Source organism: Cytobacillus gottheilii (assembly GCF_001636345.1).
Lineage (GTDB): Bacteria > Bacillota > Bacilli > Bacillales > Cytobacillaceae > Cytobacillus > Cytobacillus gottheilii.
This window is the reverse complement of sequence record NZ_KV440945.1, coordinates 3871196-3928866: the sequence shown is the minus strand read 5'-3', so window position 1 is coordinate 3928866 and position 57671 is coordinate 3871196. Positions and strand designations below refer to the sequence as shown.

General features: G+C 39.8%; 57 protein-coding genes, 1 pseudogene and 2 riboswitches (2 of these 60 running past the window's edge). Of the genes and pseudogenes, 39 read left to right on the top strand and 19 right to left on the bottom strand.

Annotation, left to right across the window (positions count from 1 at the left end):
- Positions 1-73, top strand: the 3' end of a protein-coding gene (locus tag A6754_RS19150; RefSeq protein WP_066449658.1) for a hypothetical protein. Its footprint begins 215 nt before the window's first position; only the last 73 of its 288 coding nucleotides appear in the window; its start codon lies off the left edge, out of view; its stop codon occupies positions 71-73.
- Between the two features lie 309 nt (positions 74-382).
- Here the strand turns inward: A6754_RS19150 and A6754_RS19145 are convergent.
- A pseudogene (locus A6754_RS19145) lies at positions 383-817 on the bottom strand (peroxiredoxin-like family protein); the annotation flags it as partial.
- A 244-nt stretch (positions 818-1061) separates the two neighbouring features.
- Positions 1062-1108: riboswitch (PreQ1 riboswitch) on the top strand.
- A 95-nt stretch (positions 1109-1203) separates the two neighbouring features.
- Here A6754_RS19145 and queF point away from each other — a divergent pair.
- From queF to A6754_RS22530, 3 genes are all read left to right on the top strand, one after another.
- Positions 1204-1701 (top strand): preQ(1) synthase, encoded by a 498-nt coding sequence (queF, locus tag A6754_RS19140; protein WP_066449650.1) that lies wholly within the window; start codon positions 1204-1206, stop codon positions 1699-1701.
- Between the two features lie 339 nt (positions 1702-2040).
- Positions 2041-3174 carry a hypothetical protein gene (locus tag A6754_RS19135; RefSeq protein ID WP_066449645.1) on the top strand — a complete coding sequence of 378 codons (1134 nt, stop codon included), beginning with the start codon at positions 2041-2043 and terminating at the stop codon, positions 3172-3174.
- 470 nt (positions 3175-3644) lie between these two features.
- The gene (locus A6754_RS22530) at positions 3645-3851 is read left to right on the top strand and encodes a hypothetical protein (RefSeq protein WP_156495825.1); all 207 of its coding nucleotides are present in this window, start codon (positions 3645-3647) and stop codon (positions 3849-3851) included.
- 47 nt (positions 3852-3898) lie between these two features.
- On the opposite strand, the gene A6754_RS19125 is transcribed toward A6754_RS22530, so the two are convergent.
- The 4 genes from A6754_RS19125 to A6754_RS19110 all read right to left on the bottom strand — a co-directional run bounded on the left by A6754_RS19125 (position 3899) and on the right by A6754_RS19110 (position 8144).
- Positions 3899-5131, bottom strand: coding sequence for an aminopeptidase (locus A6754_RS19125; RefSeq protein ID WP_066449642.1), 1233 nt, complete (start codon positions 5129-5131; stop codon positions 3899-3901).
- A 156-nt stretch (positions 5132-5287) separates the two neighbouring features.
- The gene (locus A6754_RS19120; RefSeq protein ID WP_066449640.1) at positions 5288-6583 is read right to left on the bottom strand and encodes a TRAP transporter large permease; all 1296 of its coding nucleotides are present in this window, start codon (positions 6581-6583) and stop codon (positions 5288-5290) included.
- Complete coding sequence (locus A6754_RS19115) at positions 6580-7122, bottom strand: TRAP transporter small permease (protein WP_066449635.1); 543 nt, start codon at positions 7120-7122, stop codon at positions 6580-6582. The genes A6754_RS19120 and A6754_RS19115 overlap by 4 nt, the downstream gene beginning before the upstream one ends.
- Positions 7123-7139: 17 nt before the next feature.
- The gene (locus A6754_RS19110) at positions 7140-8144 is read right to left on the bottom strand and encodes a TRAP transporter substrate-binding protein (protein WP_066449632.1); all 1005 of its coding nucleotides are present in this window, start codon (positions 8142-8144) and stop codon (positions 7140-7142) included.
- A 490-nt stretch (positions 8145-8634) separates the two neighbouring features.
- On the opposite strand from A6754_RS19110, the gene A6754_RS19105 reads away from it, so the two are divergent.
- A complete protein-coding gene (locus A6754_RS19105) occupies positions 8635-9252 on the top strand; it encodes an HAD family hydrolase (RefSeq protein WP_082851752.1) in 618 nt (205 codons plus the stop codon).
- A gap of 376 nt (positions 9253-9628) precedes the next feature.
- Positions 9629-10090, top strand: coding sequence for a hypothetical protein (locus tag A6754_RS19095; protein ID WP_066449612.1), 462 nt, complete (start codon positions 9629-9631; stop codon positions 10088-10090).
- Between the two features lie 89 nt (positions 10091-10179).
- Here A6754_RS19095 and A6754_RS19090 read toward each other — a convergent pair whose 3' ends face one another.
- Positions 10180-10965, bottom strand: coding sequence for a MerR family transcriptional regulator (locus tag A6754_RS19090; RefSeq protein ID WP_066449610.1), 786 nt, complete (start codon positions 10963-10965; stop codon positions 10180-10182).
- A 28-nt stretch (positions 10966-10993) separates the two neighbouring features.
- Positions 10994-11575, bottom strand: coding sequence for a GNAT family N-acetyltransferase (locus tag A6754_RS19085; protein WP_066449608.1), 582 nt, complete (start codon positions 11573-11575; stop codon positions 10994-10996).
- 167 nt (positions 11576-11742) lie between these two features.
- Between A6754_RS19085 and A6754_RS19080 the strand changes: the two genes are divergently transcribed.
- Both A6754_RS19080 and hutH read left to right on the top strand, forming a co-directional pair.
- Complete coding sequence (locus A6754_RS19080; protein WP_066449599.1) at positions 11743-13935, top strand: DNA topoisomerase III; 2193 nt, start codon at positions 11743-11745, stop codon at positions 13933-13935.
- Positions 13936-14167: 232 nt separating this feature from the next.
- The gene (gene hutH, locus A6754_RS19075; RefSeq protein ID WP_066449597.1) at positions 14168-15664 is read left to right on the top strand and encodes a histidine ammonia-lyase; all 1497 of its coding nucleotides are present in this window, start codon (positions 14168-14170) and stop codon (positions 15662-15664) included.
- 52 nt (positions 15665-15716) lie between these two features.
- Here the strand turns inward: hutH and A6754_RS19070 are convergent, their stop codons facing one another.
- Entirely contained in the window at positions 15717-15908 is a 192-nt protein-coding gene (locus A6754_RS19070; protein ID WP_066449594.1) for a hypothetical protein, read from the bottom strand.
- 140 nt (positions 15909-16048) lie between these two features.
- Here A6754_RS19070 and A6754_RS19065 point away from each other — a divergent pair, with 140 nt between their 5' ends.
- From A6754_RS19065 to motB, 3 genes are all read left to right on the top strand, one after another.
- Positions 16049-16423 carry a DnaJ family domain-containing protein gene (locus A6754_RS19065; RefSeq protein WP_066451751.1) on the top strand — a complete coding sequence of 125 codons (375 nt, stop codon included), beginning with the start codon at positions 16049-16051 and terminating at the stop codon, positions 16421-16423.
- A gap of 287 nt (positions 16424-16710) precedes the next feature.
- Positions 16711-17505 (top strand): flagellar motor stator protein MotA, encoded by a 795-nt coding sequence (motA, locus tag A6754_RS19060; RefSeq protein WP_066449592.1) that lies wholly within the window; start codon positions 16711-16713, stop codon positions 17503-17505.
- Positions 17498-18322: a flagellar motor protein MotB gene (motB, locus tag A6754_RS19055; protein WP_066449589.1), complete on the top strand. Its 825-nt coding sequence runs from the start codon at positions 17498-17500 to the stop codon at positions 18320-18322. Before motA ends, motB begins: the two co-directional genes overlap by 8 nt.
- Before the next feature lie 247 nt (positions 18323-18569).
- On the opposite strand, the gene A6754_RS19050 is transcribed toward motB, so the two are convergent.
- Both A6754_RS19050 and A6754_RS19045 read right to left on the bottom strand, forming a co-directional pair.
- The gene (locus A6754_RS19050) at positions 18570-19760 is read right to left on the bottom strand and encodes an MFS transporter (protein WP_156495824.1); all 1191 of its coding nucleotides are present in this window, start codon (positions 19758-19760) and stop codon (positions 18570-18572) included.
- Between the two features lie 11 nt (positions 19761-19771).
- The gene (locus A6754_RS19045) at positions 19772-20188 is read right to left on the bottom strand and encodes a MarR family winged helix-turn-helix transcriptional regulator (RefSeq protein WP_066449584.1); all 417 of its coding nucleotides are present in this window, start codon (positions 20186-20188) and stop codon (positions 19772-19774) included.
- A gap of 141 nt (positions 20189-20329) precedes the next feature.
- Between A6754_RS19045 and A6754_RS19040 the strand changes: the two genes are divergently transcribed.
- On the top strand, positions 20330-21427 hold the full coding sequence (locus tag A6754_RS19040) for a carbohydrate kinase (protein WP_066449581.1): 1098 nt from the start codon (positions 20330-20332) through the stop codon (positions 21425-21427).
- A 15-nt stretch (positions 21428-21442) separates the two neighbouring features.
- A complete protein-coding gene (locus A6754_RS19035; RefSeq protein ID WP_066449579.1) occupies positions 21443-22354 on the top strand; it encodes a pseudouridine-5'-phosphate glycosidase in 912 nt (303 codons plus the stop codon).
- A 361-nt stretch (positions 22355-22715) separates the two neighbouring features.
- Here A6754_RS19035 and srtD read toward each other — a convergent pair whose 3' ends face one another.
- Together srtD and A6754_RS19025 are read right to left on the bottom strand one after the other, a co-directional pair.
- Entirely contained in the window at positions 22716-23336 is a 621-nt protein-coding gene (gene srtD / locus A6754_RS19030) for a class D sortase, LPxTATN-specific (RefSeq protein WP_066449576.1), read from the bottom strand.
- Complete coding sequence (locus A6754_RS19025; RefSeq protein WP_066449573.1) at positions 23333-23665, bottom strand: helix-turn-helix domain-containing protein; 333 nt, start codon at positions 23663-23665, stop codon at positions 23333-23335. The genes srtD and A6754_RS19025 overlap by 4 nt, the downstream gene beginning before the upstream one ends.
- Before the next feature lie 329 nt (positions 23666-23994).
- Here A6754_RS19025 and A6754_RS19020 point away from each other — a divergent pair, with 329 nt between their 5' ends.
- The 8 genes from A6754_RS19020 to sinI all read left to right on the top strand — a co-directional run bounded on the left by A6754_RS19020 (position 23995) and on the right by sinI (position 28708).
- On the top strand, positions 23995-24741 hold the full coding sequence (locus A6754_RS19020) for a hypothetical protein (protein WP_066449570.1): 747 nt from the start codon (positions 23995-23997) through the stop codon (positions 24739-24741).
- Positions 24742-25323, top strand: coding sequence for a signal peptidase I SipW (gene sipW, locus A6754_RS19015; RefSeq protein ID WP_066449567.1), 582 nt, complete (start codon positions 24742-24744; stop codon positions 25321-25323). It begins immediately after the preceding gene.
- An 85-nt stretch (positions 25324-25408) separates the two neighbouring features.
- Entirely contained in the window at positions 25409-26032 is a 624-nt protein-coding gene (locus A6754_RS19010) for a CalY family protein (protein WP_066449563.1), read from the top strand.
- 65 nt (positions 26033-26097) lie between these two features.
- Positions 26098-27072: a TasA family protein gene (locus A6754_RS19005; RefSeq protein ID WP_066449560.1), complete on the top strand. Its 975-nt coding sequence runs from the start codon at positions 26098-26100 to the stop codon at positions 27070-27072.
- Between the two features lie 27 nt (positions 27073-27099).
- Complete coding sequence (locus A6754_RS19000; RefSeq protein ID WP_066449557.1) at positions 27100-27663, top strand: TasA family protein; 564 nt, start codon at positions 27100-27102, stop codon at positions 27661-27663.
- A 24-nt stretch (positions 27664-27687) separates the two neighbouring features.
- Positions 27688-27987, top strand: a complete 300-nt coding sequence (locus A6754_RS18995; RefSeq protein ID WP_066449556.1) for a DUF5658 family protein — start codon at positions 27688-27690, stop codon at positions 27985-27987.
- A 60-nt stretch (positions 27988-28047) separates the two neighbouring features.
- On the top strand, positions 28048-28287 hold the full coding sequence (locus A6754_RS22850; RefSeq protein WP_156495823.1) for a hypothetical protein: 240 nt from the start codon (positions 28048-28050) through the stop codon (positions 28285-28287).
- 102 nt (positions 28288-28389) lie between these two features.
- Positions 28390-28531: riboswitch (cyclic di-GMP riboswitch) on the top strand.
- Positions 28532-28570: 39 nt separating this feature from the next.
- On the top strand, positions 28571-28708 hold the full coding sequence (gene sinI, locus A6754_RS22525) for a DNA-binding anti-repressor SinI (RefSeq protein WP_156495883.1): 138 nt from the start codon (positions 28571-28573) through the stop codon (positions 28706-28708).
- A 130-nt stretch (positions 28709-28838) separates the two neighbouring features.
- On the opposite strand, the gene A6754_RS18990 is transcribed toward sinI, so the two are convergent.
- On the bottom strand, positions 28839-29162 hold the full coding sequence (locus tag A6754_RS18990; RefSeq protein WP_066449553.1) for a helix-turn-helix domain-containing protein: 324 nt from the start codon (positions 29160-29162) through the stop codon (positions 28839-28841).
- Positions 29163-29333: 171 nt separating this feature from the next.
- Complete coding sequence (gene mnmH / locus A6754_RS18985; RefSeq protein WP_066449547.1) at positions 29334-30401, bottom strand: tRNA 2-selenouridine(34) synthase MnmH; 1068 nt, start codon at positions 30399-30401, stop codon at positions 29334-29336.
- Positions 30402-30603: 202 nt separating this feature from the next.
- On the opposite strand from mnmH, the gene treR reads away from it, so the two are divergent.
- Positions 30604-31323, top strand: a complete 720-nt coding sequence (gene treR / locus A6754_RS18980; protein WP_066449544.1) for a trehalose operon repressor — start codon at positions 30604-30606, stop codon at positions 31321-31323.
- A gap of 78 nt (positions 31324-31401) precedes the next feature.
- The gene (locus A6754_RS18975) at positions 31402-31914 is read left to right on the top strand and encodes a type 1 glutamine amidotransferase domain-containing protein (protein WP_066449542.1); all 513 of its coding nucleotides are present in this window, start codon (positions 31402-31404) and stop codon (positions 31912-31914) included.
- Positions 31915-31948: 34 nt separating this feature from the next.
- Here the strand turns inward: A6754_RS18975 and A6754_RS18970 are convergent, their stop codons facing one another.
- Positions 31949-32173 (bottom strand): DUF1128 domain-containing protein, encoded by a 225-nt coding sequence (locus A6754_RS18970; protein WP_066449539.1) that lies wholly within the window; start codon positions 32171-32173, stop codon positions 31949-31951.
- 189 nt (positions 32174-32362) lie between these two features.
- Here A6754_RS18970 and A6754_RS18965 point away from each other — a divergent pair, with 189 nt between their 5' ends.
- Together A6754_RS18965 and A6754_RS18960 are read left to right on the top strand one after the other, a co-directional pair.
- Positions 32363-32734 carry a hypothetical protein gene (locus A6754_RS18965; RefSeq protein WP_066449537.1) on the top strand — a complete coding sequence of 124 codons (372 nt, stop codon included), beginning with the start codon at positions 32363-32365 and terminating at the stop codon, positions 32732-32734.
- Complete coding sequence (locus A6754_RS18960; RefSeq protein ID WP_066449534.1) at positions 32710-33534, top strand: YihY/virulence factor BrkB family protein; 825 nt, start codon at positions 32710-32712, stop codon at positions 33532-33534. Before A6754_RS18965 ends, A6754_RS18960 begins: the two co-directional genes overlap by 25 nt.
- A gap of 358 nt (positions 33535-33892) precedes the next feature.
- Here A6754_RS18960 and A6754_RS18955 read toward each other — a convergent pair whose 3' ends face one another.
- Both A6754_RS18955 and A6754_RS18950 read right to left on the bottom strand, forming a co-directional pair.
- On the bottom strand, positions 33893-35824 hold the full coding sequence (locus A6754_RS18955; RefSeq protein WP_066449531.1) for a heavy metal translocating P-type ATPase: 1932 nt from the start codon (positions 35822-35824) through the stop codon (positions 33893-33895).
- A gap of 195 nt (positions 35825-36019) precedes the next feature.
- Entirely contained in the window at positions 36020-37243 is a 1224-nt protein-coding gene (locus A6754_RS18950; RefSeq protein ID WP_465251931.1) for an MFS transporter, read from the bottom strand.
- 359 nt (positions 37244-37602) lie between these two features.
- Here A6754_RS18950 and cax point away from each other — a divergent pair, with 359 nt between their 5' ends.
- Both cax and A6754_RS18935 read left to right on the top strand, forming a co-directional pair.
- Positions 37603-38658, top strand: a complete 1056-nt coding sequence (gene cax / locus A6754_RS18940) for a calcium/proton exchanger (RefSeq protein ID WP_066449528.1) — start codon at positions 37603-37605, stop codon at positions 38656-38658.
- 401 nt (positions 38659-39059) lie between these two features.
- Positions 39060-39923: a YfkD famly protein gene (locus A6754_RS18935; RefSeq protein WP_082851748.1), complete on the top strand. Its 864-nt coding sequence runs from the start codon at positions 39060-39062 to the stop codon at positions 39921-39923.
- 28 nt (positions 39924-39951) lie between these two features.
- On the opposite strand, the gene yfkAB is transcribed toward A6754_RS18935, so the two are convergent.
- The gene (gene yfkAB, locus A6754_RS18930) at positions 39952-41091 is read right to left on the bottom strand and encodes a radical SAM/CxCxxxxC motif protein YfkAB (protein WP_066449526.1); all 1140 of its coding nucleotides are present in this window, start codon (positions 41089-41091) and stop codon (positions 39952-39954) included.
- A gap of 153 nt (positions 41092-41244) precedes the next feature.
- Here yfkAB and A6754_RS18925 point away from each other — a divergent pair, with 153 nt between their 5' ends.
- The 3 genes from A6754_RS18925 (at position 41245) to A6754_RS18915 (ending at position 43830) form a co-directional block, all read left to right on the top strand.
- On the top strand, positions 41245-41787 hold the full coding sequence (locus A6754_RS18925) for a hypothetical protein (protein WP_066449523.1): 543 nt from the start codon (positions 41245-41247) through the stop codon (positions 41785-41787).
- Positions 41788-41874: 87 nt separating this feature from the next.
- Positions 41875-43560, top strand: a complete 1686-nt coding sequence (gene ggt / locus A6754_RS18920) for a gamma-glutamyltransferase (RefSeq protein WP_066449521.1) — start codon at positions 41875-41877, stop codon at positions 43558-43560.
- 84 nt (positions 43561-43644) lie between these two features.
- Positions 43645-43830 carry an SE1561 family protein gene (locus A6754_RS18915; RefSeq protein WP_066449516.1) on the top strand — a complete coding sequence of 62 codons (186 nt, stop codon included), beginning with the start codon at positions 43645-43647 and terminating at the stop codon, positions 43828-43830.
- A 264-nt stretch (positions 43831-44094) separates the two neighbouring features.
- Here A6754_RS18915 and A6754_RS18910 read toward each other — a convergent pair whose 3' ends face one another.
- Positions 44095-45315, bottom strand: coding sequence for a TolB family protein (locus tag A6754_RS18910; protein ID WP_066449514.1), 1221 nt, complete (start codon positions 45313-45315; stop codon positions 44095-44097).
- A gap of 179 nt (positions 45316-45494) precedes the next feature.
- Here A6754_RS18910 and A6754_RS18905 point away from each other — a divergent pair, with 179 nt between their 5' ends.
- The 9 genes from A6754_RS18905 to A6754_RS18865 form a co-directional block, all read left to right on the top strand.
- Complete coding sequence (locus A6754_RS18905) at positions 45495-47042, top strand: fumarate hydratase (protein ID WP_066449509.1); 1548 nt, start codon at positions 45495-45497, stop codon at positions 47040-47042.
- 1002 nt (positions 47043-48044) lie between these two features.
- The gene (gene pdaA / locus A6754_RS18900; RefSeq protein WP_082851747.1) at positions 48045-48836 is read left to right on the top strand and encodes a delta-lactam-biosynthetic de-N-acetylase; all 792 of its coding nucleotides are present in this window, start codon (positions 48045-48047) and stop codon (positions 48834-48836) included.
- Positions 48837-48918: 82 nt separating this feature from the next.
- A complete protein-coding gene (locus A6754_RS18895; RefSeq protein WP_066449506.1) occupies positions 48919-49779 on the top strand; it encodes a DNA-3-methyladenine glycosylase family protein in 861 nt (286 codons plus the stop codon).
- Between the two features lie 15 nt (positions 49780-49794).
- Positions 49795-51174 (top strand): 23S rRNA (uracil(1939)-C(5))-methyltransferase RlmD, encoded by a 1380-nt coding sequence (gene rlmD, locus A6754_RS18890; RefSeq protein WP_066449504.1) that lies wholly within the window; start codon positions 49795-49797, stop codon positions 51172-51174.
- A 535-nt stretch (positions 51175-51709) separates the two neighbouring features.
- Complete coding sequence (locus A6754_RS18885) at positions 51710-53239, top strand: Na+/H+ antiporter NhaC family protein (RefSeq protein WP_066449501.1); 1530 nt, start codon at positions 51710-51712, stop codon at positions 53237-53239.
- A gap of 252 nt (positions 53240-53491) precedes the next feature.
- Entirely contained in the window at positions 53492-54913 is a 1422-nt protein-coding gene (nhaC, locus tag A6754_RS18880; protein WP_066449498.1) for a Na+/H+ antiporter NhaC, read from the top strand.
- Complete coding sequence (locus tag A6754_RS18875) at positions 54913-55779, top strand: MBL fold metallo-hydrolase (protein WP_066449495.1); 867 nt, start codon at positions 54913-54915, stop codon at positions 55777-55779. Before nhaC ends, A6754_RS18875 begins: the two co-directional genes overlap by 1 nt.
- Positions 55780-56030: 251 nt before the next feature.
- Positions 56031-57011 (top strand): tRNA dihydrouridine synthase, encoded by a 981-nt coding sequence (locus A6754_RS18870; protein ID WP_066449493.1) that lies wholly within the window; start codon positions 56031-56033, stop codon positions 57009-57011.
- 157 nt (positions 57012-57168) lie between these two features.
- Positions 57169-57671, top strand: partial view of a catalase gene (locus A6754_RS18865; protein ID WP_066449490.1) — the beginning only. Its footprint extends 1555 nt past the window's final position; the window shows 503 of its 2058 coding nt (coding positions 1-503); it begins with the start codon at positions 57169-57171; its stop codon lies off the right edge, out of view.

The window sequence follows — 57671 nt, the reverse complement described above, 5'->3', positions numbered from 1 at the left end:
AAATGCTTTTTATGTGAAACAAAATCCTTCACAGTTTATTGACCACTTTATAAAAATAAAAGCAAGCTTGTAGAAATTTTTCAATAGCTAAAAAGTCCAAATAAAAAGGTGCATTCCGCGAATGGGAATGCACCTTTTTTGGTCCGTAAAACGGACATTCAAGGTACGTTTACTGAGGCCGTCCGATATTAAGTATATCGGTTAAAGACGAGAGTGCCTATCGAGCGCTCTGCAAACCCTCCTTGATCCAAAGCAATGCCAACACTAGAATCTGAAGTCGCTGTTATGTTCTTCAAGGTGAACCAGTCCCTTCTGCAAGTGGTAATGGCCTTGCATTATTTGTTTACCACCATGGGAAGAGTTAAAACATTTCTCGACAAAATTATTTATGTTTGTCCATAATTTCCATTATTTTTGCTAGGGGTGCATGATTTTCAGGTGATTCGTCAATGTGGTTCCAGAGGACTTTTCCTGTACTAGAATAAATCCAAGTTCCCCCTTGAATATAAACATCTTGTGTCTTCATTGACTCCATAACGAACTTTTTTTGCTTTTCGTCTTCTGGAACAAATCCTTTCACTTTTCCGGTAACAAAACCGAAGGCAGCTTTGGAGAGCAGCTTCCATTTTGGCATTGTCTTATGTCCCATTCCTTTGTAGGCTTCTCTTGCAGGATCGCCTAAAATCGGAAAGGGATAAGGACCAAACTCTTTTAAGAACATGTTGATAAAGCTGCCTTTAGAAGGTGCTATAACAATCAGCTGATAGCCGCGCTTTGAAAATTCATTATAATGCTCACGCAACTGCGTGAGATACTGCCTGCAGACAGGTCAGCCAAGATGGCGTACAAACACCACAACACTTGGTTTTCCTTGAATCAATGCTTTTAGAGAGAGTTTTTCTTCAGTATCTGTTCTTTCTAGCAGAAAATTCATGAAAATACCACCTTTCGAATAGATTAGTCTATCATAACGTTATTATTAGATATTTTGAAGTAATTGACACACTATCGAAAGTTTTTTATAGTTATATTGGTATTTAAAAATATGTGTTTCACGCAAAATGAGAGAGGTTCATAGCACTTACCCTCTATAAAAAACTATGGAACGGATGAATTGCATTCAGCCATGTCCATGGAGGGCATGGTTTTTTAATACTCAATTCCCTCATTCCAGCATGAAATGCAATCCAAGGAGGCACTAGCATGACAGGAAGAAAAGATGAAGAATTAGAAGGGGTAACCCTGCTGGGGAATCAAGGGACACAATATTTATTTGAATATTCCCCAGAAATCTTAGAAAGCTTCGATAATAAGCATCCAAACCGTGATTATTTTGTAAAATTTAATTGTCCAGAGTTTACGAGTTTATGCCCTAAAACAGGACAGCCAGACTTCGCGACAATTTATATCAGTTATATACCAGATCAGAAAATGGTGGAAAGCAAATCGCTTAAACTGTATTTGTTCAGCTTCCGCAATCACGGAGATTTCCATGAAGACTGTATGAATATCATTATGAATGACTTGATTGAGTTAATGGATCCGCGTTACATCGAGGTGTGGGGCAAGTTCACGCCTAGAGGCGGCATTTCCATTGATCCTTACACGAACTATGGAAAACCAGGCACAAAATATGAAAAAATGGCTGAGTTCAGATTGATGAACCATGATCTATATCCAGAGACCATTGATAATCGTTAATCTTAATAGAGGCTGAAGGTCCATATTTTAACCAATAATGAAACCAAACATTTTAGCAGATCATTTTTAACTGTTAAATTTGTTTGGTTTTTTAATTGCTTAAGTGCTTCATTTTTGTGTAAAGGTATGTCTTCTCTTTGAGACGGTTTTGTTATTTAGGATAAAGTACATTCAATTTACCTATAAATACTACAAATTTATAATTCTTTTGTAATCTTTGTAATAAATGGGTTTGTGAATTGATTGTCCATTTGTTACACTGATAATTGGTTAAATCTCTGTGAATGTTTAATTATGAGATTACTAAAATATGAATGGATGCTTTATTAGGAGATTATCATGAAAAAATTTTATATAACAGTTTGTTTATTATTGTTGACGGCTTGTTCGTATGACACGATCGCGTCAATTAAATCGGAGACACTTTCTGAAACGGAAGAGGCAAAAGATACAGCAAAAGAGGAAAAAACAGAACCAGCTGTAATTGCAGAAGGTAAAGAAAAGATGGATACGGTTACTCTTAAAGAGGAATCTCTTTTCAAATTTGAAGTTAAAGATGGCAGTTATGATTATAACGTGTTTGTATACGCTAAAAATGCAGAAAAAAAGGATGTTTTCTATTCTGGCCATTATGCATTTTACCTAGCTGAAAAAGATTCAACGGTAGCTTATAAACAAAATGTTTTAAACGATGAAGAAATACTCACTTTTAAAACAGGGAATGATGAGCAAATTTATCCTTTGAAAATTGGAAAGAAAACGATATTTGCTGTGGCTGAACAAATAGATCAGGTACATAGCCAATATCTGTTTGCGGGAATTGATAATGGAGAATTAAAGTTAATAAGCAATGGAGAAATCGCATCTTTAAATGATATTACAATCAGAAACATAAACCAAAAATATCTTCAGACAATAAAGCGAGACAGTTCTTCAGATACCATATACTTTACAACATGGGGATTAAATGAAGAGACCCTAAAGCTAGTTGAACAGGACCAAGAAACGATTACAGATAAAGAGAAAGTAGACTTCTGGCTAGATAGTTTAAATGAAAAAAATGCATTCTATTATCCATTTAAAGATTTGGAGCTAAATACAGATCTCTTGGCAAAAGCAAAGCAAGGCATTCCAGTTGGAAGCCCATACCCGCTAGGCACCAATATACAAGAAATAAAAAAGTCTGAACCATATTACATGCGGGAAGGCGTGAAAGAGGAAGGCCCGTATGTCATGTATCCTGAAATCACCTATTATTATAATGCTGAAGACAGTAAGGTGACAGCAGCTGAAATTCCTGGAGAACGTTTAAGAACAACCCTAACTGAGGCAGAAAAGATATTTAAGCAATTCGGAGAAACATTTAAAAACGACACAGGTACATCCATCTATTTAAATACGGAAAAGTATCAAATTGAAGCAGTGGCCGATCATGATGATAAGGTGAAGTTGCTGCGATTAAAAAGAAGATAGTGGATGGTAAAAAATGGCTCGGGTATTGAATTTGCCCGGGCTATTTGTCATACAAAATAATGAGCGGGATAGCAGTATGAGATTCTCAATGCTGTATCATCAGAATAGCAGTATACGGCTAGAATAGATTGAGGCTTATCTTGATTCAGTGGGGAGTGTAGAGAGTGAGATTTTCATGTGTTATGTTTGCTGTTTTAAGTTTTATTAGCTTGATCCTTTTTTTAGTGGGAAATTCAATGACTCCACCCCCTGGAACAATATCTGGGAACGGAAACCCCGCGCTAATTCTGTTTTTTATACTAATCCCAATTCTTATTTGTCTCGTCCTTTTTTCAGTCATTCTTATTCGCTCATACTCTATAAAGAATAAATATTTGTATTTCACCATGATTATTTTAATCCTTCATTTTATTTTAGGGTTTTTATATCAGAGGAAGGAGTTAAATGAATATCGGGAGGTTATTAAGGGTGTGCTGCTTGAGAGGGATGGAATAGCAGATCTTCACTATGTTGAAAGTATGACGGGGTTTTTATCTTATCATGTAAATAATCAATATTTTAATGTAAATACGTTTTTCATGTTTTTAGCTTTTGCCTTATTGAGTGCTATTATCTATCACTTTTGGGATAACTGGGATAAGAAGGGAGAAATGAATGAAAAAGACCAGCCACAATGATGAACAATATGGCCAGCCTTCTGTATAAGATTAGTTATGAATAGAACTTAAAACGCCCAATCTCCGTTACGGAATACCGGTTCTTCCTGACCGTCAGCCGTAATGCCATCGATATTCATCTCAGCAGAACCAATCATAAAGTCAACATGTGTTAAGCTTTCGTTTAAGCCATGTTCTGCAAGTTCTTCGCTAGACATTTGCTTGCCGCCTTCAATACAGAAAGCATAAGCACTGCCAATGGCTAAATGGTTTGATGCATTTTCATCGAACAATGTGTTATAGAAAAGCAGGTTTGATTGAGAAATCGGTGAATTATGCGGAACAAGCGCGACCTCGCCAAGATAATGAGAGCCCTCATCTGTATCAACAAGCTGTTTAAGGATTTCTTCTCCTTGCTCTGCTTCTACTTTCGTTATTCTTCCGTTCTCAAAGTAAACAGTGAAGTTGTCAATGATATTACCGCCGTAGCTTAATGGCTTTGTGCTTGCAACCTTGCCGTTTACACCTGTTTTAAAAGGAACAGTAAAGACTTCTTCAGTCGGCATATTGGCCATAAATTCATTGCCGCTTTCATTAATGCTGCCTGCTCCAGCCCAAATATGCTTTTCAGGCAATTCGATTGTTAAGTCAGTTCCAGGAGCAGTGTAGTGCAGTTTTTTATAACGTTTGCCGTTTAAATAGTCTACTTTTGTATGCAGAGTTTCATCATGCTGCTTCCATGCTTCAACAGGATTGTCTAAATCAGAGCGAGTTGCTTTGAAGATGGCATCCCATAATAGACTTACACGCTCTTCTTCAGCTGCCTCCGGGAACACCATGTTTGCCCAGCTTTGCGATGGCACAGCGATTACAGTCCAGCTGACCTTATCGGATTGAATATACTTGCGGAATGGCGCCATTGCTTTTCCGGAAGCCTTCTGGAATGTGCTGATCTTTTCGGATTGAACACCTTTTAGAAGATCAGGACTTGAAGAAACGATAGACATAAAGGCAGCACCGCCTTCAGCAAGCTCCTTCATTTCTTCTGCTCTCCATTTTGGATATTCCTCAAACGCATCCAGTGGAGCAAGCTCATACTTTGTCCGAGTAACACCGTCATCGTTCCAGTTTACAATTACTTCTTTTGCACCTGTTTCATAAGCTTTTTTTACAGCGATGCGTACAAATTCAGCGGCATCAAGTGTTGCCGTAATGACGAGTTTCTGTCCTTTTTGGACATTGACACCGACTTTAACCGCAAGTTCGGCATATTTCTCTAGCGTAGTTTGAAAGTTTGTCATATGTATTGGCTCCTTTGTCAGAATCTTTCCTTATTGTAGCCTGTAATGATAAAAAAATAAATAGAATCGTTTGAGGACCGAAGAGGTGCAAAGCAAATTTCTAATAATGAAAAGGCTGTCCAATACGGACAGCCTTTTAAACTACCTGCATTTCCTTTATAAGTCGAGCAAATTTGGCAGGAACAAGGATATCTGCGGTATATAAGTGACAGCGAGCAAGACTACAAGAATAGCTCCGTAAAAAGGAAGAAGCGGCCTTGTTACCTGCTCAATTTTCACCTTACCGACGCTTGCTCCTACAAACAAGGCACTTCCAACAGGAGGCGTAATGCTCCCGATACATAGATTCATACACATCATAATTCCAAAGTGTACAGGATCCATTCCAAAGGAATTGACAATCGGGAAGAAGATCGGTGTGAAAATAAGTACAGCAGGTGTAATATCCATAAATGTACCAATAAAGAGCAGAATGATATTCATAAGCAACAAAATCACAATTGGATTATCCGTTAAGCTTAGTATTCCTGAAGTAATTGCTTCTGGAATACCTGTAAAGCTCATGACAATAGACAGAATAGAAGATGCTGCTACAAGAAGCATAATGATAGCTGTCATCTCAACTGTTTCCACCAGGATTCTTGGAATATCTTTTAACTTTAATGAACGATAACAAAGCGATAAGATAAAGGAATAAACAACCGCAATGGCCGAACCTTCTGTAGCTGTGAATATTCCTGCAATAATCCCGCCGATAACAATTACAATAAGCAGCAGGCTTGGAATGGCATCCAAAAAGACTTTTAATTTTTCACTAAATGAAATCTTTGCTGAAACCGGGTAGTTTTTCTTCTTTGCAATAACATAAGCAACAATCATGGTTGCAACGGCCCAGAGGATTCCAGGAAGATAGCCGGCAATGAAGAGAGCCGCAACAGAAGTTCCTCCACTTACAAGGGAATAAACAATCAGTAATCCGCTCGGAGGAATTAGAAGTCCCGTCGGAGCAGATGCTACATTGACAGCAGTAGAATATGTACGATCATACCCCTCTTTTTCCTGAAGCGGTGACATCACTCCGCCAATGGCTGCAGCTGCAGCTACGGCACTTCCAGAGATTGAGCCAAATAAGGCATTACCCACCACATTCGTATGTGCGAGAGATCCGGGCATTCTGCCGGAAATAATTTTTGCCAGATTAATTAATCGAATAGCAATTCCGCCGTTATTCATAATGATTCCGGATAAAATAAAAAATGGAATAGCTAGAAGAGAAAAGCTGTCTAATCCAGATACTAATTTTTGTGCACTTGTAAACACGGCCACATCAAACGGAAATAGGATCAGCATAGTAAGAATCGAAGCGCCGGCAATACTAATGGCAATCGGAACACCAATTAACAATAGTAGGAAAAACAGAAATAATAACAGAAGTCCTGCTGTTAGTGTCAATGTAAGCCCTCCTTTTTATTCTGATAATGAAGGGTCTCATCTGCTTCTGCTTCTTCTGCATACATTTGGACCTTTTCTTTGGTTATAATTTCATAGATTGAAATGATTGAATACATAACGATTAAAATACCGCTGACAATGAGAGAAAAATAGACGGTGCTCATCGGAATCCCCAATGCTGCCGAATATTGATTTGTAGCAAGGCTGACCGTTTGTGCGCCGCCGATGATCATCACAACGATGGCAAACAGCAGAACGATTCCTTCTGCTAGGATATTGACCTTTCTGGCTTTATCAGATGTAAGCTTAGAGACAAAAAGCTCAATTGCCAGATGTTTCTTGCTGCCAAATGCGTAAGCTGCGCCAAGCATGGAAATCCAAATTAATGAATAGCGTAGAAATTCTTCAGAAATCGTGCTTGGAGAATTTAAAATATATCGGGAAAAAACCTGCCAGACGGCCATAAAGACCATGACCGTCAATAATGTACAGGTGATAAAGATGATTCCCGTATTCATCCATTTTTTAATCTGCTGCAATGAAATGACCTCCCCAGTTATTCTTCTTCCACAAGTTTGCGGATTTCTTTATAGTATTTTGCTGTCTCTTTCTTTTCAGCAAACTCATCATGAAGCGGTTGAACAGCATCCATAAAGGGCTGTTTATCAGGAGTACTGAAGTTTACACCCTTATCCTTTGCCCCTTCAATTGCATCTTCAACTGCCTGTTCCCAAACTTCTTTATGAAAGGCTGTTGACTCCTCAGCTGCTTCTGTGATTGCATTCTTTTGTTTTGCACTTAATTGATCCCACTTGCTGTTGTTCATAATCAGAATGTCAGGGACCATGGCGTGTTCACTGTAGCTATACTCCTTCGCTACTTCTCCGTGATTGCTGTCTGTTAAAGCTGTTTCATTGTTTTCTGTCCCATCAATTACGCCTTGCTGCAGTGAGGTATAAACCTCTCCATATGGCATCGGAGTAGGAGAGCCGCCCATTAGTTCCACCATTTTTATGGATGTAGGACTCGGCTGCACGCGGATTTTTAAGCCTCTTAAATCATCTGGATGTGTGATTTCTACATTATCAGTATAAAAATTTCTTGTACCAGAATCATAGAATGTCAGTCCGCTGAATCCAATATCGGAGGTTGTCTGATAGATTTCTTTTGCAATATCACTGTTCATGGCTTGATAGTAATGTTCTTGGCTGTCAAATAAGTAGGGAAGACTGAAAAGAGAATATACTTTAGAAAAGTTTTCAAGTGTGCTTGAACTTACTTTTGCAATATCAATCGCCCCAGTTTGCGTTAATTCAACAGCCTCACGCTCACTGCCTACTTGTCCATTAGGATACAGCTTGATTTTTATACTGCCATCCGTCTTTTCTTCCACCAATCTGGCAAATTCAACCAGTGACTTATGTACAGGATGTGTTTCCCCCTGATTATGGGCAAGTCTCATCGTAATGGCGCTTTCCTCTTCGGCAGCCTGTGCTACGCATCCGGAAATCACCCCTGCTAGTAATAGAAGAATCATACTGAATGTAATAAACTTTTTCATATATACTCCTCCCTTAAAATGGAATCTATAATTTGGAAATCTTCTAAAAGACCGATACGGATGGGTTTACTAACCGGCTGGTCAGTAGAATGTGCTAGAATCTCAAAGATTGGTATATGGGGCGATAAAGACAAATCTATGAATTTAATTATGTAGGAATAACATTCCCAAAAATTCGTTTAATGAAACAACCTAGAACGAGGGGTCATAAAAAGAGAGACTATGGAAAATGGCTATAGGCCTATTTTAAAGGTTTTTTTACTAGAAGGTGTATTATTTTGTGAAAATTTTGTATTTTATAAATATTATTTAGATATTACCTCTTTTTAAAACAGAAGCAAGCAGATCTTTTTCTGAGGAAAGTTTGAACACGGGAAATAATACTTTAGGAAGATGAATACATGTTTAAAATAGGGTTAAGATGTTTCCTATTTTTTCACCAATCGTTTAGGATGGAGAGAGAATATAATTTTGAAAGGGGTATTTGAAATTGGACAGTATTATTTTTGATTTAGACGGCACCTTGTGGGATTCTGTAGATTCTATTAAAGTTTCCTGGAACAATGTGATTCAGGCAAATAACCAGATACGAGAAGACCTAACTCGGGAAGACCTTGAAGGGGTAATGGGCCTGCAGATGGATGACATTGCTAAAAAACTATTTCCTGCTCTAGAAGATGAAGTTCGCAGTAAAATTTTAAATGAATGCTTTGAAGTTGAAAATACTTATATAGAAAAACATGGAGGTATCCCTTACAAAAATGTTGAAAACGTCTTAAAGGAGCTTTCCAAAAAATATAAACTTTTCATCGTCAGCAATTGTCAGGAAGGATACATAGAAGCTTTTTATAAATATCATGGACTGGAACAGTATTTTAATGATTTTGAGAATCCAGGGCGTACCGGTCTTTCAAAAGGAGAGAATATTCAGCTGATCATCAAACGAAATCAGTTATCAAGCCCTGTTTATGTTGGTGATACGGACGGTGACTTAAAAGCGGCAAGATTCGCGGGAATTCCATTTGTATATGCCAAATACGGATTTGGTGAAGTAAGCGAATATGATGAAGTAATTGAGGAATTTGAGGATTTGTTGAAGTTATACTAAATGTCCTTTCCAATGAGTTTAGGTGTTAGTTTGAGCCCGTTCCATTGCGCTGCAGACACTCGCTTTCCGCGGGGAGGAAGCTGAGCCTCCTCGTCGCTGTCGCTCCTGCGGGGTCTCACCCTTTCCTCTACTTCCCGCAGGAGTCGAGTGTCCTCCGCTCCATTGCACTCAGGATTGAAAATAATATATACAAACAATTGATGATAAGTAGTCAATATACCCTAATCATTTGGGTATATATATTTGCAGAAGCACATTATAACGTCGACATCATTATGAAACATTTTCCACCTTCCTTTCGTATAAATTTATAGTAGGACATTTTGGAAACATGTCTTTCTTTTTAAGCATAATTGAACGGGGGTGAGGTGGTTTTATGAAGAAAAAATGGTTTCTCATACCGAGCGGTGCCATAGTGGGTGCGATTGTCTTTTATACCTATTTGCTGTTTAATCCACCATTAGATGTCGGTGCATTAAGTCATGGAGCAGATAATGATATGTATCTAATCGAAGTGGGGAATAAGGGGTTTTTCAATCTTCAGCCTACAGGTGTTTTAATAAATGATAAGGACCCCCAAAAAGTCCAGATGCAAGTAATTCCTAATAATGATGATGAAGCATTTTATATTACTTTTGATATTGAGAATGGTGAAAGGTTTACAGATTTGAATGAAACAATTCTTCCTGCAGGTTCAGGCATACAGGAAAGAATAAACAAAAGGGATGAAGATACACTCTCTTATGGAATAACCGTTCACTCCAAAGAACCATTGAATACTGTAACGATCAATTATCGATATGCAGGTATTATGTTTAAAGAAAAAATGGATTATTAAATAAGGGAAGGTCGTTCATCTTAAGCCGGCTTCCAAGAAGGCTGATCAGCTTCTTGGAAGCACAGCTGTGACAAAAATAGGAGGTATGCTTACTTTATCTTCACTTCGATCCTGGTCACATACTGGTTAACAAGGCTTGTTTCGTGAAAGTCAATTAAATAGGTTTCGAAAAAATCTCCATCCAGTACATAATGATTTTTGGTTAAGTAATCTGTTAACTTCAAAAGATAGGTATGTGTTTTGGAATAGCTGCCTCTGTAGCAAATTGTTGCATATCGTCCCTTTGGAATAAGCATTGTATAATTAGCTGAATTCTGTTCGAGAAAATAAAATACACTATGATGCAGGGCAGAATCAGAATGAGCATACAGGAAGCTTCCAAACACGAACTGATCTAAGTGGGGAAGTTTTTTTTCGTATTCTTTATATAATTCTTTTAAGGCAAAGTCGATATTGGCACTTTCTATCTGCTTATCAGAACTGGCAATAACATAGCGATCTGGCTGTTCAAGTATAATGCACTCACCTTCACTTACTTCAGTGCTATGTGTAAACAAGTTAATTCGTTCGTTAATGCGGTTTTGCTGTTCTTGTAATAAGATGATTTCTTGTTGAATAAAAGACTGCTGTTTTTTTAATAAGTTTAACGTTTTATCAACTGTGCGATTCTCCAGATAATCTTTAATTTGCTCTAAAGGGATATTGAATTTTCTAAGATCGCGGATGATATTTAATTTCTGCAGATGTTCTTCGGTATAGATGCGATAATTGTTCTCCCCTCTATGGGGGACGACCAGATTAATTTCTTCATAATAGCGCAATGTATGTGAACTGATATCATACAGGCGGGCTATTTCGTTTATTTTCCACTTCATGATTGCTGCTCCAGACTAGATTTGTAAATTAAGCTTTTGCATGAGCTTCTAACGGTTTGCAGAGATGCTCATAGTGATGGCCACTTAACGTAATATCAGCCACTTTTATAAATCCTATAGAAGAATATAACTTCTTTGCCTTCGGATTTGCAACATCTACATTTAATCCTATTCTTTCAAAACCTGCATCAGACGCGGTTTGACACATAGCTTTTAATAGGAGGGTTCCAATCCCCATTCCTCTATATGCTTTATTAACGACGATGGAATCTAAGTACCATTCATTAGGAAGTGCCTCTTGGTCAATAAACAAACTTTTGTCTGGATTAAAACCGTGTTTTTGCAGCACTTTTCTAAAAGGTTCATCAATGCTCAGCTCTTCCAATGCAGGATAGCCAAAAATAGCACCGGCAATCTCCCCATTGTGTTCATAAACTAACCCTCTATTCACACCATAACGGTAGCTAGGATCTTTTGCTGCTTCTGCGACCATCTCCATTAATTTTAATTGGGGAATTTCCTGTAATAAGGGCAATTCCATATCCTCGAATATCTCCCATAATAAAACTGCAATCTCCATAGAATCTTCTGCTTTTATTGTTCTGATCATGTATATCCAACTTTCCTTTATTATTCATTCGATAACGTCAGTATAAACCTTCTAGTGATTCTAAGGTCAACAAGAACAGTACGTATGGGTAGAGGTGGACATAATAACTTTTCATGCAATGTATGGTATATTAGACGTTACACAGCTAGTAAAGGAGTTCGGAAAAAATGGCAAAAAGTGTAGTCATCGCTGAAAAACCTTCCGTTGCCCGTGATATCGCCAATGTACTGAAATGTACGAAAAAGGGGAACGGATTTTTAGAAGGCGACAAATATATAGTAACTTGGGCGCTAGGGCATTTAGTGACATTAGCAGATCCGGAAAATTACGATCAAAAATATAAATCATGGAAGCTTGAAGACTTGCCGATGCTCCCAGATCGTCTGAAATTAGTGGTCATCAAGCAGACAGGCAAACAATTTAATGCAGTGAAAACACAATTGAACCGCAGTGATGTAAAAGAAATTATCGTGGCAACAGATGCTGGAAGAGAAGGCGAGTTAGTGGCACGCTGGATCATTGATAAGGCAAAAATTAATAAGCCATTCAAACGTTTATGGATCTCCTCTGTTACGGATAAAGCGATCAGAGAAGGTTTCAACAATTTAAAACCAGGAAGAGCATATGACAATCTATATGCAGCTGCCGTCGCACGCTCGGAAGCGGACTGGTATATCGGCTTAAATGCAACACGTGCATTAACGACTAAATTTAATGCGCAGCTAAACACCGGTCGTGTGCAAACACCAACTGTTGCGATTGTTGCATCGAGAGAAGATGAGATCAAGAACTTTAAACCGCAGGCCTTTTACGGAATTGAAGCGTCAACAGATGGCCTTGTGTTAACATGGCAGGATTCTAACGGCAATAGCCGCAGCTTTGATAAAGAGAAAATGGAATCGATTGTGAAATCGCTCGGGCATAAGGATGCTGAAGTAGGTTCCATTGACCGAAAAGCGAAAAAAACATTTGCTCCAGCATTATACGACCTAACCGAATTGCAGCGTGATGCTAATAAAATTTTTGGCTACTCTGCAAAAGAAACACTTAATATCATGCAGAAGCTATATGAACAGCACAAAGTATTAACATACCCAAGAACAGATTCACGCTATCTTTCTTCCGATATTGTCAGCACCCTTCCTGAAAGGTTAAAGGCATGCGGGGTAGGAGAATATCGTCCGCTTGCCAATAAAGTGTTAAAAAAACCGATTAAAGCAACAAAAGCGTTCGTAGATGACAGCAGAGTGAGTGATCACCATGCCATTATTCCAACAGAAGGCTATGTGAATTTTTCGGCGTTTACAGATAAAGAAAGAAAAATATATGACCTCGTTGTAAAAAGGTTTTTGGCTGTTCTATTCCCGGCGCATGAGTATGAGCAACTAACATTGCAGGCGAAAATCGGTACTGAGAAATTTATTGCCAAAGGAAAAACAGTGTTAGAGGCAGGCTGGAAAGAAGTATATGAAAATCGGTTTGATGATGATGAAGGAACAGATGATGTTAAAGAACAACTCTTACCGAGAATTGAAAAAGGGGATGTCCTTAAAACAAAATTGATTTCACTAACTTCTGGGCAAACGAAACCGCCAGCGCGCTTTACAGAAGCAACATTGCTATCAGCAATGGAAAACCCGGCGAAGTATATGGAAACCAACGATAAAAAGTTAGCAGATACGTTGAAATCAACAGGAGGACTTGGAACGGTTGCAACGCGTGCGGATATTATTGATAAGCTTTTTAACTCCTTTTTAATTGAAAAGCGGGGCGGAAAAGATATTTTTATTACATCAAAAGGACGTCAGCTGCTCGACCTTGTACCAGAAGAATTAAAGTCACCGTCTACAACCGCACAGTGGGAGCAAAAGCTGGAACTGATTGCTAAAGGCAAGCTGAAAAAAGATGTATTTATTAATGAGATGAAAAAGCATACGAAAGAAATTGTGACGGATATTAAAAACAGCACGAAAAAATACAAGCATGATAATATCTCGACAAAATCCTGTCCAGATTGCGGCAAGCCAATGCTTGAAGTGAATGGCAAGAAAGGCAAAATGCTCGTCTGCCAGGACCGTGAATGCGGACATCGAAAAAATGTCTCAAGAATTACGAATGCCCGCTGTCCGCAATGTAAAAAGAAAATGGAACTTCGCGGCGAAGGGAAAGGGCAGATTTTTGCATGTAAATGCGGCTATCGCGAAAAGCTTTCCTCCTTTGAAGAAAGACGGAAAAAAGAATCAGGAGGAAAAGCGGATAAGCGCACTGTACAAAAATATTTAAAACAGCAGCAAAAAGAGACAGAACCAATCAATAACGCTTTTGCTGACTTATTAAAAGGAATTAAGTTTGACGACTAAAATCCTTTACTCAGATAATTCGCTGATATACTAAAATATGGAAAAATAAATTGACAGACCAGCTGTAGCTTCGATAATATAAGTGTATATTCAGAAAATTTATAGCTATGGGACTGTTGATGATGAATCATATGCAGAACGTAAATATACAAGCAAAAAAGGCTGTATTTCAAACATTCGTTTGAGATACAGCCTTTTTCTTTACTCTGCTAATATAATGAGGAGGAATAAAATGGTTATTTTAACAGGACATTCATTAACCTTGAAAGAGGCAGCGAAGATTATATTCGAAGGAGAAAGAGCTGCAGCTTCACCAGCCAGTTTGGCGGAAGCTGCAAGAAGCCATGATGCGGTAACAAAAATTGTTGAAGAGCAAAGAGTTGTATATGGGATTAATACAGGCTTTGGCAAATTTAGTGATGTGCTGATCCATCAAGGTGATGTAAAGGAACTGCAGCTGAATTTAATCCGCTCACATGCCTGCGGGACAGGCGATCCTTTTCCTGAATCCGTCTCAAGAGCGATGCTTCTACTGCGGGCCAATGCATTATTAAAAGGATTTTCCGGGGTACGGCCGGTCGTAATTGATACTCTGCTGAAGCTGCTGAATCATGGGGTTCACCCTGTTGTTCCGCAGCAAGGCTCACTTGGTGCAAGCGGAGACTTGGCACCTCTGTCGCATCTGGCTCTTGCTCTAATTGGAGAAGGTGAGGTATATCATAAAGGAACACGAAAGGCATCGTCCCTCGCTTTAATGGAAGAAGGCATAAGCCCACTTGTGTTAGAGGCAAAGGAAGGGCTGGCTCTTATTAATGGAACACAGGCGATGACTGCGATGGGAGTCATCGGATACTTGGAAGCGGAAAGATTGGCGCTGCAGTCTGAAATCATTGCAGCGATCACGATGGAAGGGTTAAATGGCATTATTGATGCATTTGATGAAGATGTTCATATGGCAAGAGGATACCACCAGCAGACAGATGTAGCGAGAAGAATGAGAGAGCATTTAGAAGGGAGTAAGCTGATATCCAGACAAGGAGAAATCAGGGTGCAGGATGCGTATTCGATTCGCTGTATTCCACAAGTACACGGAGCTTCGTGGCAGGCCCTTGATTATGTAAAAGAAAAATTGGAAATCGAAATGAATGCTGCCACAGATAATCCGCTTATCTTTGATGATGGCATGAAGGTGATTTCAGGAGGTAATTTTCACGGACAGCCAATTGCCTTTGCAATGGATTTTATGAAGATTGCTGTTGCAGAGCTTGCTAATATTTCTGAGAGAAGAATTGAAAGACTTGTCAATCCGCAGCTTAATGATCTGCCGGCTTTTCTAAGCCCTGAGCCTGGATTGCAGTCTGGAGCGATGATTCTGCAATATTGTGCGGCCTCACTTGTCTCCGAAAACAAAACACTGGCACATCCGGCAAGCGTGGATTCAATTCCATCTTCAGCTAACCAAGAAGATCATGTGAGCATGGGGACAATCGGATCAAGGCATGCGTATCAAATCATTCAAAACACAAATAAGGTGCTCGCCATTGAACTGATTTGTGCACTTCAAGCTGCTGAATTCAAAGGGATTGAAAAGATGGCAAAAAAAACAAGAGATTATTATGAATTGGCGCGAGATATCGTTCCATCTATTACAAAAGATCGGGTTTTTGCACATGATATGGACGCCTGTGCAGCATGGCTAAAGAATAATCATACAGAGGTGGCATTATAAATAGTTTTATTAAGAAGCCTGCAGGTTCATATCCACTGCAGGCTTGCTTCTATTATTGCTTAGCACGGCTTTCCAGCTCTTTCGCTTCATCTTCTTCAAAGCGATTTTTAAAAGCCTCCTGGACAACAATAAATTCTTCATCCTCTTGTGCTTCAGTTGTATGGCGCTCTACTTGCTCTGCGCTGGCAGGAAGATCTCCTGGATGATGTTTATTTTTGTGATTGAAATGTTCACCGCGACCCATTGTTTGGCTCCTTTCCATTTATCAGCTTCATATCATATTCTTTCCTAGAGAAGCATCACTATGTACAGATAAATATATAAGTGCTATTACAATAATTGGGTATAATAAAAATAAAGATTCTTAAATGGGAGGGAAGGACAATCGACTTATTTTCCATTATTGCAGAAGAGAAAATCAAAAAAGCATACAAAGACGGAGAATTCGAAAACCTGCCAGGCTATGGAAAGCCATTGCCAAAGGATGATTTAGCAGCAGTGCCTGAAAGCATGCACATGGCTTATCGCATCCTCAAAAACGCAGGATACACAACTGAAGAAAACGACTTGAAAAATGAAATAAAATCAATAGAAGATTTAATAAAACTTTGCGACGATCCCCAAGAAAAAAAGGAATTGCAAAAAAAGGTCAACGAAAAACTGCTTCACTATAACCGCATTCTTTCCAAAAGAAAAACCAACACAAACTCAGCTGTCTTTAAAAGCTATGAGAATAAAATTCAGAATAAATTGCTGTAGGAAACGAGGATAACCCTTTTTGAAAGGGTGGCAGTATGTAAATCATATTGTCACCTAACTCCTTAACCCTCTCCATCCATTTCTTATTAACTTCCATATGCATTCTCTGCTAAATGCCATCACTTAGATAAATTAATTTCTATAACATGCACTAATTTACTAAAGGAAGATAGAAAAATGTCGAAATAGATAGTATAGGGAGTATGACTGGAGTAATCACTTATAATGGTAGTTTACTAGGTTGAAAGTCATGTTAACAGAGAATCTAATGAATAGGTGTGGCACATATGGATAAAACAACAATAATTGGGTTAATTTTAGGCTTAGTCGCAGTTGGAATTGGGATGGTTTTTAAAGGGGTAAGCCCTGGCGTTCTTGCCAATCCAGCAGCTTTATTAATTATTATTCTGGGAACTGCCGCTTCGGTAGCGATCGCATTTCCAACGAGTGAAGTGAAAAAAGTTCCTAAATTATTCGGAGTTATTTTTAAAGAAGAAAAAGCAATTGACCAAGCCGAATTAATCAAAATGTTTTCTGAATGGGCTCAGCTGGCAAGAAAAGAAGGCTTGCTTGCGCTTGAGACGAAAACGAATGAAGTGGATAATGCATTTTTAAAAAATGGTCTTTCCTTAGCAGTTGATGGCCAAAGTGCGGACTATATCCGTGACGTATTAAGTGAAGAAGTAGAAGCAATGGAGGAAAGACATCAGGCGGGTGCGCAAATTTTTACACAAGCTGGAACATATGCACCAACACTAGGGGTGCTTGGAGCAGTTATCGGCTTAATCGCGGCACTTGGTAATATGAGTGATACAGATTCATTAGGCCACGCAATTAGTGCTGCCTTTGTTGCAACACTTCTGGGAATTTTCACAGGATATGTCTTATGGCACCCATTCGCAAACAAGTTAAAACGCAAATCAAAGCTTGAAGCAAAGCAAAAATATATGATGATTGAAGGGATATTATCTATCCTGGAGGGAGAAGCTCCACGTGTTATTGAGCAAAAGCTTGCTTCCTATCTTCCTGCTGGCGAGAGGAAAAGAATCCTCGATGAAGGCAGTGTGACTGCAAATGAGTAAAAGAAAAAAGAAAGAGCATCATGAAGAACATGTAGATGAATCTTGGCTATTGCCTTATGCCGATTTATTAACATTGCTTGTTGCGCTGTTTATCGTATTATTTGCAATGAGTTCTGTTGATGCTGAAAAGTTTCAAAAGCTTTCAAAATCGTTTAATGATGTGTTTACTGGCGGTACAGGGGTTATGGAATTTCCAAGCCCCATACCTGAAGGGTCAAGGGAAGCTACTGATGTGAGCAAAGATAATCTGCCGGAAAGTGGACAAGAGCAGGAACAGCCACAGCCGCAGGATCAGGAGGCACAAGCAGCTCTTGAACAGCTTGCGAATGAAGAGCTGAGAAAACAAGCTGACCAAGAAGAATTATCTTCTCTTCAGGAAAAAGTGAATTCATATATTACAAACAATGATTTAACGGATAAACTGGAAACATCCTTAACCACAGAAGGGCTGCTTGTCACGATACGTGATAACGTATTATTTCAGTCAGGAAGTGCGGACGTCAGAAGACAGGATTATGATGTCGCCGGAGAGATAGCTGAGCTGCTCGTCATGGATCCGCCGAGAAATATTATGATTAGCGGACATACGGATAATGTCCCTATTAGCAATGCTCGATTTTCATCAAACTGGGAACTTAGCGTTATGCGCGCCGTTAACTTTATGAAAATAATTTTAGAAAATGATCAACTCGATCCTGGCAAATTTAGTGCCAAAGGCTTTGGAGAATTCCAGCCAGCTGCAGCAAACGACACAGCAGACGGCCGCGCTAAAAACCGAAGAGTTGAAATTTTGATCTTACCTAGAACAGAAAGCTGACCCGTAATAGGGTTCAGCTTTTTTTTATAAATATAGAAAGTACTTCTCAGCGAATAATTAGATAAAAAATAGCTCCTATCGCAGGACGTAGGTTAATTTGGTATGAACCAAATCAGAGCTATAATGCGAAAGGAGCTGTATCCTTATAAAGGATGCCATAAATAGGCAGTTGTAAACATGTTATAGAAATAGTTTAATAATCAGATCATTTCGGATCGGAAAGATGATCCTAGGTGCAAAGATCACCCTATGCAGACAAATCGGTCTGCTGTGTTCTCCGGCCACCCTGATAATGACATAGAAAATAATAAGGAATAACCGTCAGCAGAATAACGACCGAAAGAATACTGTACAAACTGCCAATGCTCATATAAGCTGCAACAACACCCAATGCATAAGAGCTTATGCCAAAGCCTGAATCAAAAAACGTGAAGAAAGTGGAGGTTGCTAAGCCTCTCTTTTCAGGAGCGGCCCGATTAATCGCCATGGTTTGCAGGCTTGGAGAAAGAGTACCGAAACCAAGGCCAATTAACCCGCCTGCCAATAAAAACACAAAGGCGCCTGATGCCTGACTTAAAACAAACATCCCAACTGCAAAAATGACAATAGCAGGATAAATGATTATATGTGAGCCATATAAATCAAACCATTTTCCCGTAAATGGACGGGAAAGGATAATAAACGCAGCAAATACTACAAAGAAATAGCTTGCAGCTTTGAGTAAACCTAATTCCGTTGCATAAACCGAAATGAAAGAAAGAATTCCTGAGTAAGCAAAAGCAAGAATCCCCCCTACAATTGCAACTGGAATTGCTGATGCTTCAAAAAAGCTGGCAAAGGATAATTTCTCTCTTACCTTTTGAAGCGGTTTTCTCTCTGGCACTTTAACAATTAATGAAAGCAGCAAACCAAACAGAGCTAAAATCGCAACAAGGATGAAAAGAGCGTCAAATGAGAAAGAGCGAATAATGGTTAATCCAGTGAATGGACCTGCAACCATGGCAATATTCATAAACAATGCATAATAGCCAAGTCCTTCGCCTTTTCGTTCATCAGGGATCACGTCTGCAACAATAGTCCCTGTAGCTGTTGTCGCTACGCCAAAGCCAATGCCATGAATGAAGCGGAGTGCCAGCAAGAATGGAATGGAATCAGCTAATAAGTATAGAAAAGAACTAATAAAGAAAATACATAAAGATATCAATAACAGCTTTTTGCGGCCGATCCCATTAATCCATTTCCCAGTGAATGGTCTGCAGAGTACAGCAGAAATTAAAAAACAGGCTGTCACCAGCCCAACATCTGCCTCTGTTCCGTGCAAGTCATCTAAAACATAAAGCGGCAGTGCTGTCAGCAATATATAAAATCCGATAAATAGAAAAAAACTAATAAATGAAATACCTAAAAAATCTTTTGTCCATAATGGTTTTTTCATGATTTCCTCCTTCTTTATAGTAAAGTACTGTTCATTTTATGGATGATGTTCAGTACGGTTAGAAACTCATCTTCATTTATATGAGATAAAACCTGTTTCTCGCAGGATTTAATCTCCTCCAGCCAGATTGGAAATTTATCAACCGCCTCAGCTGAAAGCATGATTCTTTTTTCGCGTTTATCACTTCCTTGTGTTTTTTCAATAAATCCAGCCTTTTCTAATCGTGCCACAGCTCTTGTAATAGACGGAGCTTCAATAGCTAAATAAGCTGCAATTTCTTTTTGTGTTTGGGGTCCTTTTGTGTGCAGGAGATAAATAATACTCCACTGGGAAGAATACAGACCGAGAGGAACTAGCTTTTCGTTTAGAAGCTTTGAGAAATGACGTGAAAATTGATTTATGCCATGAAAAAATTCACTGCTGTTATCCAACCTATTCACCCTTTATAAAAATAGTTACCTAGGTAACTATACACATATTGTTCACAAATGTCTATAGAGATTTGGCTTGCACTAATACTAAACATATGTTTATAATTAAGACAAAAGTTTATAAGTGTTGGAGGTGAAATCATGAATGAAAAAGAATCTCTTATTTTACAGCTTATAAAAGAAGATCCATTTATGACTCAAAATGAAATTGCCGAGAAGACTGGGTTATCGCGTTCAGCTGCAGCCGGTTATATCTCTTCTTTAGTGAAGCAGGGGAAACTGCTGGGGAGAGCATATGTCCTGCCAGAGAAAAGAAATATTCTATGTGTCGGCGGAGCCAATGTGGACAGAAAAATACAAGTAATTGAAAATCTGCAATACGGTACATCCAATCCGGCAGAAAGTGCACAGTCATGCGGCGGGGTAGCTAGAAATATTGCTGAAAATCTGGGCAGACTGGGGTCTGACGTCTCATTGCTGACAGTTGTGGGCGGCGATCATGAAGGAATCTGGTTATTGGATTCATCCAAAAATTTTGTGGATATCACCCCATCACATGTTTTCACAGACCGTACAACAGGAACTTATACGGCTGTTTTGGATGAAAGAGGAGAAATGAGCATTGCTCTGGCCGATATGTCTATTTACGATGAAATTGATTACGATTTTATCGATAAAAGATGGGGCTACTTTGCATCTGCCGAAATGGTCATCCTTGATACGAATTTTTCAAAAGAGGTATTAGAGAAAATTATCAGACGCTGTGAGGAAGAAGAAATTCGTCTTTGCATTACTCCTGTTTCGGCTCCAAAAGTGAAAAAACTGCCGGCAAACTTAAATGGAGTAACATGGCTGATTGCCAATAAAGATGAGGCAGAAGCATTATCTGGAATGAAGATTGAGAATGAAGGCGACTTTTTTAAATCAGCTGAGATGCTGATTAAAAAGGGCGTTGAAAAAGTGGTCATCACGCGTGGAGATAAAGGGCTAATCTTCTTTACAAATGAAGGTGATGCTGGAGTCCTGCTGCCGCCTCACGTAAAAGTGGCCGATGTAACAGGAGCTGGTGATTCATTGGTGGCAGGCATTATGTTTGCTGATTTAAAAGGGTTAAATACGGAGAATGCATGCAAGATCGGAATTGCCTGCTCCATGCTGACACTGCAATCACAAGAAACGGTAAATCCTGAATTGAATCATTCACGACTGCAAGATACATTTAAACAAAATTTTAACTAAGGAGCATCATACACTATGCTAGAAAAATACTTGGAATACTCAGCAGAAGTACTTGAAGCAAAAAAAGCGGGAAAAGCAATTGTTGCATTAGAATCTACAATTATCTCTCACGGCATGCCATATCCGCAAAACGTAGAAACTGCAAAAGAAGTTGAGGACATTATCCGCCAAGGCGGAGCTGTACCAGCAACAATTGCCATTTTAGATGGAAAAATTAAGATCGGTATTTCAGACGAAGAACTAGAATTCTTGGCAAAAAGCAACGACATCGAAAAAGCAAGCAGAAGAGATCTGCCGTATCTCATCGCTACAAAGAAAAATGGTGCAACTACAGTAGCTGCGACAATGATTTGTGCGGAGCTTGCTGGCATTGAAGTGTTCGTAACAGGCGGAATTGGCGGAGTTCACCGTGAAGCAGAAACAACAATGGATATATCTGCTGACCTGCAGGAGCTTGCTAAAACAAATGTTGCGGTAGTTTGTGCAGGAGCTAAATCTATTTTAGACATCGGGCTAACAATGGAATACTTAGAAACAAACGGCGTTCCAGTAGTTGGATACGAAACAGACAAATTGCCTGCATTCTACACACGTTCAAGCGAATTTGATGTCAATTTCCGAGTGGATGATGCAAGCACAGCAGCTGATCTAATCCGCACGAAATGGGAACTAGGCTTAAACGGGGGCGTTGTAATCGCAAACCCAATTCCTGAAGAGCACGCACTAGAAGAGGCGTTCATTACAAACGTAATCGAAACGGCTTTAAAAGAAGCAAAAGAAAACAATATTGCAGGTAAAAACGTAACACCATTCCTTCTTGGAAAAGTAAAAGAGCTGACAGAAGGGACAAGCCTGACAGCTAATATTGCATTAGTAAAGCATAATGCTGTTGTTGGAGCTGGAATTGCTGTAAAACTTCAAAAGTAATTGTGGTTAGGGATCGCCATTGAGTCGTTTGGACTTGATGGCGGTTTTTTTTGTTGGCAGGGGACTGGGGATGATGCTTGCTGGTGGCGTTTGGCGGATAAAACGGCGTTTTTGGCGGATAAATGAGAATAACGGCGGATAATAATTTTTTACGGCGGATAAATCAAAATAATGGCAGATAAATTTTCTGGACGGCGGATATCTAAGCTAAAGCGATAAACTTGTTAGGATTTTCAGACGTTTTCTGAATAATTGCAGCGTAAAAAGCCGGATAAAGGCATTTTTCCTCTAAAAACAGGCAGAGATCTGAAGAAATTTTGCGAGCTTATACACAAAAGATAACGCAAGCATTCTCCGCAAGTTACCCTTGAGTTGTTTCAACTAATTCTGCCTCTAGAATATACCGATAAGGCGCATCGCCAATAAAGGAGAACGGATAACAAGTAGAAATTGTTAATAGTTCCTCTGGAGCTGTGGAGCGTATAACCGTTGTATCATCTGCGTCCACGATATAGCTTCGCTTAATTTTGTAAGTAAACTCCCCATAAGGCATAATCATGTGAACAAGATCCCCAATCTGCACATCACCAAGCCGGCGAAACACGGTATCTCGGTGGCCGGAAAGCAGTATTTGATCAGCCTGCCCAGGCAAAACGGTGCTGCTAAAGTGACCAACGCCTTTTTCAAGCTCATCCTCGTCTGTTCCTTCTATAATAGGAAGTTCACCATCGATGGTTGGAAGCTGAAGAATTCCGATTGACTCTCCAATCTGAAAAGAAGGAATCTCGATTGGCGTTTGTTCAGTAACAGAAGATAAGTTACTCTCCGAACTTTTTCCGATATTACGATACGCCTGTTCAAGAGATTCTGCTGTTTTTGTCTCAGTTTCAGCAATGGCAGAAATTCCTTTGTATAATAATCCTCCTCCCACAATCATCAGAATACTGGCACTGACGAGCAACAGAATAGAGCCACCCTTCACTCCAACTCCTCCTTTTGTGAGTTCTTAAACTTCATAAAAGATAAGTAATAAGCAAAATCATCTTTTGTAATTCCATTTTCAATAGCTTCTTTGATTAAAAGGACCCACTCTTCATCCAGATTAGATAAATCTTTTTCCTTATCTAATAAGTCCTCAACAGTGGTATCAAGCGTGTACGCCAGACGTTCTAGGATTTGCAGAGAGGGATTCTTCTGAATGCCCCGCTCAATATAGCTTAAATATGATTTTGACACTCCTGCGAGTTCCGCTAACTCATTTAAAGAATATCCCTTTTTTCCTCTTAAATATTTCACCTTTATCCCGATCATAAAAGACTCCTTTTTTTGTAGATCACCTTATCAGCATAATTTTATATCTGTAAGAAACTAGAGGAAATGTATATTAAAAAAACAAATCAACACATTCATTATAACGAACAAAGTGTTCTGTAAAAAATACGAAATAATGAGAAAACTGAAGATAAAGTAAGAAAATGCAGGAAAAACGTTCGTTAAAACGAAAATTTGGCTATTTTTAGTATTTTTCAAACTAGTAAATTTGAAATATACTCAGTTTGTAAGTTCGATAAAACGAACGAAAAAAAGAAAAGATAATGAACGATTTCCTGTTGGGGGGGATTCCAATAAGAAAGAAACGCTTGAGAAAGTTCAAAAAGAAAAATAAGAAGTTAATCAATGTAATAAAAATAACGGCAATTTGGTATTTGTTCTTTGGAATGGCAGCCTATCTAACAGGAAATACAAATGCATATTTTATTGATGATAGCAAAGTAAGCGGACAAATTACTGCCGGAGTATGGCTTCCTTCATTGAAGATCACTGCAACAGGTTACTCTGATGATGGCAAAGGCATTTACGCTAAAGTTGAAAATTCTGGTGCCGCAATGGAATCTACGGGTTCATATCAAATTTTAAAAGCGAATGAAGCTGTTTACGAAGGTTCAATTGACTTATTAAGTGAAGGTGGATCAACCACTATTACCTTCGAAGCCAGTGAAAGCGGAAGCTATCAATTTAGAATATCTGCCCCAGGGTCAGAAGATAGTTTATCAGAGTTATTAGAAATAACGATAGAAGAGCAAGAAGAACCTAAAGAAGTAGTTGATGAAAAGGTAGAAGATCCGCCAGCTGAAGAGATTAAAGACGGGGAAGAAAGTACTGAAGATAAGGTGCAGCCAGAACCACCAGCGAACAAAGATGATCCTAAACAACCCGCACCTCCAGCGGATATTGGCGGTAAAGGGGATGGAAATACGGTTACACCTCCTGCTGAAGAAACAAAAGAGCAGAAACCAGAGCAGCCAAGTGAACCAGTTCAGCCACCAGTGGAAGAACCACCGAGTGAACAAAATTCTGAAAAAACAATAGAACAGGCTGGTGATTAGATGAAGAAAGCTAAAAAAATAATTAGCAATGTGATCACAGGAGTATTATTTGTGAACTTAATACTAATGGCCTTTCTAGTGGTTTCCTCCAAAGCGTCAGGAGGGGAACCACAGGCCTTTGGATATCAGCTGAAATCAGTACTATCAGGCTCTATGGAACCAACCTTTCAAACAGGTTCTATTATTGCAGTCAAACCAGTAGATGCTGAACAAGCAAAAAAGCTTAAGAAGGATGATGTCATCACGTATGTAACTAGTGATGAGATTTTAGTCACACACAGGATTATCGGAGTCACTGAAAGCGGCGACCAGGTTATGTATGAAACAAAAGGGGATAACAACCAGACTGCAGATATGGAATCTGTCTTATCAGACAATATCAGAGCCGTTTACTCCGGTTTCACGATTCCTTTTGTAGGCTATTTTATAGACTTTGCACAATCGAAAGAAGGAAGTGCAATCTTACTCATTGGTCCTGGAGTTCTCTTGCTTGCTTATGCAGCATTCAGCATATATCAAGGCTTAAGAGAATTAGAGCCAAAAGCAAAAAAAGAAGAAGAAACAACAGAAAAAACAGCTTAATACAATTGGTTGAACCTCTTGTTATTACAAGAGTCAATATAAAACAATAATACATACCCAAAAAGGGTCAGGGAGGAAATTAGAAATGAGCATTAAGAAAAAATTAGGTTTAGGTATTGCATCAGCTGCACTTGGAATGTCATTAGTTGGCGGGGGGACGTTTGCATACTTTAGTGATACTGAAACAACGAATAATACGTTTGCTGCTGGTACATTGGATTTGTCTGTAGATCCTACTACAATCATCAATGTTGATAATTTAAAGCCAGGTGATGTAATGTACCGTGATTTTGACTTAGTAAACGGTGGTACATTGGATATTTCTAAGGTAGATTTATCTACTAGTTATACAGTGGATGGAGCAGAAAACAATGGAACAGATGATTTTGGTAAACATATTATTGTTCACTTTTTAGAGAATGCTGATAAAACAGCATGGGGTTTAGGCGGTATAGACTATAATGACGTAATTACATCAACAACATTACATGATTTAAAGAATATGACTCCTGATGCTGTTGAGAGTGTAACTGCGTGGTGGGCATGGTTTGGAGGAGAGGAAAGCGGATTACCAGCTGGAACATCTGATCAGATGAATGTTCTATTTGAGTTCGTAGATAATGATCAAGATCAAAACCACTTCCAAGGAGACAAATTAAATCTTGAATGGTCTTTCACAGCACACCAAACTGAAGGTGAAGAGAGATAATAGCAACACAAAAAGGCGGGAGTTCATTCCCGCCTTTTGTCAAATCAAATGAGTGAGGTAATGCCATGAATAATCAAGGTTTGCTGGCAAAACCAAAGATCGTTTTCATCCTATTTATATTTGTGTTTTCATTGGGCATTGGCGGGCTTCCTGTTCATGCAGAAGATCGAGAGGTTGATATTCAGACCAATCCTCATGGATATCTTTTTCAAGTTGACAATTTAAAACCTGGAGATTGGATGCCGCGAAATATTACTGTAAAGAATAATGGCTTAATGGACTTTAAGTATATCGCTAGAATTGGAGATAAAAAGTCTGTAAAGGGTTTATTCGAAGAGCTGGAGTTCATGGTAAAAAAGGAAAATGATCTTTTATATGATGGAAAGCTGAAAGATTTTACTGGCTTTTCTCCAAGGGAACTGGCAAAGGGATCAGAAGAGACATTATTCCTGCAAGTAAAAGTGCCCGAAACGTTAGGAAACAGTTTTCAAGGCAGCTCGGCTGAAGTTGAAATTATCTTTTTAGCAGAGAGAATTGGAGATTCAACCCCAACTGATCCAGGAGAAGACCCAGATCCGACTGATCCAGGAGAAGATCCAGATCCAACCGACCCTGGAGAGGACCCAGATCCGACTGATCCAGGAGAAGATCCAGATCCAACCGACCCTGGAGAAGACCCAGATCCGACTGATCCAGGAGAAGATCCAGATCCAACCGACCCTGGAGAGGATCCAGACCCAACTGATCCGGGAGAAGATCCAGATCCAACGAATCCGGGAGAGAACCCAGATCTGACTGATCCAGGCGAAAATCCAAATCCAACGAACCCAAATCCTGCCGATCCAGTTAACAATCCAAATCCAACAGTACCTGAAGATGAACAACCGGCGCAAGATATTGTTGTAAGTCCAGAAGTGGTAAATACACTTCCAAATACGGCAACGAATCATTACAACATACTCATAGCAGGTCTGCTTGCAACTATTGGGGGAGGTTTCCTTTTACTTATTTATATTAGAAAAATTCGCAATGCAGGTTAGACGCGAAATGATAAGGGGGAAAGAGACTTGAATATAAAAAAGAAATTAGCTGCTGGTGTCTTATCATCTGCATTAGGATTTAGCCTGGTTGCAGGAGGAACATTTGCTTACTTTAGCGATCAGGAAACTGCAGAGAGCTCTTTTGCTGCCGGTACATTAGATTTAGAGATTAACAAAGAAAATATTATCAAAATTGATAATCTCAAACCAGGTGATTATGCATTTCGTGCTTTTGAAATGAAAAATGCGGGTTCATTAAACATAAAAGATATTCTTCTGCAGTCTGAATACGAAGTATACGATAAAAAGGGCGATAACAATGGGAAAGATTTTGGTGAGCATATTATCGTTCAATATTTATATAATGTATCAGGCGGAGAACAAGTGATATTTACAGAGAGCTTAGCCAACTTAACGAATAATCCAGTTCAAGTTTTGGAAAATATGCCAGCAGGTGCAAGAAACGCAACAAAATTCACAGTCCAGTTTAAATTTATTGATAATGGGCAGGATCAAAATATATACCAAGGAGATGCCCTAGAGCTTAAATGGACATTTAAGGCAAACCAAGAAGCTGGATCATCTAGGTAATTTTATAGAAATTACGGTGATTAGATGAAAGTCATACTGTATTATCTTGCGCTTTTAAATTTACTCGACGGTGCCGTAACCTATCTCGGTCTTCAACACAACATCATTTCAGAGGCAAACCCGTTAATGGATGCAATTTATGAGGCTGGACCTCATTGGTTTCTTGTACTAAAGGTCGCCCTTTCGGTGATTTTGTATGGATTGAATTTCACTGGCGCTGTTCCGGATGGAAAAGGGATTAGAAGGCTGGCGATGTTTGCTGTGATTTTGTATACAGCAGTTTGTGTTCTGCACAGTATTTGGATTATTCCATTTGTGTTTTAACATGAATGGCTCTGTAGGTGAATAGGATGATAGAAGAATGTCTTCGAGAAGAGGTGTTTTATGTATCAGAAAAATTGTGATCAATGCCAGCGGCCATCCTTCAGCAGCAGTGAACAAGGAGATTGGCTCTGTCCGGTTTGTGGAAATGATTTGACCCACCAGCCATTTTTTAATGCTATGACACAAGAAAGAGTGAATGTTTCATATAAGGTAAACACACAAAAAAAGCAAAAACAGATGGGCACTCTTTACCAGTCTTCTGCTTTGAAGGATGAAAAATCTATTAATCTGATCATTTAACTAGGACTATACTCTGAAAAAAATAGAAAAAAATAAAATAATGTACAAAAAGTGACAAACATTAACAAAAGGTTATAGTATGATAGATAGTGAGGAAATACTTTGAAGAAAAGGCAAACTTGCTGAAAGGCAAGGACGCAAAGTCACGGATCTAACGTATAATATTGGGCGTCATTACCGATGTAAGGAAGTTTTACTGTCATACATCGCCTGGAGAAGATACTATGATGGCCGGATTGCCTAGGATACGATTCGTATTTTGGGGGGAAAAAGAGTGATCGAGATGATGAGTAATAATCGTGAAGTCGTTGATGCTGAATGGATCCAGTTGATTACCGAAGCCAAGAATATGGGGCTGGAACAAGCGGAAATCAGAGCTTTTCTTCAATGTCATTTAGAAAAAGAAGCGGAGAAGGTTTAAAATGAGGAAGACAGTCGGAATGAATGAGGCGTGATACATTTAGTATCACGCCTAAGTTTGTTGCTTTTTTTTGATGCAGAGTCTGCTAGAAATATATCTCAATCAATGATTGACCAAGTCTGAAGCTGGGTTATTTATTTTGTGTTGTTCGCCATTTATTGAAATCGAGAAATTCACGAAACTGTTCCTTTGATACTCCTGATTCCATGGCTTCTTTTACAATTTTCATCCACTCAGAATCAAGCTCTTCTTTATTAATTTGCTCATGTATTAAATGATCAACTGGAACATCTAGTACACCAGCAACTTTTTCCAGAAACTGGATTGAAGGGTTCGTTTGGAGGTTTCTTTCCAGAGAACTCAAATAAGATTTTGCAACTCCTGCTTGTTCAGCAAGCTCAGATAAGGATAATTTTTTTTCCATTCGGAGCTGTTTGACTCGATCTCCAATCATTCAATCTCACACACCTTATCAACATTGGTAAGTTCATCATATCAGAAAATGCCTTACCAGTTCCATATTACGAACAATTTGTTCAATAATTTCTATATTATAGTATCATAAATTCCGTCAAAATTTCACAAAAATTTATTCTTTTTATTGTTGGGTTTTAGGCCTTTTATCCTAATTTGCCATTTTTTCTTTTTCTTCTTCATTTTTGTAAATATCTGCAATTTCTTGAACAGCTTTATCCATATGATCAGAGCAAATATAGAAGAATGGACCATCATATTCATTAAGTTTAAATGTATAACGAGGATCGTAATATGTTTCCAGCAGCAGCTGAATAAAGCGTCGATAATCTTTATGCAAGAGCGCTTCTTCGATAAGAACGATGGCTTCTTTGTCTCTAAGCCTTTTTTTGACTAAGATAAAGGATTCCTCTAATTTAACATTAAACCATTCTTCATGTATATATGGTTTCACATATTCGTTGAACAAACGGTTCACTCGCTGTTCCATTGAACAATCCAATTGAATGTGAATGCCTTCTTTTTTTAGATGAATTAATTCCTCAGGCTGGACAGCTTTTCCGATTCTTTTGCTTTCAGCCTCCATAATGACAAAAGGTGACTCCTGTATGGTATGCAATGTTTGAAAAAGCAATGCATCGAACATCTTTTGATTATGTGGATTTTCCTGGCCAAAACTGCCAAAGATTGAGCCTCGATGACGCGCGATAAGCTCTAAATCAATGACGGGCATGCCTTGCTCACTTAGTCTGTTTAGTACTTCTGTTTTGCCGCTGCCTGTTAAACCGTGTAAAACAATGGCTTTTTTCTGCAGCATACTCGGCAGTTTTTCTAAGATATATTGACGATAAGCGCGATATCCGCCAATCAAACGAGGCATGGGGAGCCCGGCAAATTGCAGAAAAGTTGCGACTGATTTACTGCGAGTGCCGCCGCGCCAGCAGTAGATCACAGGTTCATTGCCGTTATCTTTTATGGATTTGATTTGTTTTAATAGCTCAGGAATTTTAGGAGAAACGATTTCCATTGCGCGCCAGCGTGCTGCATCACCGCTGGTCTGTTTATACAATGTGCCGATTTCTGCCCGTTCTTCATCCGTAAATAAAGGGATATTAACGGCTCCTGGTATGTTAAATTCACGGAATTCAATTGGAGAGCGGACATCGACCGGAACGGCTCTGTCTAATTTCAGTAATTGTTCAACACTCATTTCTTTCATTTTCATTGCCTCCAATAGGTTTCTAGTGCACAATATGAATGTGGTGTTAGCTGTAGAAATATAAGATACTTACGGATACTATAGCAGGGAAACAGGGAGACTGAAAATAGGAAGACGTTTCGAAGCTGTGCATCTGGCTCTTATTCATAGGTTGTAGCTAACCTTTACATTCTGATTATACTCTTTTATTGTGGTGATTCTTGTGAAAAATAAATATTTAATAATTTATGAAGATCTGGTAGAGAAAATTCATCAGGAAGAATATCCTGTTCATTCCATATTACCATCTGAAAATGATCTGACTGATTTGTATTCTACTTCAAGAGAGACAATCCGCAAGGCTTTGAATTTGCTTGCACAAAATGGCTATATCCAAAAAATTCGCGGAAAAGGCTCTATAGTACTTGATTTAAAAAAGCTGCAGTTTCCGATTTCTGGGTTAGTCAGTTTTAAAGAGCTGACAGGTACGATGGGTCAGCAGGCAGAAACCATTGTGGCTGAATTTTCTTTAAAGAAGCCGGACAGCAATATTATGAAGCAGCTTCAAATTGAAAAAGATGATAAGGTATGGAAAGTGCATCGCATTCGAAAGATTGAAGGCGAAAAGATTATTCTTGATAAAGACTACATAATTGAAAGTCAGATCCCCGGTTTAACTGAAGAGATTTGTAAGCGGTCCATTTTTGAATATATTGAAAAGATGCTTGGCCGCAAGATTGGTTTTGCGAAGAAGGAATTCACCGTTGAGGAGCCGACTGCAGAGGATTATAAGCTGCTTGATATGGAAGGCTTTCATGCCATTGTGGTTGTGAAGAATTATATTTACCTGGATGATGCAGCACTTTTTCAATATACAGAATCAAGACATCGGCCGGATAAGTTCAGGTTTGTTGATTTTGCCCGCAGAATGGGGAATGCATAGTCTATGTTTTAATGCTCTTTTTTCAGGGAACTCTCATAATGTGCAAAAAATGAGAGAACTGATAGGAGATGATCTAACATGGGTAAAAAAATTGCATGCTTAATCACAAATATGTTTGAGGACTCTGAATATACGGAGCCTGCGAAGAGCTTTAAAGAAGCTGGACATGAAGTTGTGACAATTGAGAAGGAACAAGGCAAATCCGTTAAAGGCAAGCAGGGAGAAGCTACTGTTTCTATTGATAAAGGCATCGATGACGTGAAGCCAGAAGATTTCGATGCATTATTTTTACCAGGCGGTTTTTCACCTGATCAGCTTCGTGCAGATGATCGCTTTGTCCAATTTACAAAAGCGTTTATGGATGAAAAGAAACCTGTTTTTGCCATTTGTCATGGACCGCAGCTTCTTATTACAGCAAAGGCATTAGAAGGCCGTGATGCAACTGGGTTTAAATCCATTAAAGTTGATATGGAATATGCAGGAGCTAAATACGCAGATAAAGAAGTAGTTGTTTGTCAAAATCAGCTTGTCACAAGCAGACAGCCTGATGACATTCCTGCCTTTACGCGTGAGTCACTGAATCTTTTATAATAATAAAAAAACAGCCTCCGGGCTGTTTTTTTCATTACATTTTACGCAAATTTCCTAATTCTTCAGCAAGCGCCTGCATTTCATTTGGGCTGAATGAATCTTTTTTCATAATATGGTCATAAAGGTAGCGCAAATCCTCATACATCTCTTCATCGAAATGGGATGGTTTAATAGCACCCATATTTAACACTTTAAGCTTATCCTTAATTTTTTCGATCATATATTCGACATTTTCAGTTGATTTCTCTGATAAATTCATCCGACATCCCCCTCATATTAAGCTTGTCAATTCATCTTTCCATGTTCCCAGATAAAAGTCAAACATTATTCTTTTGCAGCCATGCTATATAAGTTGCATGAACCATGAGAAATAGAAGAAAATGAAATAGAGGAATCTAGTTCTAAATTCCAGAATTCAATTCGTATACATGAAAAGGAGAATGATCAGATGGGGAAATCATTGTTTTGGAAAGGGATTTTTTATGGAGCCATTGCCGGAGGAGCTTTAACCATGCTTGATAAAAGCACGCGTGAGTCTACAGCAGCATTTTGTAAAAAAACGGCAAGCAGCACGGCGTATTATGTGAAAAATCCAAATGAAACATTCAACAATGTAAAAGAGTTTTCTGCGCGAGTGAAAATTGCTGCTCAGCAGGTTAGCGAAGATGTTGCTTTCATTGCAGAAACGGTAGAAGAATTGCGAGAGGCTGCTCCTCAGGTGACAACGCTTGTGGAAAATACTAAAAGCGCTTTTAAAGGGGAGAAAGGTCTTCACATTGAAAACGAGGTGAATGAATGGGACAAGCATACGGAGGTTTAATTAAAAACCTTTGGAATCGTGTGCATAACGATGATGTTTTTGGTCTTGCTGCTCAATTAGCTTATTTCTTCTTGCTATCATTATTTCCTTTGCTGTTATTCCTGGTCACATTAGTGCCGTATTTGCCAATTACACTGGAAGATATTTTAAGTGTTGTCCGCGATTACGCTCCTGGAGATACGATGGCTTTAATTGAAAACAATGTGAATCAGTTATCCGAGAAAAACGGAAAGCTGCTTTCATTCGGGATTATCGCTACGATCTGGTCTGCTTCAAATGGGATTAACGCGGTTGTGAGGGCTTTTAACAAAGCATATGATGTGCAGGAAAGCAGGTCTTTTCTGGTCTCAAGGGGCATGTCCATTCTTATGACTTTTGGGATGATTTTAGTGTTTGTCGTTGCACTGCTTTTACCAGTGTTTGGCAGGCAAATCGGCGAGTTTTTATTTAATGTCTTTGGTCTGTCTGACTTTTTCTTAACTGTTTGGAATATGCTGAGGTGGCTTGTCAGTCCAGTAATCTTGTTTATTATCTTTGTCGGGCTCTACTGGTTTGCTCCGAATAAAAAACTAACATGCATCAGTGTCATTCCAGGTGCCATTTTTGCTACACTTGGCTGGATCATAACATCACTGGCATTTTCTTACTATGTAAGCAATTTTGGCAACTATTCGGCGACATACGGAAGTATTGGGGCGATCATCGTGCTGATGGTCTGGTTTTACTTATCCGGCATCATCATTCTGATCGGCGGAGAAATCAACGCCATCCATATGAAAAATACAAAACAGGATTGCTAAAACTTCCCTAATATATAAAAGAGGACTGTTGTGTAAAATAACATGGCAAGACCACACCTAACGCCAAGGAGGACTTCACATGACAAAACATACGAAAAAAGACGGCGGCACAAAACAAAAAGGCAAAAACAAACCAAAACATAAAACATCCGGATCTGCCAACGGCCAAAACGGATATCATTAATAGAAAAGCGGAAGGCGCTTGCTCAGGGGCGACAAGCTTAAGGCGAGATGGCATAAAGGTTGTTCTTTAACCTTTAGGGCAGGTCGACTTAAGACCTCGAGGGGTTAGCCACTGCAGCTTTATCAAAGCAAAACAAAAGTCCGAGAATAGACTTCTCGGACTTTTTTATACGCATTAAGAACGCAGCAAGCGCAAACTATTTAAAATGACAAGAATTGTTGAACCTTCATGTCCAATAACTCCATAAGGAAGATCAAGAACCTGCAAAAAGTTAGAGGATATTAAAACCATGATGACAGTGATGGAAAAAATGATATTTTGCTTCACAATCGCATTCATTCTCCGGGACAAGGAGATGGCTTCCGCTATTTTCGGCAATTCATTTTTCATTAATACCACATCTGCCGTTTCTAGAGCGACATCTGTACCTTCGCCCATGGCAATTCCAACGTTTGCTGATGCAAGTGCAGGTGCATCGTTAATTCCGTCTCCAACCATTGCAACATTACCGTACTTTTCTTTTAGTGCTTTGAGCCGATCAACTTTTGTTTCCGGCAGGCACTCGGCAATGAATTCGTCTACATGGCTTTCAGCGGCAATAGCAGCAGCTGTTTCTTTGCTGTCACCTGTTAACATAATCGTATAAATGCCTTGCTTCTTCAGCAGTTCAATCGCAGCCTTTGTTTCTTGACGAACAACATCCTTCAAGGCAATAATGGCAGCCAGTTCTTCGCCGCGCGTAACATACACAACCGTTTTTCCGCTTTGAGCCAATGCTTCGGCCTTTAATTTAAATTCTTCCGTTTGATTACTTGGTGTAAAGTTCGCCTTCCCAATCGTCCACTCTTCATCTGCAATGACTGCTTTTACACCCCAGCCAGGAACATCCTCGATATAATTCGGTTCCGATAAAGGCTGATTTAATTGTTCTGTCGCATAATTCACGATCGCTTGTGCAAGCGGGTGTGTAGAATGCCGTTCGATTGAAGCTGTGATTGCTAAAATTTCTTCAGCGGAAACATCGGAAACATCGGAAACCGCAACAAAATCAGTCACTTCCGGTTTCCCTTTTGTCAGCGTCCCAGTTTTATCAAAAGCGATGGCATGCAAGTGGCTTAAATTTTCAAGATGAACGCCGCCTTTAAACAAGATGCCATGACGGGCACCGTTTGAGATTGCCGCTAATGTCGCAGGCATAATCGATGCCACCAATGCACATGGAGAAGCAACAACCAGAAGAATCATTGCTCTGTAAAATGTCTCAGTCCATGACCAGCCTAACAGAAAATGCGGCAATACCATCATCAGGGCAACAACAGACAGAACAACCTTCACATACCGCCCCTCAAATCTTTCAATAAAAAGCTGTGATGGAGATTTTTCACTTTGGGCGGATTGCACTAATTTAATAATTTTTTGAAAGAGAGTATCACTGCTTAGTTTTGTGATTTCTACAGTGATCGATCCGTTTAGGTTAACGGTTCCAGCAAAGATTTCATCCTCCGTGCCTTTTGATACGGGCATCGACTCACCAGTAATCGCTGCTTCATCAATGGTCGTTTGACCTTTTACAATTTTGCCATCAGAAGGGACTCGTTCGCCAGGCTTCACAAGGATATGGTCACCGATGACCAGCTCTGATACATGCACCTTTTTCTCTTGTCCAGCGGAGAGAAGTAATGCTTCTTCAGGCTGCAGATCCATCAATGCAGAGATTTCTTTATGACTTTTGTTCATCGTATATGTTTCTAAAGCACCGCTTAATGCAAAAATAAAAATTAAAATAGCTCCTTCTGTCCAATAGCCGATGATTGCAGAGCCGATGGCTGCAAAGATCATCAGCATTTCTACATTCAATTCTTTGTTTTCAATAGTATCTTCAATACCTTCTTTTGCCTTGGCAAAGCCGCCGATCACAAATGCAGCCAAATACACAGCAACAGATGCAGACTGGAAGCCTTCACGATCTAAAAGCCAGCCTGCTAGAATAAGGACACCGCTAAAAAGAGCGGCAATAAGTTCTGCATGAGTTTTTATCGCTGCAAATGGGTTTCCTGTTTCAGCTACTGGCTGTGTTTGGTAAACGGATTTGGTTTCAGTATTCATTTGGAGTTCCTCCTTGTTTAGTTAGTTTGTACACACGATCTCAAATGAGAAGAATAATCAACATCAATACCCCAATAAAACGACGAAAGCTGCCACCATAGAGGTGACAGCATTCCAGACAATTTTATATGTGGTTGCTTTGTATATTCCTATCATAACTTATCTAATAGAAGTTGCATAGCAAAAAGTTTCCAATTAGGCATGCTCTGCAACACTGCTTGGTTTCCCGCCAAATAAGGCGATACTCAAGAAGATGAGAAGCAGCATAATGCTTATGATGTGGAAGAAGCTTAAAGCCTGGAAATACTCAATGAAAATTCCTCCTAAAAATGGCCCGGACAGGCTTCCCATGCTAAAAGCAACGCCGCAGAGCAGATTGCCCGTCGGCAGCAGATTGCGCGGTACAAGATCAGTCATATAACTTATCCCAAGTGAAAAAGTCGATCCGACTGCCATGCCTGCAACAAACAAACATACCGCAAGTGCTGTTGCTGAACTCTCAAGAAAGCTTGCTGTTACAAAGGCAAGTGAACCAAAAAGAAGAACACTCAATAATATTTTTCTTCTTCCGTATTTATCGCTTAACATGCCAAGCGGCAGCTGAAAAACGATTGCTCCCACTGCAAAAGATGTTAACAGCAATGATACACTTGAAACCTCTAAGCCGATTCTTAATCCATAGACCGGAAAGCTTCCATTCAGAGAAGCTTCTAAAAATCCATAGCCTAGTGGAGGGAGAAAGGCAACCCATGCGTATTTAGATGCCGCTTTAAACCGTTTCATCGTTTCTTTGAAAGAATTCACTTGAACTGTTTGCTCAGGAAAATCATTTTTTAATGTGAATAAAAACAACCATGCTATAAAACATAATATAGATGAAATTATAAATGGCAATGCTTCATTAACCTCAACAAGCGGTGTCATCAAAGGTCCGACAGCAAAGCCTAAACCAAAAAACAATCCATATAAAGAGATGTTACGCCCTCTTTTATGATCAGGTGAAAAGCTGGTAATCCATGTCTGAGTTCCAAAATGCAAGGCATGATCGCCTATTCCAACCAATAATCGCAGAACAAACCAAAACCAAAACGTTTTCCAGAATGGGAAAAGCAGCAGTGACACGACAACGAGCAAGCCTCCCAGAATGATTACCGGTTTATAGCCATATTTACGCAGTGGATATTCCATAAACGGAGAAATCAGCAGAATTCCAATATAAAGTCCAGTTGCGTTTAAGCCATTTAAACTTGAAGAAACTCCGTCCGCTTCAAAAATAACCGCAATTAAAGGCAGCAGCATCCCCTGACTGAACCCTGAAATCGCCACAATGCTTACTAAGATCCAAAAGCGCATATTTTCTCTATTTTTCATTACCCATACCTCAGTTTGTAAAAATTTAGTCTCCCTAAAAGATGGTATATGGAATTCAGAAGATTGGCAAGGAAAAGATGTCCAATGGTCAAGGGAGAACAAGCTTAGAAAGCGAGATGTGCAAAGAAGAGGAGTATACATTGATAAAATTTATGAATGGATCGGAAACTGTCCCGAATGAACAGAATGAAAATGTGAACAGAATGAAAATGGGAAATTACCGAAAAACCTTAGGAAATGATCGAAACAAACACAAACTGGATCCTTCAAAAAAGTTTTTTGGTGAATTAAAGCGGAGGACAGCTCAAAAAAATTTGGTTATACATCCACTTTTTGCACAGAATAACTTTTAGAAATGGAAGATAGATTCCTCTCTACACCAAGCTGCATAAAGGGAGTTGACCGGGATGAATAAAATATTTTTAGTGCTTGTTTTTGCGGGTGTTCCGCTTTCAGTCATTGGAACATTATTGCATTGGTCTAATATTATCCTGTTTGTGATTTATTGCTTAACGATTATAGCGCTGGCGGGTTTTATGGGAAGAGCAACGGAGAGTTTGGCGATTGTAGCAGGCCCAAGAATCGGCGGGCTGCTGAACGCAACATTTGGCAATGCGGTTGAATTGATTATCTCTGTATTTGCTCTAAAAGAAGGGCTTGTTGGGGTTGTTCTTGCCTCTTTAACAGGCTCTGTCATAGGCAATCTGCTGCTCGTGGCTGGTTTATCCTTTTTTGTGGGAGGATTAAAGTTTAAACGGCAGACTTATAATGTTTTTGATGCAAGACATAACTCGGGTCTGCTAATGTTTGGTGTCATCGTGGCATTTGTGATTCCGGAAGTTTTCTCCATGACAATGGATGAAACGAAAACCATTAGTTTTAGCATCGGAATTTCAATTATATTAATTGTTCTTTATCTGGCGGCTCTATTTTTTAAACTTGTAACACATCGGGGTGTTTATCAAACAACTAATGAGAATGAGCAGCATGCTCATGAAGAACCAGAATGGGGAAAAGGAAAGGCTATTACTGTATTAGCCATCAGCACGGTTGCTGTTGCTTATGTTTCAGAGAATCTTGTTCACACATTTGAAACTGTTGGTGAAGTGTTTGGCTGGACTGAGCTCTTTATTGGGGTGGTCATTGTTGCAATCGTCGGAAATGCTGCCGAGCATGCATCGGCCATCATTATGGCTTATAAAAATAAAATGGACATTGCAGTCGAAATTGCGGTGGGATCAACCTTGCAGGTGGCTATGTTTGTTGCACCAGTTCTTGTGTTAATTTCATTATTTTTTGCGGAGCCAATGTCGCTTGTTTTCACATTGCCAGAATTAATTTCTATGGTGACAGCGGTTCTCTTAATGATTGTGATCTCAAATGATGGCGAATCCAATTGGTTTGAAGGTGCGACGTTATTAGCCGCCTATTTGATTATGGGGATAGGATTCTATTTATTATAAACGATAAAAACGGCTCTCAGGGGAAAGAGCCGTTTTCATCTTTACGGAAAGCAGTAGCTTTCTTCACTATAGGGTAGTCTTATAAGTATTTTTAAATCATGATTGTTTAGGTAAGCTTTATCTCTTCGCTAATCGGCATGCATCACCATCTTCCTGTTTAGGATGATTTCTCCTTCCTGCTTGCAAGTCAATTATGCTCTAGCCTCCTTTATAAGCGAATGGGATTTAGCTGCCCTCCTTTGTTGTATTAATGGTATTATGACATATATTTTGATATTTGTAAATATTCTGATTTTTACAATGGTGTTACATTTTTATTTCTTATGGATGGATAGAATGGCTTCAGGACGAAAAAACTAACAGTAAATCATAATGGCTAAATATGAAAGGAGTTCTTCAGCATGAAAAAAAGAATGCTACCCATTGTATCTGCTCTATTAATCATATTGTCCTTACAGACATCTGTTATGGCTGAAAAAACAGAAGAAAAAGCTGAAAAAGCAGAAGAAAAAATAGAAAACGCAGAAGAAAAAACCGAAAAGGAAGAAACAAAAGCCATCAATATTCCAAGCTCGGTTCTTAATATTACAAAGGAAAATACGTATCCGAATCCAGATCAGGATATGCCCACTCTTCAGCCTAGCGAGCTTACACAGCAGCTGATCGATTCTACAAAGGTGAAAATTGAGAATCCAGATTTAATCCGGATGTTAAATGAAACAACAGTCAATAGCACGCCTTTTGCGTTTGGCTATAAAGCTATTGTGTATTTAGGGCAATGGCCGCTGAATTATGAATCAACAGAAACTGCGCCAAACTGGGAATATCAAAAAATTAATACGAACTATTTTGATAACCGCGGAGGAAAAGCTCCTTATCAGATTCACTATGTTCAAGAAGCTCAGAAAGTGGTAAAAGGCGGATTAACCGCTAAAATTCCCAATTCAGAAGATGTTAAGAAAATGATGCTCTTAAAGGCAACCGAGAAAACAGGATTGTCTCTAGCATTTGAAACGATCATTGGAGGCGGAACGAAAAAGGATAATGTGTATAATATCCCTCCTAAACGCCTTGGCTATTTATATGGCTATGCTCCTGCCATCAATGAAAAAGGAAAAGTGACATATGGCGAAGTTTTTCTTATGCTGAAAGGAAGCAAAAAGGTCATTGTCGTGAAAAATGTAACTTCGCAGGGAATTGGCGCATGGATCCCTGTACAGGATCATATGTCCTTTGGGTTTATGGTATCTGAAAGACCTCGCTAAACAAAAAAACGCCCTAGGGCGTTTTTTATCATACTTTTTCGGCTGAAGAGAAGGAAAGGTTCGCTTTCCGGTTTTGAAAATCAACACCTGAGTAGTATTTATCCTTTACAAGTACGTTTGGACCAAGACATTTTACTTGCGGGCAATGGCAGCTTAATGATTTTGCAAGATTGGTTTGGCTCCACTTTTTAAACACATCCGGCAGGGAATCTGTCTGCACATTTCCAAGCGGAGGTGTATCGCCAAAATCAGTGACAATGACATCGCCAGTGAAGATATTGACGTTCAAACGGGAGCGGCCATCCGGATCATTGCGGACAGTTACCTTGTCAGTGTCGTTTAAGCGCTGCAATAAAGCAAGATCTTCAGCGTTTGTCTGGCAGGCATAAAACGGGAGTGTACCAAAAAGCATCCATACAGATGGATTTCGTATGTCTAACAAATGATGAATAGCAGAGCGAATTTCATTCAAAGAAAGAACTTCCAATGATGAAGCGAAATCGGAAGGGTACATAGGATGCACTTCGTGCCGCTGACATTTCATTTCTTCCGTAATCTGCTTATGAATATTCTCTAAGTGAGGCAGTGTTCTTTTGTTAAGCATTGTTTCTGCCGATACCATCACACCAGCTTTGACAAGCTCAGCGCTATTATCGATCATGCGTTTAAACAATGCCTGGCGCTGGATGATGGTAGGTTTTCGTTCCATCATGGCAAAGCCGCCTTCAATAAAATCCTCTTCAGTTCCCCAGTTGTGCGAAATATGAAGCACATCCAAGTAAGGCAAAATCGCATCATATTTACTAAGCTCGATTGTTAAGTTCGAGTTGATCTGTGTGCGCACTCCGCGTTCTCTTGCATAACGAAGCAATGGCACTACATAATTTTCCACTGATTTTTTTGAAAGCATCGGCTCGCCGCCGGTAATGGAAAGAGAGCGCAGATGAGGTATTTCCTCTAGGCGATTCAAAAACAATTGAACCGGCAGCGCGCTAGGATCCTTCGGCTGCAATGTATAGCCGACCGCACAATGCTCACATCTCATATTGCAAAGCACTGTAGTTGTAAATTCTACGTTTGAAAGCGTCATTCCGCCAAATTCTTCTATATCCATATAAGCTTCCCAAGGATCAAAATTCGGTGTAATCGGGGCTAATGGCAAAGTCATTACGTTAACTCCTTTAAAAAAATAATACTCCCTAAATGCGGGGAGAAATCTCTAGTCATTATTAATCGAACACAGCGTTCTGTCAACTAGGCGTTTAATTCCCCTTTTATATGGGAAAAGACAAGCATCATATATTTTTGAGGAGGATCAACAATGGGTAATCAAACTTATTCAGACCAAGAACAGAACAGCAAATTATTAAAAGGCATTCTAATCGGTGGCATGATTGGCGGAGCATTGGCATTGCTTGATTCAACAACTAGAACTAAGGTGAAGAATACAGCAATGGGCATTAAAGAAACATCCAGCAAAATGATTACAGAAGTGAAGGAAAACCCTGGCGAGGTAAAAGATCAAATGGTCAGCCAATTTAAAAATGCTTCTAACACATTAAAAGAAGCGATCAGTGATGCACAAAAGCTATATCAGCGTGTGAACGAAGATATCTTCAGCAACATGGATGTGGTTAAAGAGGTTTCCAACGATGCATTAGAAGTTGCAAAGGATGCTAAAGGTGATATTAAGGATATCGGTTCAAAAGTAAAACAAGCCGGTTCAGAGGTAATGGATCAGCCCGTTTCCACAGGCGGCACTCAAGAAAAATCTGAATTCTATGGCAGCCAGGCAGGTACAGCGTTTCCAGTAAACAATGAGGATCTCACAACAGATCCACAAGAAAATAAGTATTCAAAATAAACGTATGATTATGTAGTTCGCTTCATGCAAACCTCTGCTCCGGCAGAGGTTTTTATGATCAAAGAAGTGTGAAGGGAGACCCCAAAGATGAGCAGAAGAGCAAAGTCATTAACGAGAGAAATGCAGAAAACCTCCCATGAAAGGGAGACAGATACCGGCACAAAAGGAATGGTTGTGACAGCGCATCCAATCGCTAGCGATATTGGCAGAGACGTGTTGGCAAAAGGCGGAAATGCGGTGGACGCTGCTGTGGCGATTCAGTTTGCATTGAATGTCGTTGAACCGATGATGACAGGAATCGGCGGCAGCGGCTTCTTTATGGTCTATCAAAAGAAAGAGGATACAGTGCAAATTTTTAACGGCCATTCAAGAGCTCCAAAAGCAGCTTATGCGAACATGTTTTTAGATGAAAATGAAGAGGTTATTCCATTTAAAGAAAGATCCACACATGCGTCAGCAGTTGGCATTCCCGGCATCCTCAGTGCACTTGATGCTGCCTTAAAAAAATATGGATCGATGCCTCTTGCTGATTTAATTCAGCCATCTATTGATGTGGCTGAAGAAGGGGTGGAAGTCAATTGGGTGTTAAGCAATGCGCTTGAACAGCATGGCCACCGTTTAGGTGAACATGCAAAATCATTCTTCTTCCCTGAAGGAGCTGCCCTCGGTGAAGGTGATCTTCTTGTCAAAGAGAAGCTGGCAAACACTTTTCGCCTGCTCCAGGAAAAAGGCATCAAAGCCTTTTATGAAGGGGAGATTGCTGAAGCGATTGTATCTGAGCTGAAAGAGCAAGGCGGACTAATGGAGCTTGAGGATTTAAAGGAATATTCCGCTACAGTAGATGAGCCTGTCTGGGGCGAATACAGAGGCCATAAAATTGCCAGTGCAGCACCGCCAACAGCAGGAGGCGTCACTATGCTGCAGATTTTGAAGTTTCTCGATACGTTTGATTTATCCAAATATGACATCAAATCAAAAGAAAAATATTATTTATTTTTAGAAGCCATGCGTCTGGCTTTTGCCGATAAAGTAGCTTTTTCAGGTGATCCAGAATTCGCTGAACTTCCGACAGAAGGTTTGCTGGATGATCAATATATAAAAGAACGACTGCAATATATCAATTTTAAAAGAAGGAACGATGCCATCGATTTCGGAAATCCTTGGAAGCTTGAAGATGATCAGAAGCCTCCTGTGAAACAGCCGGATGATATGGAAAAAAGCGAAACCACTCATTTTACCGTTGTCGACCAGTGGGGCAATATCGCAAGCTGTACTTCAACGGTCGAGCATCCATTTGGATCAGGAATCATGGTCAGCGATTATGGTTTTATACTAAATAACGAGCTGACTGACTTTGATGCTAATCCAGGCGGTACTAACGAACCTGGACCAGGGAAGCGTCCTGTCAGCTGTAAATGCCCAACCATTCTATTTAAGGATGGTAAACCTGTCTTGACCCTAGGTTCACCAGGTGGTCCAACCATCATTGCGTCTGTGTTCCAAACGATTGTTCATTATCTTGATTTTGGTGTGAGTATTAAAGATGCCATTGACGAGCCGCGGATATTTGTCACCACCGGCCCATTAGTCGAATGGGAAGGAGAGATGGATCAGAATGCCAAAGGTGAGCTTGAGGCAATGGGCTTTGATTTTGGAGACGAGCCAAGCTCAATAGGCAATGTCCAGGCTATTGTGATTGATGGTGAAAATGGAATTTTACATGGAGCCGCAGATTTCAGCCGGGAAGGAAAAGCAGCCGGCTTAAACGATTAATTGGCGGGCATAATAAAGGGGATATCCATTTGCGTCACAGCTTCTTTTCCTGTACGATTGTTCTGAGATGAAAGGAGAGAGCCCATGGGTAGCCAGATTCAAGATAAAAATTCACAAGTAGTATTTCTGAAACAGCGCCTTAATATGTTTTTAGACGTATTGGATGCCATCGAGCCTGAAAATACAGAACTAGAAGATATTGACCGCTTAATTGATATGATTGACGATTTAGAATCCAAATGCCGTGAATTTAATCATCGCGATATATAGTGTAGAAGGGCTGTCCGTGTTTCGTGCGCGGGCGGCCCTTTTTGGCTGTTTTGTTGCTGTTGGAAGTTTGTTTCAGTTTCGGCGTTTGGCGAATAAATGGCCGTTTTTGGCGGATAAATTGAAATAACGGCGGATAAAAATTTTTTACGGCGGATATCCTGATTACAGGGTGCAAAACCAAGCCAAATTAGAGCTTTTGCGGTGAAAAATTGATCTTTACGAGGACAGGATGCCTCCATGAACCACATTTTAATAAAAATCTTTCTAATTTCCTCGTTTCTGATAAAATACTGGCGCCTCTTCAATGTTTTTCAGCCACACATACTCTTCTCCGTTTACTCCATCCCTTACCCACACATCACCAGGACGGTACACATCACTACTCCGCTTCCAAGTAAGCATATCTCCAACCACCTGCGGATCCAGGTCAAGTTCCCCCTTCATAGGAAAAGAAATTTGCTTTTGGATGCTTGAATGAATATCAATCACATATAAAGCAGTGTACATAGTCGGCACCGGTCCTTCGTTCCACTCCAGATTTTCTTTCGCCCGTGCCACAATTACCTCATTTTGAGAGAACCATTCTAAATCCAAATCAACAAATCCTTCTGGTGTATAAACTTTTTCACTCTTAATAGCAGGCATGTCGGCTATGGCTGTTTTTTTATCCTTTACAAAAAATCGTCCTTCGCCAGATATATAGGCTAATTGATTGGATGCTGGGGCCCATTTAATCCAATTTTTATCCCGTAACATATTACCGATCTTTTGAAATTGTTTCCCTTTACTTGAAAGAACGCATAACGCATTGCTGTCCATAGCAGAAGAAGCATTTGGAATAGCGAGCATACTAACCCAGTTACCATCTGAACTCCATTTAAAATAGTCGATATATATGGCAAAAAAATCTTTTTCATTCTTAATGGTGTGAAATGAATGAATCTTATCTTTGGAGAGATTTGCATCTGCTTCGACTTTATATAACCGGATGGGTCCCCAGCCAGTGGGAAGCAAAGCTGCCTCAGTTGAAACAATTAATTCTTTTCCATTTGGAAACCAATCGAATTTAGTCACACCTAATGAGACATTATTAAAACCACTTGGACGGCCATTTCGCACCTTAGTAATATTCAATACACCGCCATCCAAATAAGCCAGCTGATTTCGTACAGGTGACCATTTAAAGCTAAAAGTATTAACATGAGGATAATGCTGAAAACTCTCTTTTTTCTCCATATCATAAATAAAAAGCTCTGACTTCTCGCCGCTCTCATCTCCATCTGTATAAGCAATAAAGCGGCCATCATAAGACCATTTTGGGGAACGAACATAAGCGTCCTTGGTCAGCTGCACTTCTTTTTCTCCCTGCTTAATCCATAACTGATGATCCCGAATAAATGCAGCTGTAAGCGGGCTCTCCGCACTAGCAATTCCCACCTGAGTGCATAAGAAAATCATTAAGAATAATAACACCCTAATTTTCATAAACAACCCTCCTTACCCAATAAGATGTCCTAAACTATCCAGGCAATGTAGTCAAAATGGCAGATATTCGTAAGCGTATTCAATCCCTTGCACACATAGGAGAACAGGGTATAATAAAAGAGAAAATATTTAGAATTGTAATGGGCAAAACAGGGGAGAAGAGAGAGGGGAAGGCAATAATGAATCTTGAAAAATTACAGCAAAGCATGTATGACTTAGTGGTAGAAACGTCAACAAAGTTGCCAAACGATGTTCGCCGTGCGATTCGAGCTGGAAAAGAAAGAGAAAGCGCTGGAACAAGATCTGCAATGAGCCTGGACACGATCACAAACAATATCAAAATGGCTGACGATAATATCTCGCCAATCTGCCAGGATACCGGACTTCCAACCTTTAAAATCAAAACACCAGTTGGCGTCAATCAGCTTGTGATTAAAGAAGCAATTACGAACGCTGTTGCACTGGCGACGAAAAACAGCAAGCTGCGTCCAAACTCTGTTGATTCCTTAACAGGCGAAAATAGCGGGGACAACCTTGGCGGAGGGACACCTGTCATTAAATTTGAACAATGGGAAAAAGACTATATTGATGCGCGCCTTATTTTAAAAGGAGGCGGCTGTGAAAATAAAAATATCCAATACAGCCTTCCATGTGAGCTGGACGGCCTGGGCCGGGCTGGCCGTGATTTAGACGGCATTCGTAAGTGCATCATGCACTCTGTGTATCAAGCACAAGGACAAGGCTGCAGCGCTGGCTTTATTGGTGTTGGCATCGGCGGAGACCGTTCTTCTGGATATGATCTAGCAAAAGAACAGCTATTCCGTTCTGTTGAAGATGTAAACAAAAACGAAGACCTGCGCAAGCTTGAGGAGTATGTACTTGAAAATGCCAACAAGCTTGGCATCGGCACAATGGGCTTTGGCGGAGAAATCACGCTGTTAGGCTGTAAAGTCGGCGTCATGAACCGTATTCCTGCCAGCTTTTTCGTATCTGTTGCTTATAACTGCTGGGCATTCCGCCGTCTCGGCATCACAATTGATGCAGAAACTGGTGAAATCCAAGATTGGATGTATCAGGATGGAGAACAGATTGATTTTGGCAAAACGGATGCAGAGCAGGAAGTAGCTGCGACTTCAGAGGACAATGCGGTGATTGAATTGCAGGCACCGATTACTGAAGAGAAAATCCGCAGCTTAAAAGTCGGAGATGTCGTCAAAATTAACGGCATGATGTATACCGGCCGCGATGCGATTCACCATCATTTAATGGAGCATGACGCACCGATTGATCTTAACGGACAAATCATCTACCATTGCGGACCTGTTATGATGAAAGATGAAGAAGGCAAATGGCATGTTAAGGCTGCCGGACCAACAACAAGCATCCGTGAAGAACCTTACCAAGGCGATATCATGAAAAAATTCGGCATCCGCGCTGTCATCGGAAAAGGCGGAATGGGACCAAAAACACTTGCGGCGCTTGAAGAACATGGCGGAGTTTACTTAAATGCAATCGGCGGTGCTGCACAATACTATGCAGACTGCATCAAGTCGGTCGAAGGCGTTGACCTCATGAACTTTGGAATTCCAGAAGCCATGTGGCACCTAAAAGTAGAAGGCTTCACAGCCGTTGTCACAATGGACTCTCACGGCAACAGCCTTCATAAAGATGTAGACAAGTCATCCCTTGAAAAACTGGCACAGTTTAAAGAACCTGTTTTTAAATAAAATTATGATCCCCTGCAGGCATTGGTTTGCGGGGGATTTTTATGTGTGAGTGGGGGAGAATAAATTAAACGATGATGTTCTGAATAGCAGAGAAATACACCACTGTAATCCAGATTGTCGTGGAAAGCCAAGAAACACGCCTCTATAAACCAGAAAAAGGAAAATAGTGTCACGAAAAACAGAGAAACACCCTTCTATAATCCAGAAAAAGGTAAACAGTGTCGCGAAAAGCAGAGAAACACCCTTCTATAATCCAAAAAGAGGTAAACAGTGTCGCGAAAAGCAGAGAAACACCCCTCTATAATCCAGAAAAAGGTAAACAGTGTCGCGAAAGGCAGAGAAACACCTCTCTGTAATCCAAAAAAAGGTAAATGGTGTCGCGAAAAGCAGAAAAACACCCCTCTAGAATCCAGAAAAAGGTAAACTGTGTCGCGGAAAGCAGAGAAACACCCCTCTATAAACCAGAAAAAGGAAAATAGTGTCGCGAAAAGCAGAGAAACACCCTTCTATAATCCAAAAAGAGGTAAACAGTGTCGCGAAAAGCAGAGAAACACCCCTCTATAATCCAGAAAAAGGTAAACAGTGTCGCGAAAGGCAGAGAAACACCTCTCTGTAATCCAAAAAAAGGTAAATGGTGTCGCGAAAAGCAGAAAAACACCCCTCTAGAATCCAGAAAAAGGTAAACTGTGTCGCGGAAAGCAGAGAAACACCCCTCTAGAATCCAGAAAAAGGTAAACAGAGTCGCGAAAAGCAGAGAAACACCCCTCAATAGTCCAAAAAAAGGTAAATAATGTCGCGAAAAGCCAAGAACCCACCTCTATAATCTATATAAACTCCCTATTACAGCTAGATCCCATCACAAAGTCACAAATGCACTTAACTACTCTCTTCAACAATTACTCAAAAGCCAACCCAAAATCCACCACCCACAAAGGATACAATTGTCATTAATGTTTCCACCATTTAAACAGAAACTAAGAAAAAATCCTGGAGGAGACAAAGATGTTAAAGAAAAGTATCATTTTCACCTTCATTTTACTATTGTGTACCACCTCAGCCAGCGCGCAGCCGTCAAATAAACCAATCCATTGGGGCTTCAAAAAAGCTTCAAACGAAGTGCCGGCAGAAGCGGGTAAACCGCTTGATGATCTTTTAGAGAAATACGATGCTTTTTATAAGGGTGACACATCGAAAAAGGATATATACTTAACCTTTGATAACGGGTATGAAAATGGCTATACAGCACAAGTTCTTGATGTGCTGAAAAAAGAAAAAGTGCCCGGAGCGTTTTTTATTACAGGACACTACTTAAACACGGCTCCAGATCTGGTAAAAAGAATGGCTGCTGAAGGCCATACGATTGGGAACCATTCTTGGCATCATCCTGATATGACAACTGTCGATCAAGAGCGCTTTACCCGCGAATTAGAAAAAGTCAGAGCAGAAACCGAAAGGCTTACCGGAATGAAAACGATGAACTACTTACGTCCTCCACGCGGCATTTTAAGCGAAAGAACACTAGACCTAGCCAAAAAACAAGGATATACACATGTTTTATGGTCATTAGCTTTTATTGACTGGAAGACGGATCAGCAAAAAGGTGCGCAATACGCATACGACAATATCATGAAACAAATCCATCCAGGCTGTATTCTCCTGCTTCATACTGTTTCAAAGGACAATGCCGAAGCACTGGAAAAAGCGATTCAAGATTTAAAGAAACGCGGCTATACATTTAAAAGTATTGACGATTTAATGTGGTCGCGAGAAATCAGCAGCCCAATGCTATACTGATAAAAGATCGAATCCAGCTCTGCTTCTGACTGGATTCGATCTTTTTGTTATAATGCAGGTAAAAGAACAAGGACGGGGAAATATGGATATACTGACAGTAGAAGGACCATATAATTTCGATTTAGTTCTAAGCAGATTAGCGCTTGATCCGCTGCATGTTGTTGATATGGAGAAAAGATTTGTAAAAGTCCCTCTTTTAATCGACAAAACCCCAGTTGTCGCAACAGTCCAAGCGGTTGGAACAACAAATGAACCAAAATTCAAAATTTCAGGAATTGAAGAACCGTATCAAAAACAAGCCCAACAGCGAATCGCTGCTATTTTTGGGTGGGATATTAAGCTTGCTCCAATTCATGATTTTTTTATTAAAACTGACTTGAAAGAGATTTTTACAGATCACCGTGGAACACCGCTGTTCCTAGAGTTCGATCCATACAGCTCACTCATGAAACTTATCATCCATCAGCAGGTTAACCTAAAATTCGCCTATACATTAACCGAAAGATTTGTACGCAAATTTGGTTTTGAAAAAGATGGTGTCCCCTTTTATCCACTCCCAGAAACGGTAGCACAGCTAACCGTCGAAGAACTCCGGGAACTTCAGTTTAGCGGACGAAAAGCAGAGTATGTGATCGGTATTGGAAAGGCTGCAACCGAAGGATATTTACAATATGAAGAGCTAAAGAACATGTCTGATGAGGAAATTTATGATACACTAATCAAATTGCGGGGAGTTGGTCCGTGGACCGTTCAGAATTTCCTGATGTTTGGACTCGGCAGACCGAACCTTTTCCCCACGGCAGATATTGGCATACAAAATGCCCTCAAAAAATTATATGATTTACCAGTAAAGCCAACCCAGGAAGAAATGCAAATATACGCCCAGCATTGGGAGCCATACTTAAGCTATGCTTCACTCTATTTATGGAGAAGCATCGAATAAATTGGAGTGATATCAATGACTCAAAACCAAACAGCTCAGTTAAAATTAGGACAAACCTTTCCGCTGACAATTAAACGACTTGGCATCAATGGAGAAGGAGTCGGCTACTTTAAAAAACAAGTTGTCTTCGTTCCAGGCGCTCTTCCAGGCGAAGAAGTTGTCGTTGAAGCGACAAAGGTACATCCGAAATTTTCAGAAGGTAAAATAAAAAAAGTACGCAAAAAGTCTCAGCATCGCGTTGTGCCGCCTTGTCCGGTCTATGACCAGTGCGGAGGATGCCAGCTGCAGCATCTGGAATACACCCAGCAGCTCAAGGAAAAACGCGATATCGTCATTCAATCATTAGAACGCCATTCAAGATTGAAGGTTGAAGATTTAAATATAAAACAAACCATTGGCATGGACAATCCATGGAGCTACCGGAATAAAAGCTCATTCCAAGTAGGAACACAAAACGGCAAAGTGCTTGCAGGACTATACGGACTGAACTCCCACAAACTCATCAACATCGAGCAATGTGCCGTTCAGCATCCACAAACAAATGCGGCTGTCGAAACAGTCAAACAAGTGCTTCAGGATCTGCAAATTCCGATTTACCATGAAAAAACAAGAAAAGGAATCGTCCGTACAATTGTCGCCCGTGTCGGCATCCAAACTGGCGAACTGCAAATCGTCCTGATCACAGCTAAAAAAGAACTGCCCAAAAAGGCATTAATAATAGAAAAAATTAAAAGCAGACTGCCAGAAGTCAAATCCATCATTCAAAACATTAACGGACAAAAAACGTCGCTAATCTTTGGGGAAGAAACGTTCAACCTCGACGGCAGTGCTTTCATTCAAGAAACATTAGGCGATCTGCAATTTGAATTATCAGCAAGAACCTTCTTCCAGCTAAACCCTGAGCAAACCGTAAAGCTTTATGATGAAGTCAAAAAAGCGGCCGCACTAACGGGTAAAGAAAAAGTCGCTGATGCATATTGTGGTGTTGGAACAATCGGTTTATGGGTTGCTGACGGAGCGTCAGAAATCCGCGGGATGGATATCATTCCAGAATCCATTCAAGATGCGAAGAAAAATGCGAAACGTCATGGCATCAAGCATGCCAAATACGTTACCGGCAAAGCGGAAGAACTGCTTCCAAAATGGGTAAAAGAAGGCTGGAAACCGGATGTCATCATCGTAGATCCGCCAAGAACAGGACTCGATCGCGCGCTAATCCAGACCATTCTTAACGTGAAACCAAAGAAAGTGGTTTATGTTTCATGTAATCCATCTACGCTTGCGAAGGATATTGATGTATTAAGCAAGAAGTATAAGATTGAAATGATTCAGCCGGTGGATATGTTTCCGCAGACTTCTCATGTTGAGGTAGTGACGGAGTTAAAATTAAAATAAAAATCAGGCAAGAGTCTAGTGGCTCTTGCCTTTATCTATTTTAGGAATGCTAACCCAAATGCATAATCGCTCAATACATAGTAGATTAAAAATCCTCACTTAATCCACATTAAACGAAGTACTTGAAGATTCTCCTTTTTTTATATTCAAGGACAACACCATACTCCCCAATAGAGGCCACTTTAAGGATCTAACCTACTGTCCCAATCTTCATCTTCCGATTCTTCCGCTGAATTTACTCTAGTAGTTTTTATAATTTGTTTTTTTAAAAGTTAGATTAACAAAAATGATGTATATTCTCTTGTAAGATATGAAATAAGTGATATTCAATTAGTGCATTTTATGTATGAAAATTCATTTTAATAAGATGCTGTAAGCGTATGAGAGTTGATTAAAATTTTTATATTTATTCAAAATAGCTTATTGCATTCCATCTTTATATCCCATATAATCTAAATTTAAAGTGGTTTAATAAATTTAACCATTTTATATTTATACATAAATTATGTATATTTATTAATAAGGAGGAATATTTATGGAACACATGGGCTGGATATCAATACTTCCCCCAATTATTGCAATCATTCTTGCCATCATAACAAAGAACGTTGTAGTGTCTCTGTTTTCTGGTGCTTTTATTGGGGTACTCATTCTAGTCGGAGGGAATCCTCTTGAGGCAACGACAGTGACGATCGGAAACTACTTATTTACTCTTGCCGCGGATGGCTACAATGCAGCTATTATTGTTTTATTATTTTTTATTGGCGGATTTGTAGGACTTATGGAAAAGTCGGGCGGTGGAGCCGCTCTTGCAGCGAATACGATTAAATTTATTAATACGAAGGCAAAAGCACAGATTTCGGCCTGGTTCGGAGGAATTATCATCTTCTTCTCCGATTTGGGTACGCCACTTATTGTTGGACCAGTTTTTGAAAAGATCTTTGATAAGGCAAAGATTTCTAGAGAGAAGCTAGCGTGGATTATTGATTCAACGTCTTCACCAGTCGCTGTGTTAATTCCTTTTATTGGATGGGGCGTATACATTATGGGTCTTATTCAAAAGGAATATGAAGCATTAAATATTACGACATCTGAATTTACCACCTTGGTCCAGGTTATACCTTTTCAGTTTTATGCAATATTGGCAGTAGCACTTGTGCCGTTAATTGCTCTTACGAAGTTAGATTTTGGGCCAATGGCAAAAGCTGAGCGCAGAGTTCAAACTTCGGGCGAATTGTACTGGCCAACTTCTAAGCCATTAAGAAGAGCTGAGAATGCTGAAGAAGGAACGGAACATCGGCATGCGATATTAATTTGGCTGCCACTATTAGTGTTATTTGTTACTCTATTCGCTTTACTGATTTCATATGGGTTCCCATTTGAGCCAGTGGCAGGAAATGATTTTAGAATTGCTTTAACTACTGCCTATTTATTTGCTGCTATTACGATTATTATCTTAATGCTTGTATATAAGTTGAAGAAATTCAGTGATATTTTTAATATCTATACAACAGGGATGCAAAAGATGGTTTATGTTGCCGTTACGTTAATCCTGGCTTGGTCGCTTGGTCAGGTAATGAAGGAAATGGGTACGGCTAGCTTTATTGTTGAAGCTATGAATGGAAATGTGCCTGCATTTATAATCCCAGCCGTTCTATTTTTAGTCGGTGTTTTAATGTCTCTTGCATCAGGATCTTCATGGGGCACATATGCTATTATGCTTCCAATCGCTATCCCGATGGCTGTGGCACTTGACGCATATTTATTAGTTTGCATCGGTGCTGTTCTTTCAGGCGGAATCATGGGAGACCATAGTTCACCAATATCAGATACAACGATTTTATCGTCGACTGGAGCTGGTGCAGACCATATCGATCATGTGAAAACACAATTGCCTTATGCACTTCTTAATGCTTCAATTGCGTTTGTTGGCTATATTGTTGCTGGGATCACAGGTAGTGCATTTACTTTAGTATTAGTGTTTGCCTTACTCATTTTATCTATTTTTGTTTTATCTAAGGTTCATAGAAAGAAGTATGAGCAATCTGAGGGAATTGGAATATAATTATTACGATTTATTTTAAAATTTTTTGCAGCAGATAGCAGAATAGTTTAAGGATCAATCATATGATTGGTCCTTTTTTGTGTGAGTAAAAGTTTATCAGTCCTAAACCATATTCATTTGACTAACGAAATAAAATAACTTATGATTATCACAATCAATCACTTAAAAGCATAAAAGCTTTAAAGTGATAAAGTATTTATAAAACTATTAACGTATATAATAGTAGAGTTCATATGATTGGCGGGGAAAAAGGTGAAAGAGAATCTTACAATGTGGAAATCGATTATTCCTTTATTAGGATTAATCATAGCTGCGGCTTGTTCCATTTTTATATGGGATGCAGGAATGAATTTTCCTTTAATCATTGGGGTTATTTTAGCTTCTGTTGTTGCGGTTAGCTGCGGATGGAACTGGAATCAGGTGCAGCAGATGATGGTGAATGGAGTAACAAGGGCTCTGCCAGCTGTGTTTATTTTATTGGTCATCGGCACAATTATTGGATCCTGGATTGCAAGTGGAGTGATTCCGACTATGATTTATTACGGAATTTCTTTAATAAATCCGACCTGGTTTGTTCCGGTTGTTGCTCTCATTACGGGGATTGTTTCTATTACTCTGGGAACTTCGTTTACTTCGATCGCAACTGTTGGATTAGCATTTATGGCAATTGGTGAGGGGTTAGGATTTCCGCCGGCTCTAGTTGCAGGTGCCGTTATATCAGGTGCATATTTAGGGGATAAGCTTTCTCCTTTATCAGATACAACCAATGTTGCTGCGGCATTGGTTGATACAGATTTATTCAGTCATATTAAGCACATGCTTTGGGATACGATACCTGCATTTTTAATATCGCTTATTTTGTTTGGGGTATTGGGCAGTTTGGAGTCGGCGAACAGCACAAGCATGGGATCTGAAACCATCGATACAATCATGTCAGGTCTAGAGAATGCTTTTGTGATTCATCCATTATTATTGCTGCTGCCAATTATAACGATCGTTTTGATGCTAAAGCGTGTTCCGGCATTGCCGGCCTTAATGGGTGTCGGCTTATTAGGTGCAGTAATAGCTGTTGTGGTTCAAGGAACTTCAGTAAGTTCAATCGTTCAATTTATGACGAGCGGTTTTAAAATAACAACAGGTATCGGTGAGATTGATTCATTATTAAATCGCGGCGGACTATCTTCCATGCTTGGAACTGTTGGGATGCTAATGATTGCTACTGCTCTCGGGGGTATTCTAGAAGAAACGGGAACATTTGAAGTTTTAACAGGTAAGATGATGAAGAAAGTAAAGAGTGCTGGAGCGCTAATCAGTTCTACACTGTTATACACATTTATTGTTGCATTGGCAAGCGGTGCGCAGTTTTTAGCGATTATATTGCCCGCGAGAACTTTTGTTCAAAAGTATAAAGATATGAACATTGATACGAAAAATCTCTCGAGAACAGTAGAGTCAATGGGGACTGTCGGAATTAATCTTGTGCCTTGGAGTGTTCCTGCTGTATTTGCATCGGGCGTTTTAGGAGTTAGTGCGTGGGAGTTCATTCCATATGCGTTCTTTATTTATCTTGTTCCATTAGTTAACCTGCTTTTTGGTTTTACAGGATGGACAATTGCCAGAAAAGATTACACTAAAGAAGAAGAACTGGTGCATTCAGAAAGGGAAGTTGTCTAGTGAGTGAGGTACTTTTAAGTGTGGCTGGAACTGCACAAGATGGCGGTTTGCCACAAGCGAATTGTTTCTGTAAAAATTGTAAGAGGGCATTAAAAGACTCGAAGTTTAAAAGAACGGCTGCCTCCTTGGCTATTATTTTACCAGAGGAGAAAAAATGGCATCTGATTGAGGCTACTCCTGATCTGCGGGAACAAATGGCACGCTTGCAAATGAGATATGGGATGGAATCACAGCTGATGAGCAGTATTTTTCTATCCCATGCCCATATTGGTCACTATCCAGGCTTGATGTTCCTAGGAAAAGAAGCGATTAATTCCCGCCAATTGCCAGTAAGGGCAGGAACGAAAATGAAAGAGCTGCTTGAAAGTCATGCACCGTGGAGCCAGTTAACAACGCTTGAAAACATCGTTGTTCAAGAACTAAAAGACAGACAGCCTGTTCATGTTTCTTCAGAAGTGACGGTAACTCCAGTGCTTGTTCCGCATCGGAATGAGTTTTCTGAGACTTTTGCTTTTTGGATTATTGGTCCGAATAAAAAGGTCTTGTTTATTCCTGATATTGATCGCTGGAATGAATGGGATATTGATATTCATGAAGCAGCCAAAGAGGCGGATATTTGTTTTCTTGATGGTACGTTTTATTCTAAAGCGGAAATAGCAAACATTGGTCGCGATTATCGGCAGATCCCCCATCCGCTCATAACAGAGACGATGGAGCTGCTCGAAGATTTAGCTGGGGAAACGGACATTTATTTTACACATCTTAACCATTCAAACCCCGTATTAAATGAAGATGGTTTGCTAAGAAAGCAAATCGAAGCACAGGGATTTTTTATTGCGGACGAAGAGATGGAAATTAGGATTTAACAGCATGGAGATGTTCAATAATTTTCTGCAGCAAATATTGAAAAATTAGGGTATGTAACCACTGAATTTTAATATCACTACTAGTTAATCTAAGACCTGGAAGATTCCTTCCGGGTCTTTTCCATGAACACATACCTTGTTTTGTTTGGCTTTTCATTGTACTTTATATATTGATGCAAAAAAAATTAAGGTGTTCTATATATATTTTACTTTTATAGTCTTTATATTTTTTGAACGAAAGGATTTTTATGATGATAGATAATTTCTGGCGTGATCTGCCACGTCCATTTTTTATATTGGCACCAATGGAGGATGTAACAGATGTGGTGTTCCGCCATGTCGTGAGTGAAGCAGCCAGACCAGATGTATTCTTTACGGAGTTTGCCAATACGGAGAGTTATTGCCACCCAGAGGGGAACGCAAGTGTGCGCGGGCGTTTGACTTTTACAGAGGACGAGCAGCCGATTGTCGCTCATATTTGGGGAGATAAGCCTGAGTATTTTCGTCAGATGAGTATTGGGATGGCGAAGCAGGGGTTCAAGGGAATTGATATTAATATGGGCTGTCCTGTTCCGAATGTGGCTGAAAATGGGAAGGGGAGCGGTCTGATTTGCCGTCCTGAAGTTGCTGCGGATATTATTGAAGCCGCAAAAGCAGGGGGACTGCCTGTAAGTGTCAAAACAAGACTAGGCTTTACAGAGGTCGATGAATGGCGCGATTGGCTAAAACACATTCTGAAACAAGACATCGCGAATCTTTCCATCCACCTGCGTACAAGAGATGAAATGAGCAAAGTGCCTGCCCATTGGGAACTGATTCCCGAGATTAAAAAACTTCGTGACGAAATCGCTCCTGACACACTTTTAACAATCAATGGAGATATCCTTGACCGACAAATGGGCATGGAACTTGTTGAGCAATATGGTGTCGATGGAGTGATGATCGGACGGGGTATTTTCAGCAATCCTTTTGCTTTTGAAAAAGAGAAAAGAGAGCATAGCAGCAAGGAATTGCTTGATCTGTTAAGATTGCATCTGGATCTTCATGATAAACATTCGGCAGAAGAACAGCGTCCATACAAGCCTCTTCCTCGCTTTTTTAAGATATATGTAAAAGGATTCAGAGGGGCAAGTGAGCTGCGGAATCAGCTGATGAGTACGAAGTCAACGGATGAAGTGCGTGCTTTGTTGGATGAGTTTGAGGTGAAGAATGCTGATGAGGAAATAAATTAATTATAACACCAACGTAAAACAGTAAATCCCTCTTGCCATATTGGTTGGAGGGATTTTTTTATTCTAATTCTTCAGGTTGCATCCAGCAGTAATAACCCCCACACCCCCGCATATATATTAATGGGTTACCCCCTAAACTCCAAAAGCAGGTGAGAACATGGAGAAACCACCGGAAAACAATAATAGAGAAGAGCAAAATAAGAAAAATGAACAGCTGGATCAATATCGAATTAAAAATGCAGACAATCCGATTACAACAAATGAAGGTTTAAAGGTTGCCAATAATGAAAATACCTTAAAAGCGGGAGATCGCGGTCCTGTGCTAATGGAGGATTTTCATTTTTTCCAAAAGCAAATGCATTTTGATACGGAACGAATTCCGGAGAGAGTCGTACATGCTAGAGGATTTGGTGTACATGGTGAATTTGAAGCGTATAAATCGATGAAAAAGTATACTAGAGCTGGATTCCTGCAGGAGGAAGGACTGAAGACGCCTGTGTTTGTGCGGTTTTCTACTGTGCAGGGCGGCAAAGGGTCTATGGATACTGCACGGGATATACGCGGGTTTGCTGTGAAATTTTATACAGATGAAGGAAATTATGATTTGCTGGGCCTGCAGTTTCCGATTTTTGTGATACATGATGCGTTTAAGTTTGTGGA

Excerpts from the sequence above, each read along its gene's own strand:
- A6754_RS19110 (WP_066449632.1), bottom strand. The coding sequence starts at position 8,144 with ATGAAAAAGTTTATTACATTCAGTATGATTCTTCTATTACTAGCAGGG.
- hutH (WP_066449597.1), top strand. The coding sequence starts at position 14,168 with ATGGTTATTTTAACAGGACATTCATTAACCTTGAAAGAGGCAGCGAAG.
- A6754_RS18990 (WP_066449553.1), bottom strand. The coding sequence starts at position 29,162 with ATGATTGGAGATCGAGTCAAACAGCTCCGAATGGAAAAAAAATTATCC.
- A6754_RS18910 (WP_066449514.1), bottom strand. The coding sequence starts at position 45,315 with ATGAAAATTAGGGTGTTATTATTCTTAATGATTTTCTTATGCACTCAG.
- rlmD (WP_066449504.1), top strand. The coding sequence starts at position 49,795 with ATGACTCAAAACCAAACAGCTCAGTTAAAATTAGGACAAACCTTTCCG.
- A6754_RS18975 (WP_066449542.1), top strand. The coding sequence starts at position 31,402 with ATGGGTAAAAAAATTGCATGCTTAATCACAAATATGTTTGAGGACTCT.
- motA (WP_066449592.1), top strand. The coding sequence starts at position 16,711 with ATGGATAAAACAACAATAATTGGGTTAATTTTAGGCTTAGTCGCAGTT.
- A6754_RS19025 (WP_066449573.1), bottom strand. The coding sequence starts at position 23,665 with ATGATCGGGATAAAGGTGAAATATTTAAGAGGAAAAAAGGGATATTCT.
- A6754_RS18960 (WP_066449534.1), top strand. The coding sequence starts at position 32,710 with ATGGGACAAGCATACGGAGGTTTAATTAAAAACCTTTGGAATCGTGTG.
- A6754_RS22850 (WP_156495823.1), top strand. The coding sequence starts at position 28,048 with ATGTATCAGAAAAATTGTGATCAATGCCAGCGGCCATCCTTCAGCAGC.
- sipW (WP_066449567.1), top strand. The coding sequence starts at position 24,742 with ATGAAGAAAGCTAAAAAAATAATTAGCAATGTGATCACAGGAGTATTA.
- A6754_RS19135 (WP_066449645.1), top strand. The coding sequence starts at position 2,041 with ATGAAAAAATTTTATATAACAGTTTGTTTATTATTGTTGACGGCTTGT.
- A6754_RS18905 (WP_066449509.1), top strand. The coding sequence starts at position 45,495 with ATGAATCTTGAAAAATTACAGCAAAGCATGTATGACTTAGTGGTAGAA.
- A6754_RS19040 (WP_066449581.1), top strand. The coding sequence starts at position 20,330 with ATGAATGAAAAAGAATCTCTTATTTTACAGCTTATAAAAGAAGATCCA.
- motB (WP_066449589.1), top strand. The coding sequence starts at position 17,498 with ATGAGTAAAAGAAAAAAGAAAGAGCATCATGAAGAACATGTAGATGAA.
- A6754_RS19070 (WP_066449594.1), bottom strand. The coding sequence starts at position 15,908 with ATGGGTCGCGGTGAACATTTCAATCACAAAAATAAACATCATCCAGGA.
- A6754_RS19080 (WP_066449599.1), top strand. The coding sequence starts at position 11,743 with ATGGCAAAAAGTGTAGTCATCGCTGAAAAACCTTCCGTTGCCCGTGAT.
- queF (WP_066449650.1), top strand. The coding sequence starts at position 1,204 with ATGACAGGAAGAAAAGATGAAGAATTAGAAGGGGTAACCCTGCTGGGG.
- A6754_RS18970 (WP_066449539.1), bottom strand. The coding sequence starts at position 32,173 with ATGAATTTATCAGAGAAATCAACTGAAAATGTCGAATATATGATCGAA.
- A6754_RS19090 (WP_066449610.1), bottom strand. The coding sequence starts at position 10,965 with ATGAAGTGGAAAATAAACGAAATAGCCCGCCTGTATGATATCAGTTCA.
- yfkAB (WP_066449526.1), bottom strand. The coding sequence starts at position 41,091 with ATGACTTTGCCATTAGCCCCGATTACACCGAATTTTGATCCTTGGGAA.
- A6754_RS18935 (WP_082851748.1), top strand. The coding sequence starts at position 39,060 with ATGAAAAAAAGAATGCTACCCATTGTATCTGCTCTATTAATCATATTG.
- mnmH (WP_066449547.1), bottom strand. The coding sequence starts at position 30,401 with ATGAAAGAAATGAGTGTTGAACAATTACTGAAATTAGACAGAGCCGTT.
- cax (WP_066449528.1), top strand. The coding sequence starts at position 37,603 with ATGAATAAAATATTTTTAGTGCTTGTTTTTGCGGGTGTTCCGCTTTCA.
- A6754_RS18925 (WP_066449523.1), top strand. The coding sequence starts at position 41,245 with ATGGGTAATCAAACTTATTCAGACCAAGAACAGAACAGCAAATTATTA.
- A6754_RS18955 (WP_066449531.1), bottom strand. The coding sequence starts at position 35,824 with ATGAATACTGAAACCAAATCCGTTTACCAAACACAGCCAGTAGCTGAA.
- A6754_RS18915 (WP_066449516.1), top strand. The coding sequence starts at position 43,645 with ATGGGTAGCCAGATTCAAGATAAAAATTCACAAGTAGTATTTCTGAAA.
- A6754_RS18870 (WP_066449493.1), top strand. The coding sequence starts at position 56,031 with ATGATAGATAATTTCTGGCGTGATCTGCCACGTCCATTTTTTATATTG.
- A6754_RS19085 (WP_066449608.1), bottom strand. The coding sequence starts at position 11,575 with ATGATCAGAACAATAAAAGCAGAAGATTCTATGGAGATTGCAGTTTTA.
- A6754_RS18965 (WP_066449537.1), top strand. The coding sequence starts at position 32,363 with ATGGGGAAATCATTGTTTTGGAAAGGGATTTTTTATGGAGCCATTGCC.
- A6754_RS18885 (WP_066449501.1), top strand. The coding sequence starts at position 51,710 with ATGGAACACATGGGCTGGATATCAATACTTCCCCCAATTATTGCAATC.
- A6754_RS19095 (WP_066449612.1), top strand. The coding sequence starts at position 9,629 with ATGAAGAAAAAATGGTTTCTCATACCGAGCGGTGCCATAGTGGGTGCG.
- A6754_RS18995 (WP_066449556.1), top strand. The coding sequence starts at position 27,688 with ATGAAAGTCATACTGTATTATCTTGCGCTTTTAAATTTACTCGACGGT.
- A6754_RS19035 (WP_066449579.1), top strand. The coding sequence starts at position 21,443 with ATGCTAGAAAAATACTTGGAATACTCAGCAGAAGTACTTGAAGCAAAA.
- pdaA (WP_082851747.1), top strand. The coding sequence starts at position 48,045 with ATGTTAAAGAAAAGTATCATTTTCACCTTCATTTTACTATTGTGTACC.
- A6754_RS19125 (WP_066449642.1), bottom strand. The coding sequence starts at position 5,131 with ATGACAAACTTTCAAACTACGCTAGAGAAATATGCCGAACTTGCGGTT.
- A6754_RS19005 (WP_066449560.1), top strand. The coding sequence starts at position 26,098 with ATGAATAATCAAGGTTTGCTGGCAAAACCAAAGATCGTTTTCATCCTA.
- A6754_RS18895 (WP_066449506.1), top strand. The coding sequence starts at position 48,919 with ATGGATATACTGACAGTAGAAGGACCATATAATTTCGATTTAGTTCTA.
- ggt (WP_066449521.1), top strand. The coding sequence starts at position 41,875 with ATGAGCAGAAGAGCAAAGTCATTAACGAGAGAAATGCAGAAAACCTCC.
- A6754_RS19010 (WP_066449563.1), top strand. The coding sequence starts at position 25,409 with ATGAGCATTAAGAAAAAATTAGGTTTAGGTATTGCATCAGCTGCACTT.
- sinI (WP_156495883.1), top strand. The coding sequence starts at position 28,571 with ATGATGAGTAATAATCGTGAAGTCGTTGATGCTGAATGGATCCAGTTG.